This is a genomic window from Lysinibacillus sp. BSL11 (genome assembly GCF_052928325.1).
In genome coordinates, this window is sequence record NZ_JAVGCX010000013.1 from 57,672 (window position 1) to 115,342 (window position 57,671).

General features: G+C 38.5%; 55 protein-coding genes and 1 other annotated feature (1 of these 56 only partly in view). Of the genes, 19 read left to right on the plus strand and 36 right to left on the minus strand.

Annotated features, from left to right (window positions below; genetic code table 11):
- Positions 1 to 13: 13 nt before the first annotated feature.
- A complete protein-coding gene (locus RCJ95_RS16055; RefSeq protein WP_221682010.1) occupies positions 14 to 568 on the minus strand; it encodes a helix-turn-helix domain-containing protein in 555 nt (184 codons plus the stop codon).
- Positions 569 to 701: 133 nt separating this feature from the next.
- On the opposite strand from RCJ95_RS16055, the gene RCJ95_RS16060 reads away from it, so the two are divergent.
- On the plus strand, positions 702 to 1,910 hold the full coding sequence (locus tag RCJ95_RS16060) for an MFS transporter (RefSeq protein ID WP_369579102.1): 1,209 nt from the start codon (positions 702 to 704) through the stop codon (positions 1,908 to 1,910).
- Between the two features lie 143 nt (positions 1,911 to 2,053).
- Entirely contained in the window at positions 2,054 to 2,911 is an 858-nt protein-coding gene (locus RCJ95_RS16065; protein WP_221682014.1) for a PhzF family phenazine biosynthesis protein, read from the plus strand.
- Between the two features lie 181 nt (positions 2,912 to 3,092).
- On the opposite strand, the gene RCJ95_RS16070 is transcribed toward RCJ95_RS16065, so the two are convergent.
- Positions 3,093 to 3,677 (minus strand): argininosuccinate lyase, encoded by a 585-nt coding sequence (locus RCJ95_RS16070; RefSeq protein WP_221682365.1) that lies wholly within the window; start codon positions 3,675 to 3,677, stop codon positions 3,093 to 3,095.
- Positions 3,678 to 3,941: 264 nt separating this feature from the next.
- A complete protein-coding gene (locus RCJ95_RS16075) occupies positions 3,942 to 4,823 on the minus strand; it encodes a GNAT family N-acetyltransferase (protein WP_257522156.1) in 882 nt (293 codons plus the stop codon).
- Positions 4,824 to 5,238: 415 nt separating this feature from the next.
- On the opposite strand from RCJ95_RS16075, the gene RCJ95_RS16080 reads away from it, so the two are divergent.
- From RCJ95_RS16080 to RCJ95_RS16090, 3 genes are read left to right on the plus strand one after another with little or no spacing between them, the layout of a single operon-like run.
- Positions 5,239 to 6,756 carry a spore germination protein gene (locus RCJ95_RS16080; RefSeq protein ID WP_221682023.1) on the plus strand — a complete coding sequence of 506 codons (1,518 nt, stop codon included), beginning with the start codon at positions 5,239 to 5,241 and terminating at the stop codon, positions 6,754 to 6,756.
- 16 nt (positions 6,757 to 6,772) lie between these two features.
- Positions 6,773 to 7,894, plus strand: coding sequence for a GerAB/ArcD/ProY family transporter (locus RCJ95_RS16085; RefSeq protein ID WP_446722478.1), 1,122 nt, complete (start codon positions 6,773 to 6,775; stop codon positions 7,892 to 7,894).
- Positions 7,881 to 9,005: a Ger(x)C family spore germination protein gene (locus RCJ95_RS16090; RefSeq protein WP_221682028.1), complete on the plus strand. Its 1,125-nt coding sequence runs from the start codon at positions 7,881 to 7,883 to the stop codon at positions 9,003 to 9,005. Before RCJ95_RS16085 ends, RCJ95_RS16090 begins: the two co-directional genes overlap by 14 nt.
- On the opposite strand, the gene RCJ95_RS16095 is transcribed toward RCJ95_RS16090, so the two are convergent.
- From RCJ95_RS16095 to RCJ95_RS16160, 14 genes are all read right to left on the minus strand, one after another.
- On the minus strand, positions 9,006 to 9,956 hold the full coding sequence (locus tag RCJ95_RS16095; RefSeq protein WP_313150168.1) for a nucleoside hydrolase: 951 nt from the start codon (positions 9,954 to 9,956) through the stop codon (positions 9,006 to 9,008).
- A 144-nt stretch (positions 9,957 to 10,100) separates the two neighbouring features.
- Positions 10,101 to 13,271, minus strand: a complete 3,171-nt coding sequence (locus RCJ95_RS16100; RefSeq protein ID WP_446722479.1) for an ATP-binding cassette domain-containing protein — start codon at positions 13,269 to 13,271, stop codon at positions 10,101 to 10,103.
- 103 nt (positions 13,272 to 13,374) lie between these two features.
- Entirely contained in the window at positions 13,375 to 13,785 is a 411-nt protein-coding gene (locus RCJ95_RS16105; RefSeq protein WP_257522152.1) for an SRPBCC family protein, read from the minus strand.
- Positions 13,782 to 14,114: an ArsR/SmtB family transcription factor gene (locus tag RCJ95_RS16110; RefSeq protein WP_376747236.1), complete on the minus strand. Its 333-nt coding sequence runs from the start codon at positions 14,112 to 14,114 to the stop codon at positions 13,782 to 13,784. Before RCJ95_RS16110 ends, RCJ95_RS16105 begins: the two co-directional genes overlap by 4 nt.
- A gap of 296 nt (positions 14,115 to 14,410) precedes the next feature.
- Entirely contained in the window at positions 14,411 to 14,638 is a 228-nt protein-coding gene (locus RCJ95_RS16115) for a hypothetical protein (RefSeq protein ID WP_274773303.1), read from the minus strand.
- 247 nt (positions 14,639 to 14,885) lie between these two features.
- A complete protein-coding gene (locus RCJ95_RS16120; protein ID WP_257522149.1) occupies positions 14,886 to 15,572 on the minus strand; it encodes a Dph6-related ATP pyrophosphatase in 687 nt (228 codons plus the stop codon).
- A 14-nt stretch (positions 15,573 to 15,586) separates the two neighbouring features.
- On the minus strand, positions 15,587 to 16,660 hold the full coding sequence (locus tag RCJ95_RS16125) for a hypothetical protein (protein WP_446722480.1): 1,074 nt from the start codon (positions 16,658 to 16,660) through the stop codon (positions 15,587 to 15,589).
- 314 nt (positions 16,661 to 16,974) lie between these two features.
- The gene (gene proS, locus RCJ95_RS16130) at positions 16,975 to 18,411 is read right to left on the minus strand and encodes a proline--tRNA ligase (RefSeq protein ID WP_221682055.1); all 1,437 of its coding nucleotides are present in this window, start codon (positions 18,409 to 18,411) and stop codon (positions 16,975 to 16,977) included.
- A 369-nt stretch (positions 18,412 to 18,780) separates the two neighbouring features.
- Positions 18,781 to 20,499, minus strand: a complete 1,719-nt coding sequence (locus tag RCJ95_RS16135; protein ID WP_255601566.1) for a putative bifunctional diguanylate cyclase/phosphodiesterase — start codon at positions 20,497 to 20,499, stop codon at positions 18,781 to 18,783.
- 391 nt (positions 20,500 to 20,890) lie between these two features.
- Positions 20,891 to 21,061 carry a hypothetical protein gene (locus RCJ95_RS16140; RefSeq protein ID WP_048392829.1) on the minus strand — a complete coding sequence of 57 codons (171 nt, stop codon included), beginning with the start codon at positions 21,059 to 21,061 and terminating at the stop codon, positions 20,891 to 20,893.
- A 213-nt stretch (positions 21,062 to 21,274) separates the two neighbouring features.
- A complete protein-coding gene (locus tag RCJ95_RS16145; RefSeq protein ID WP_004230023.1) occupies positions 21,275 to 21,424 on the minus strand; it encodes a hypothetical protein in 150 nt (49 codons plus the stop codon).
- A 162-nt stretch (positions 21,425 to 21,586) separates the two neighbouring features.
- Entirely contained in the window at positions 21,587 to 22,081 is a 495-nt protein-coding gene (locus tag RCJ95_RS16150; RefSeq protein WP_446722481.1) for a DinB family protein, read from the minus strand.
- Positions 22,082 to 22,138: 57 nt separating this feature from the next.
- Complete coding sequence (locus RCJ95_RS16155) at positions 22,139 to 23,101, minus strand: tyrosine recombinase XerC (RefSeq protein WP_221682070.1); 963 nt, start codon at positions 23,099 to 23,101, stop codon at positions 22,139 to 22,141.
- 310 nt (positions 23,102 to 23,411) lie between these two features.
- Positions 23,412 to 23,825, minus strand: a complete 414-nt coding sequence (locus tag RCJ95_RS16160) for a hypothetical protein (protein ID WP_221682072.1) — start codon at positions 23,823 to 23,825, stop codon at positions 23,412 to 23,414.
- 76 nt (positions 23,826 to 23,901) lie between these two features.
- On the opposite strand from RCJ95_RS16160, the gene RCJ95_RS16165 reads away from it, so the two are divergent.
- From RCJ95_RS16165 to RCJ95_RS16175, 3 genes are all read left to right on the plus strand, one after another.
- Entirely contained in the window at positions 23,902 to 25,392 is a 1,491-nt protein-coding gene (locus RCJ95_RS16165) for a circularly permuted type 2 ATP-grasp protein (RefSeq protein WP_221682074.1), read from the plus strand.
- Positions 25,346 to 26,311, plus strand: coding sequence for an alpha-E domain-containing protein (locus tag RCJ95_RS16170; RefSeq protein ID WP_221682076.1), 966 nt, complete (start codon positions 25,346 to 25,348; stop codon positions 26,309 to 26,311). The genes RCJ95_RS16165 and RCJ95_RS16170 overlap by 47 nt, the downstream gene beginning before the upstream one ends.
- A 61-nt stretch (positions 26,312 to 26,372) precedes the next feature.
- Positions 26,373 to 27,227, plus strand: a complete 855-nt coding sequence (locus RCJ95_RS16175) for a transglutaminase family protein (RefSeq protein WP_221682078.1) — start codon at positions 26,373 to 26,375, stop codon at positions 27,225 to 27,227.
- Between the two features lie 43 nt (positions 27,228 to 27,270).
- On the opposite strand, the gene RCJ95_RS16180 is transcribed toward RCJ95_RS16175, so the two are convergent.
- On the minus strand, positions 27,271 to 28,146 hold the full coding sequence (locus tag RCJ95_RS16180) for a tyrosine-type recombinase/integrase (RefSeq protein WP_446722482.1): 876 nt from the start codon (positions 28,144 to 28,146) through the stop codon (positions 27,271 to 27,273).
- Between the two features lie 367 nt (positions 28,147 to 28,513).
- Here RCJ95_RS16180 and RCJ95_RS16185 point away from each other — a divergent pair, with 367 nt between their 5' ends.
- Complete coding sequence (locus RCJ95_RS16185) at positions 28,514 to 29,308, plus strand: enoyl-CoA hydratase/isomerase family protein (RefSeq protein ID WP_004230036.1); 795 nt, start codon at positions 28,514 to 28,516, stop codon at positions 29,306 to 29,308.
- Positions 29,309 to 29,354: 46 nt separating this feature from the next.
- Here RCJ95_RS16185 and RCJ95_RS16190 read toward each other — a convergent pair whose 3' ends face one another.
- On the minus strand, positions 29,355 to 30,170 hold the full coding sequence (locus RCJ95_RS16190) for an ATP-binding protein (RefSeq protein ID WP_221682098.1): 816 nt from the start codon (positions 30,168 to 30,170) through the stop codon (positions 29,355 to 29,357).
- A 14-nt stretch (positions 30,171 to 30,184) separates the two neighbouring features.
- Complete coding sequence (locus RCJ95_RS16195; RefSeq protein WP_446722483.1) at positions 30,185 to 31,066, minus strand: aminoglycoside 6-adenylyltransferase; 882 nt, start codon at positions 31,064 to 31,066, stop codon at positions 30,185 to 30,187.
- Positions 31,067 to 31,298: 232 nt separating this feature from the next.
- Here RCJ95_RS16195 and RCJ95_RS16200 point away from each other — a divergent pair, with 232 nt between their 5' ends.
- Positions 31,299 to 32,474 carry an aminotransferase class I/II-fold pyridoxal phosphate-dependent enzyme gene (locus RCJ95_RS16200; RefSeq protein ID WP_312130593.1) on the plus strand — a complete coding sequence of 392 codons (1,176 nt, stop codon included), beginning with the start codon at positions 31,299 to 31,301 and terminating at the stop codon, positions 32,472 to 32,474.
- Positions 32,475 to 32,521: 47 nt separating this feature from the next.
- Here RCJ95_RS16200 and RCJ95_RS16205 read toward each other — a convergent pair whose 3' ends face one another.
- The 3 genes from RCJ95_RS16205 to RCJ95_RS16215 form a co-directional block, all read right to left on the minus strand.
- Positions 32,522 to 32,887: a cupin domain-containing protein gene (locus tag RCJ95_RS16205; protein ID WP_320939878.1), complete on the minus strand. Its 366-nt coding sequence runs from the start codon at positions 32,885 to 32,887 to the stop codon at positions 32,522 to 32,524.
- Positions 32,888 to 32,988: 101 nt separating this feature from the next.
- Positions 32,989 to 34,188, minus strand: a complete 1,200-nt coding sequence (locus tag RCJ95_RS16210) for an AI-2E family transporter (protein WP_004230045.1) — start codon at positions 34,186 to 34,188, stop codon at positions 32,989 to 32,991.
- A 64-nt stretch (positions 34,189 to 34,252) separates the two neighbouring features.
- Positions 34,253 to 35,203 carry an LCP family protein gene (locus RCJ95_RS16215; protein WP_221682112.1) on the minus strand — a complete coding sequence of 317 codons (951 nt, stop codon included), beginning with the start codon at positions 35,201 to 35,203 and terminating at the stop codon, positions 34,253 to 34,255.
- 165 nt (positions 35,204 to 35,368) lie between these two features.
- Between RCJ95_RS16215 and msrA the strand changes: the two genes are divergently transcribed.
- Complete coding sequence (gene msrA / locus RCJ95_RS16220; RefSeq protein WP_257522519.1) at positions 35,369 to 35,899, plus strand: peptide-methionine (S)-S-oxide reductase MsrA; 531 nt, start codon at positions 35,369 to 35,371, stop codon at positions 35,897 to 35,899.
- 61 nt (positions 35,900 to 35,960) lie between these two features.
- Here the strand turns inward: msrA and recQ are convergent, their stop codons facing one another.
- From recQ to RCJ95_RS16245, 5 genes are all read right to left on the minus strand, one after another.
- A complete protein-coding gene (gene recQ, locus RCJ95_RS16225) occupies positions 35,961 to 37,733 on the minus strand; it encodes a DNA helicase RecQ (protein ID WP_221682114.1) in 1,773 nt (590 codons plus the stop codon).
- A gap of 7 nt (positions 37,734 to 37,740) precedes the next feature.
- Positions 37,741 to 38,844, minus strand: a complete 1,104-nt coding sequence (locus RCJ95_RS16230; RefSeq protein ID WP_257522139.1) for a TcaA NTF2-like domain-containing protein — start codon at positions 38,842 to 38,844, stop codon at positions 37,741 to 37,743.
- Positions 38,845 to 39,098: 254 nt separating this feature from the next.
- Positions 39,099 to 40,274: an MFS transporter gene (locus RCJ95_RS16235; RefSeq protein WP_446722484.1), complete on the minus strand. Its 1,176-nt coding sequence runs from the start codon at positions 40,272 to 40,274 to the stop codon at positions 39,099 to 39,101.
- A 130-nt stretch (positions 40,275 to 40,404) separates the two neighbouring features.
- Positions 40,405 to 42,078, minus strand: coding sequence for an arginine--tRNA ligase (gene argS, locus RCJ95_RS16240; RefSeq protein ID WP_446722485.1), 1,674 nt, complete (start codon positions 42,076 to 42,078; stop codon positions 40,405 to 40,407).
- A 44-nt stretch (positions 42,079 to 42,122) separates the two neighbouring features.
- Positions 42,123 to 42,342 (minus strand) — a binding site (T-box leader).
- A gap of 81 nt (positions 42,343 to 42,423) precedes the next feature.
- Positions 42,424 to 44,310 carry an FAD-dependent oxidoreductase gene (locus RCJ95_RS16245; RefSeq protein WP_317633674.1) on the minus strand — a complete coding sequence of 629 codons (1,887 nt, stop codon included), beginning with the start codon at positions 44,308 to 44,310 and terminating at the stop codon, positions 42,424 to 42,426.
- A 595-nt stretch (positions 44,311 to 44,905) separates the two neighbouring features.
- Here RCJ95_RS16245 and RCJ95_RS16250 point away from each other — a divergent pair.
- Both RCJ95_RS16250 and RCJ95_RS16255 read left to right on the plus strand, forming a co-directional pair.
- Positions 44,906 to 46,510 (plus strand): ABC-F family ATP-binding cassette domain-containing protein, encoded by a 1,605-nt coding sequence (locus RCJ95_RS16250; RefSeq protein ID WP_221682137.1) that lies wholly within the window; start codon positions 44,906 to 44,908, stop codon positions 46,508 to 46,510.
- Between the two features lie 116 nt (positions 46,511 to 46,626).
- Positions 46,627 to 47,346, plus strand: a complete 720-nt coding sequence (locus RCJ95_RS16255) for a metallophosphoesterase family protein (protein WP_257522136.1) — start codon at positions 46,627 to 46,629, stop codon at positions 47,344 to 47,346.
- 58 nt (positions 47,347 to 47,404) lie between these two features.
- On the opposite strand, the gene RCJ95_RS16260 is transcribed toward RCJ95_RS16255, so the two are convergent.
- From RCJ95_RS16260 to RCJ95_RS16275, 4 genes are all read right to left on the minus strand, one after another.
- Entirely contained in the window at positions 47,405 to 48,151 is a 747-nt protein-coding gene (locus RCJ95_RS16260; protein WP_446722486.1) for an amidohydrolase family protein, read from the minus strand.
- A gap of 185 nt (positions 48,152 to 48,336) precedes the next feature.
- Positions 48,337 to 49,572, minus strand: coding sequence for a beta-ketoacyl-ACP synthase II (gene fabF / locus RCJ95_RS16265; RefSeq protein ID WP_263082489.1), 1,236 nt, complete (start codon positions 49,570 to 49,572; stop codon positions 48,337 to 48,339).
- Positions 49,573 to 49,599: 27 nt separating this feature from the next.
- Positions 49,600 to 50,157, minus strand: coding sequence for a TetR/AcrR family transcriptional regulator (locus RCJ95_RS16270; RefSeq protein WP_257522135.1), 558 nt, complete (start codon positions 50,155 to 50,157; stop codon positions 49,600 to 49,602).
- Positions 50,158 to 50,237: 80 nt separating this feature from the next.
- On the minus strand, positions 50,238 to 50,708 hold the full coding sequence (locus RCJ95_RS16275) for a DinB family protein (protein WP_221682168.1): 471 nt from the start codon (positions 50,706 to 50,708) through the stop codon (positions 50,238 to 50,240).
- Positions 50,709 to 50,876: 168 nt separating this feature from the next.
- On the opposite strand from RCJ95_RS16275, the gene RCJ95_RS16280 reads away from it, so the two are divergent.
- Both RCJ95_RS16280 and RCJ95_RS16285 read left to right on the plus strand, forming a co-directional pair.
- Complete coding sequence (locus tag RCJ95_RS16280; protein ID WP_221682170.1) at positions 50,877 to 51,515, plus strand: hypothetical protein; 639 nt, start codon at positions 50,877 to 50,879, stop codon at positions 51,513 to 51,515.
- Between the two features lie 58 nt (positions 51,516 to 51,573).
- Positions 51,574 to 52,389 (plus strand): S1C family serine protease, encoded by an 816-nt coding sequence (locus tag RCJ95_RS16285; RefSeq protein ID WP_221682172.1) that lies wholly within the window; start codon positions 51,574 to 51,576, stop codon positions 52,387 to 52,389.
- A 60-nt stretch (positions 52,390 to 52,449) separates the two neighbouring features.
- Here RCJ95_RS16285 and RCJ95_RS16290 read toward each other — a convergent pair whose 3' ends face one another.
- The 3 genes from RCJ95_RS16290 to RCJ95_RS16300 form a co-directional block, all read right to left on the minus strand.
- Entirely contained in the window at positions 52,450 to 52,941 is a 492-nt protein-coding gene (locus RCJ95_RS16290; RefSeq protein ID WP_221682174.1) for a YkvA family protein, read from the minus strand.
- Between the two features lie 274 nt (positions 52,942 to 53,215).
- Positions 53,216 to 53,416 (minus strand): cold-shock protein, encoded by a 201-nt coding sequence (locus RCJ95_RS16295; RefSeq protein ID WP_004230088.1) that lies wholly within the window; start codon positions 53,414 to 53,416, stop codon positions 53,216 to 53,218.
- Positions 53,417 to 53,638: 222 nt separating this feature from the next.
- A complete protein-coding gene (locus RCJ95_RS16300) occupies positions 53,639 to 53,923 on the minus strand; it encodes a DUF1033 family protein (RefSeq protein ID WP_009371335.1) in 285 nt (94 codons plus the stop codon).
- A gap of 123 nt (positions 53,924 to 54,046) precedes the next feature.
- On the opposite strand from RCJ95_RS16300, the gene RCJ95_RS16305 reads away from it, so the two are divergent.
- From RCJ95_RS16305 to RCJ95_RS16315, 3 genes are all read left to right on the plus strand, one after another.
- Positions 54,047 to 55,774 carry a globin-coupled sensor protein gene (locus RCJ95_RS16305; RefSeq protein ID WP_112118691.1) on the plus strand — a complete coding sequence of 576 codons (1,728 nt, stop codon included), beginning with the start codon at positions 54,047 to 54,049 and terminating at the stop codon, positions 55,772 to 55,774.
- Positions 55,775 to 55,819: 45 nt separating this feature from the next.
- Positions 55,820 to 56,101 carry an acylphosphatase gene (locus RCJ95_RS16310; RefSeq protein ID WP_016994023.1) on the plus strand — a complete coding sequence of 94 codons (282 nt, stop codon included), beginning with the start codon at positions 55,820 to 55,822 and terminating at the stop codon, positions 56,099 to 56,101.
- Positions 56,102 to 56,219: 118 nt separating this feature from the next.
- Complete coding sequence (locus tag RCJ95_RS16315; RefSeq protein ID WP_221682177.1) at positions 56,220 to 56,486, plus strand: CPCC family cysteine-rich protein; 267 nt, start codon at positions 56,220 to 56,222, stop codon at positions 56,484 to 56,486.
- A gap of 85 nt (positions 56,487 to 56,571) precedes the next feature.
- On the opposite strand, the gene RCJ95_RS16320 is transcribed toward RCJ95_RS16315, so the two are convergent.
- Entirely contained in the window at positions 56,572 to 56,784 is a 213-nt protein-coding gene (locus tag RCJ95_RS16320; protein WP_221682179.1) for a hypothetical protein, read from the minus strand.
- A 459-nt stretch (positions 56,785 to 57,243) separates the two neighbouring features.
- Here RCJ95_RS16320 and RCJ95_RS16325 point away from each other — a divergent pair, with 459 nt between their 5' ends.
- Positions 57,244 to 57,671, plus strand: the 5' portion of a protein-coding gene (locus RCJ95_RS16325; protein ID WP_221682181.1) for a 5-bromo-4-chloroindolyl phosphate hydrolysis family protein. The gene runs 223 nt beyond the window's last position; only the first 428 of its 651 coding nucleotides appear in the window; it begins with the start codon at positions 57,244 to 57,246; its stop codon lies beyond the right edge, outside the window.

Consider the following 57,671-nt stretch of genomic DNA (forward strand, 5'->3'; position numbering starts at 1 on the left):
TTTTGTTGAACAATCATGGGGTTGTATACGTTAATGACAGCATTAAATGTACTTTTTCATCCGAGTGATTGATATACGTGTGAAGTTCTTCACCCTTGAATTTAATGACATCCCATTGGTTTAGCTGATGGGTTTTCTCTCCGACCTTTAGCTCCAATTGCCCATTTAATACAAGCACAATTTCCTCGGAGCCTGCTAGGTGACACTCGCTGTATTCACTATTCGGTTCAAGACGACCTCTAAACCACTCAGTCCCATTTGTTTTGAATAATGGATCAACAAACCAGTCGTTATTATGACCTACGAATTGATAGTCTGAGCCAAAACGATGAACCTCTATATTTTCCTCAAAAGATAGTAAAGCGACAAGCGGAATATTAAGTCCTCTACAAATTTTCCAAAGAATATTTACAGTCGGATTCGTTTCCCCTCGTTCGATTTTCCCTAACGTCAATTTACTAACATTGCTGACTTTCGCCAGTTCCTCTAAACTCATCCTTTTGCTTTTTCGAATTTCTCGCAAATTTCCTCCAACTTGTCCAGATAAGTCGATATGTTCCTCCTGCATTCTGCACACCCCTCCCATTGACTTTGCATAAATAGTATATTATAGTATACAAATCGATTAATTATAGTTTATTTTTAAATTTAAAAGTTAACTATAGTATATCAAATAATAACTAAAAGAGGTGTTTTCAGTGATGGCGAAATCAAAAAACTTTCCGATTATTTGGAGCGTTTTTTCTTTGTTTATACTATCTATGAATTTACGAGCTTCGATCACATCTATCTCGCCAGTATTGAAAAATATTCAAATGGATTTGCAGATGACAAGTGTTGTTGTAAGTTTATTAACAGCACTTCCCGTATTTTGTATGGGGATTTTTGCACCATTGGCTGGTAAGCTAAGTGAACGATGGGGTATCGAATGGACGATTGGGCTATCCGTTTTATTAATTGGTGTATCAACAGCTTTCCGGTTAGTGGCGACTTTTCCTTTATTTTTATTAGTAACAGCTATTCTTAGTGGGATAGGTATTGCTATTACAGGCCCACTGATTTCAGGCTATATCAAAAAGGAATTTCCTAAATATTCTTCTACGATGATTGGTGTATATTCTGCGGGTATGGGAATTGGAGCGTCTTTGAGTGCTGGTTTAGTTGTGCCAGCTATGCATGCTTTTCATCAATCCTGGAACGCAGCTTTAGCGATATGGTCGGTATTCGCTCTTATGGGTATTATTGTTTGGATTCCAATTATCAAAAAATCCAAACAATCTCAAGAGCCATTAGAGAAATCTGCAAGCCAAAAAAGTCGACTACCTTGGGGAAATCGTTATGTTTGGCTCCTTATGGTCATGTTCGGTTTACAATCTGGCGTCTATTATTCCCTAGCGACATGGCTCGCTCCAAAAGTACAGGATATGGGATATAGTGATGCCTACGCCGCAACAACTGTAACTATTTTTTCTGTCATGCAAATGATTTGTAGCTTTATTATTCCCATTATCATTAATAACAGCGTGAAGAGAAAGCCTTGGATGCTACTGTGTGCTTCAAGCTCCTTTATTGGCATTTTGATGTTAATTCTGGGCGGCATCTCGCCTATTTTCTGTGCGACGTTAACAGGGATCGGTGCTGGTGGTTTATTCCCGTTAGCAATGATTTTACCTTTAGATGCTACAACTACACCAAAAGAGGCAAGTGAATGGACAGCGATGATTCAATTCGGTGGCTATATCATTAGTGGTATCATTCCAATGCTTGTTGGTGTCATCAAAGATATGACGAATACATTTGACGTTGCCCTTATCACCTTATTATTGATCATCATCATTATCATGGTGCTGACGTTAAAGGTTAAAACAAAGATGGAATCAGCTACTATTCGCGTACTTCCTAATAGATGAGGTAAGGAATATTAAAACCGTGTTTAAAGAAAGTAGACAATCTATTTTTTGAGATTTTAGTTGCTAAAAAATTTATCCAACAACATTTTTACGTAGTTCTTTATATGCTACAATTCACTATAAATGAGGAAGGAAGATGTTTTATGAAAATATCCGTTTATGTTGCAAGTGCTTTTAGCAAGGATCATCAAGGCGGGAATAAAGCAGGAGTGGTATTGAATGAACATACATTGACCACTACTCAAAAAATGGCGATAGCCAAAGAATTGGGCTATGCGGAAACCGCATTTATATCAGCATCTGAAATGGCTGATTATAAATTTGAGTATTTTACACCAAAAGAAGAGGTTGATTTATGTGGTCATGCCACAATTGGCTCTTTTACGATACTGATGCATTTAAATAAACTTTTCAAGGATCGCTATACAATTGAAACAAACAGCGGTGTTCTTACTATTACGATAAAAGATGACATCATATTCATGGAACAAAATAAACCGAAATTTTATGATGTTATATCTCCAAACGAGTTTATCGACTGTATTGATAGTAAAGCTATAGACAATAAATACCCGATTCAAATTGTCTCCACCGGCTTAAAAGATATTTTAATTCCTATAATAAGTGAAACACAATTACATGCACTGCAACCTAATTTCGAAAAGATTAAAGAAATCAGCAAGTACTATCATGTTGTCGGGACCCATCTGTATACTTTTAATGACGATCGAATTATATGCAGAAATTTTGCTCCACTATATGACATCAATGAAGAAGCAGCGACTGGCACTTCTAACGGTGCATTAGCTTGCTATCTTTATGAACAGCACCACTTGCAAAAAGAAGTCTATGTATTTGAACAAGGTTATTCTTTACACTCTCCTTCCGAAATATTAGTTAAACTAGCAACCAATAGCAAGAATGAAATAGAGAAAGTTTATGTTGGCGGCAAAGGCTATTACTGTGAAACTAAATATTTAAAAGTAGAAAATATGGAGTGAAAATAATTTCTCAACCTCAGACTGTAGATTTTCTGAATTTTAATTTAAAAATAGAACAATAGATAAAAAGACAAACACATTATTTAATTGAACAATGTGTTTGTCTACAATGAATGCCTTTTTTCCACCCTTATAAGGAACCGTATGTTGACCATTTATAGTCAAGATAACGGTTTATTTTTTATAATAATAAACCTACTTTAATCCCTTTATTTAAAATATTTTGATACTCAATATAGTCATAGATATCGTCATCGATGAACGAACTTAATTCTTTCAATTCATCCATTGTTAAATCTTCAATGGCTTTTTTATGATCTTCACAATAAATAACAATGGAACCCACGATGCTGTGTGCATCTCTGAATGCAACGCCTTTACTCACTAAATAATCAGCGACCTCTGTTGCATTCAGAAACCCTCCTTTGACTGCTTTTTTCATGTTTTCACTGTTTACCTTCATCGTAGCAATCATTTTTGACATGATTTGTAGACAAGCTAATACGGTATCCAATGCATCGAAAAATGGCTCCTTATCTTCCTGCATATCTTTATTATAGGCTAATGGTAAGCCCTTCATAGTTATTAAGAGTGAAGTCAGTGAACCATATACACGTCCTGTTTTGCCTCGTATCAGTTCAGCGGCATCAGGGTTTTTCTTCTGTGGCATAATACTGCTGCCAGTAGAATAGGCATCATCAATCGTTATAAATCTAAACTCTTGGCTACTCCATAAAATTAACTCTTCACTTAATCTAATAATAATCGAAAAATCGGAATTGAATGATGCGTTCTACAGATGAATGAGGATCGCTGACACCAACTGTATACATTGCTTCCTCCTAATGAAATAACTTTATCTATACCATCCTATAGAGAAATGCCCAATATTTATAATGTCAATTAAAAAAGGCTGTTATGGTATGTGAAAATGTGATCCAATTTCATGTTAAAGCGCTCTTGTTCTTGTTCGAAGCGCTCACTTTTTATCCAATGTCGCTCATATTTCAGCTAGAAGTGATCATCCAACCTAGCAATGGGATGTTAAAGGAAACATAAAGTGCCCTTGTAAGAAGGGCTTTTTCGAGAGAATGAATAAGGCATCGTCATCATTTGTGGTGATAGTGGCTGTCATGCCTTCGATTGTAAAGTCAGGTGTAAAATAGAATACTACTTTTTTTGTGGTATCCTTAATAATGCTTGTTAATACAGTCTCTACATTGGTTGCCTGTAAAGAGATGATATCATAAATATTTAATACCCCTTCTTCTTCCTCCATTACTACTATTGTTTCAAATTCTTCTAAATAGTAAATAGCATGAGGGAAAACTAACGTAAAATAAAACATTAATAAACTTTCATTTTCCTCAACAGCAATCATACTTAAATGGATATAACGATTTTTTGCATACTCTTCAAGGAGTGCTAGATCCTGCTCAATTGTCAGCTGTTGAACGCTGGTCTGCTTTGGTTGAATAGTTCTTGTGGTAAGATCTAAGCTGTATTCACTTTCATGGATTCTTCTAAAACCAAACTTTGGATAAAAATCTAGTACTGTTTTATTGGCAAAGAGATACATGAAATCACAGGCACCTTCGTACTCTTTCATGATATGCAACATCAACTGCTTTGCCAAACCTTGATGACGATAGTGTTCATCCGTCATCACTGTACCGATCTGAATTCCCTTTAATCGCTTGCCATTTATGCGAATCGACATCTTATAAACAGAAGCATTCGCAATCACTTTTCCTTCTCGTACAAATGAGTAAGGAATATATTGGTCACTCCAATATCCTTTGTTATACCACCCTCGAAAATCCAAACCAAATGTTTTCATTGCTAAATCATTAAAACTTGCCTTTAATTTTTCATTGTGACGATAATCACTAACTAAATCATATTTTTCCACGTCTATTCCCTCCAATTTTATGTTTCAATCGCTAATTTTTGTGGGAATCATCACCTCCTAAAAACAGAAAAAGACCCTATGAGAACAAGCTCATAAAGTCCGTTGTATACAAAATATAACTGTGGATTAGACATCATTATGCTTCTCTTTTATCGCAAAAGGGCATCACTAAATGAACCCTATAATTAAAAAAATTATAGGATGGCCCCTTTATTAAATTCATTGGAATTTAATTAGCGATAATTAGTTTTAGCATAAAAAAGCTAATCTCCCTTCTGTTTTTAAGAATACTATTATATTACCGTTATTTGTTAGATATGTCTACATGATGAAAATAAATGAAATAAGTATAGAATACCCCTTTAAAGCCTATTCTATAAACGAAGTTAGCAATGAAGGGAGCCTACCATTTACTATGAAATTTAAACTACCTTTCAACAAACAACAACAACCAGTTCAAGAGGCGCCTAAAGAAAATCTTGTGAGAGTTGCACATGCCACAGATCATTTTATTCAATCGATTAAAAATGCAACGAATCATCCAGCCGATTTAATCATTAAATCTCTTCCACCAAACGTCACCCTTATTTACATCGATAATCTGATTGATGATCAGACTTTAAATAATGATATTATTGCTAATTTACAGAGCAAGCCTCATGATACCCCCGAGGCAATTGAGGTGGCCCTTTCTATTGCAGAAGTTAGTCAAACCGGTCTACTAAGGGAAACCGTAGAATTGATGGTCAATGGTCATGTTGTGATACACATAGATGGTTTTCCACAGACTATTTTAGCCAATATCGCTAGCAGAGAGTCTAGAGCATTGTCAGCGCCTGAAAATGAATCGCAGGTAATAGGTACACAGGTTGGATTTAATGAGAGTCTATCTACCAATGTTTCCTTGATTCGTCGCTACATAGTGAGTCCTAATCTTTGTAATGAAAAAGTAAAAATTGGTGCAAGGACAAGTACCTCTGTCTCTCTTTTATATATGCGTGGCATTGCCAATGATCAAATGGTTCAAACAATGCGTCAACGAATCACAGATCTTTATATCGATGAGCTTATCGATAGTGCCGTATTAGCTGAAATGATTGATGATAATTCACTATCTGTCTTTCCACAAATGCTTTTGACGGAAAGACCTGACAGATTTTGTGATGGCATTTTAGACGGGAAAATTGGGGTTCTCGTAGATGGTAGTTCAATGGCTATCGTTTGCCCCCAAGGATTTACTGAGTTTTTTCAAAGTCAAGAAGATCAAAATTTAAGGTGGCAAATTGCTACTTTTCTTCGTTTATTACGACTGGCTGCCTTCTTTTTATCTGTTTATTTAACACCGTTTTATGTGGCAGCTCTGACATTTCACTATGAAGTGATTCCACAAGCCTTTCTCGTACCATTAAGTGAATCAAGGGCTTTGGTTCCTTTCCCACCCATATTTGAGGCTTTGCTGCTGGAATTTATTATTGAACTACTGAGAGAAGCAGGAGCCAGATTACCAACAAAAATTGGACAAACAATTGGTATCGTTGGTGGTATCGTTATTGGAACAGCTGCTGTACAGGCGGGGATTACCAGTAATATATTGCTGATTATCATTGCGTTAAGTGCCCTAGCCTCTTTTACATCGCCAAGTTATATGATGGGCAATGTGATTCGTCTTATTCGCTTCCCTATTATTATACTTGCAGGATTTTGGGGTTTTTATGGTATCATGCTGGCTTTTTGTTTTATTCTTATTCATTTGTTACGTCAGTCAAGCTTGGGTGCTCCTTACATGTCGCCCTTCTATCCACCGAGGTTGAAGGAAATGCGGGATAGTATTATTAGAATGCCTGTCCCATTAACAGCGAAAAGACCTGCTTTGACAAGACCAAAGGATGAGCATAAATTTGTCCCAGAGCCAGTGAAACCTGATAAAAGTTGAACTGAAGGTGAAATAAATGGCAAAACCTATACAACTTAGCCCTAAAGATATGATTAATGCTTATTTGCTTTTTTTTGTGGTACACGGTGCTCAAATTGGGGTTGGTATACAGGGATTTCAACGCATTATCTATCAGGATGCTAGACAGGATGCATGGATTTCTGTTCTACTGGCTGGGATTGCCACACATCTTGTTACGTTTTGTATGATTAAAACGTTAGAAATTTACGGCTCTGATGATCTTTACGGAATTCAAATTGATATTTTTGGCAAATGGATTGGCAATTTTTTAAATGCAATTTATGTCATCTATTGCTCTGTGGCGTTCTTTTCAGTTTTACGAAATTATATTGAAGTTATACAAGCATGGATTTTTCCTAGCATCGAGACCTGGTTCCTGTCAGCAACTTTATTAATTATTATTATCTATGCCTTTACAGGAGGGCTTCGTGTCATTGTAGGCGTGTCTTTTTTTAGTATCATTCTCTCCCTATGGATTTTCCCAATGTTAGCCTTTCCCATGAAATATGCTACAGTAGAAAGCCTTTTCCCTATTTTAGAAAATGATATTCGCTCTATTTTAAAAGGGGCACAATCAATGACCTTTACCATTATCGGCTTTGAAATACTAAACGTAATTTACCCCTTTGTAAAAGACAAGAAAAAAATTAGAAAACCTGTTCATTTAGGACTATTAGCTACAACCATCATCTATTTAGCCGTGATGATGGTGTCCATTGCATATTACAGTGAAGGCAAGCTATTGAAAACGATATGGGCAACCTTGACATTATTTAGTTTTATCAGCTTCCCCTTTATGGAACGCTTTGAATTTGTAGCTGTTTGTTTTTGGATGCTAATCATTTTACCGAATCTATGTCTGTACTTATGGGCTGCGTACCGCGGAGCAATTCGTTTATTCCCGATAAGTGAAAAGTCGTTTGTTTGGCTATTTTCATTCATCGTTCTAATTGGAACATTATTGGTTCAAACACGGACACAGATTAATACAATTAACACGGTGTTTGGACAAATTGCATTCTACGTAATTTTTGTCTACCCTATTTTACTTTGGTCAATAGCACGACTAAAGAAGAACTTCACATCAAAGAAGGTGAAAAAGAATGAACAAACTTAGAGGAAGATGGATGATTCTTCTCTCCTTTGTTTTTTTATATGGATGTGCACAAACCAATATTTTGGATAAAGTTGGATTAACTACTTTAGTCGGCTATGATGTAGGAACAGAGGATAAAATAAAGACAACAGCTGTTATTCGTGAAGTAAATCCCGAATTTCAAAGCAATGTGGAAGTTCTGTCTACAGAAAACGATACGAGTAAAGGAAATCGGATGGAAGCCAATCGTAAGCTTTCAAAAAAAATCATGGTTGGTCAAATGAGAGTCATCCTATTTGGAGAGGAATTGGCAAAAAAAGACCTTCGCTATTATATTGATACAAACTTAGAAAATGCTAGTGTCAGCAATGGAATCTTTATGGCTATTGCGGAAGGTGAAACAGAAACATTACTGAAATACGAATATCAAAATATTGAGGATATTGGGCAGCATATTTTTAGGTTAATTGAACAAAATGTCAAGCAGGAATACATGATTTCTTCTACACTTCATCAAATTGCCCATGATTTCTATTCATCTGGGAAAGATTTTGCCATGCCTATTATTAAAAGAGATGACGAGCTGGTGGAATTAAGTGGGATAGCTCTTTTTAAAGGCAGCAAAATGGTCAGTACCCTTCCAGCAAAAGATAGCTTTTACGTAAAGATTGTCAGAGATACCTTTAAAGTAGGTTTATATGAAACCGTTCTGGAAAACGAAGATGTACCTTCCGAAATTCTTCAAAAGCCTGCCAATAAAATAACCGTAGCATTTGATGCAATCCAGTCGAAACGAGAAATGAAGTTAGTTGATGCGGATACGCCAACATTTGACCTGAACGTCAAAATCAAATCAAGAGTATTAGAGGTGTACCCTGATATCAATCAAGGGGACCCCAAAAGTGTGGCAGCACTGGAAAAAGCAATCGAGAAAAAATTGTCAAAGGAAATACGTAGAGTGATTGCTCATAGTCAGGAAGTTGAGTCTGACATCTTTGGCTTTGGTGAGAAATATCGAAGCGAAGTAAGACATTCTAAGCTAACAAAGGATAAATGGCAAAAAATATATAAAGACATGAAGGTAAATGTCCATGTTGATTTTACAATTTTAAGAGATGGAGTTTTTGAATAACTAGTGAAATGGTTGCCCTGTCATAACCGATAAAAAGTTTTGGAAAAAATGTTCATAATGAATATCAAAAGCAATACGATGCTTTTTTTCGCCATTATTATTTTCATAAGGTCTTGTCTCGGCAATACTTTGCCCCCTTGCAGGTCCTTCTAACTTATCGACAACGGTTACAGGATAGGACTCATAAATAAACATGTCAGGATAAATGACTGCCATTAGTGTTAACGCATCATGCACGGGACTTCCTAGAAGTGAGGGGTCCCGTTCTTTATAAAAACGTGTATAGTATTCCATTAAGGGCTTTAGAATTTTTGTTTTGCCAAAGGAGTCAATATAGTCCACCATCCCAGGTGTGACAATGGCCTTTTGTGTCGCATTTAAAGGGATGATTGTCACATTCGTTGCATAGGTAAGCACAATATTAACGGCAAAGGGATCACCATGGAAATTCGCTTCAGCCACTGTCGTTACATTACCTGGCACCCAAAATGCTCCACCCATAATATAAAATTCCTTGATATTTTTCATAAGCTCTTTATAAAGGATAAGCATCGTGGCTAGTGAGGTTAATCGCCCAATATTAACAATAATTAGCTCATCATGCTTATACCTTTCAATAATGTTGACGATTTCAAAAAAGTTCTCAATTTTTAATTCGTGATCATCATTTGGGATGATGGGTCCAAGACCTCGTTCACCATGAATTTCTGGGTAATAGGTCGGCTGCTCTCCTGTTAAGGGTACTTCTGCTCCTAAGATCACAGGAATACCTTGAGGGAAGTCGAACAATTTCATGACATAATAAATATTGGATACCGCATCCTCTCGCGATACATTGCCATAATCTGCAACGAGTCCCACAATTTCTATTTCTTGATTAAGCCGTGCGTAGATCAATGCCACCGTATCATCAATGCCAATATCCCCGAATAACAGCACTTTTTTTACCAAACTATGTCCTCCCTTTTACTACCATTACTGTTATCTTTATAGTAATCAAAGATGACACGAATTATGAATTTTTGTGGAAAAATGAGTGAGTAATTCTAGTCCAACGAAAGAAACCCATATGCCGAAGCACATGGGTTTGATGATTTAGTGATTTGATTGAAGGAACTGATAGACTGCCATCATTTCCTGCTTATTCAATTCGCGTATACGATTAAAAATAGGAATATTGGCAACGGCCTCAAGATGGGAGCCCTCTGTCACAACATCGCTTACAGTACCAGTTAGCCATGTTTCCACATCAATGCCATCAACGATTTGCTGGCGTCCTTCCTCATTAATGCCACTTGCGCCACAGCTTACACAGGGCACGGTTAATTTATGGACTCCATCATGCAGTCCATCTTCAGAGAGCACCTTTTTCCCTTTACAGAATGGACAGGAATGACTGGCTTTGACTTTATTGATTTGGGTTACGATTTTCTTGTAGCCAAATGCTTCATATACATATGTTAGTTTTTTATATTTACCATTCGTAAAATATTGATCGATGATGGTTTCTCTTGTCTCCTGTATATTGGCAAAATCACAGATGGTCACTTGATTTTTATGGCTGATGCGCTCTAGATTATCTTTGATTTTGTTCCAAAAAGGAAAAGCGTTTTGTAGTACGATTTCATAGCCGACAAAGCTTGCCAGCTCTAATTCCAGCATTTTTAGGGATACCTGTGTTTCCCTTGGCAATAAGGAAACATCTTGTAGCAGTGACATGTCTCCGCCAACGATGGCTTTGATTTTTTCTAGTTGTGGTAAGTTGCCTACAATGTTGATGACTTCATCAAGCGGTTGACGAATTAAGTTACGAATATCTGTGTTCCCAAATCGTAATTTCTTTTGGTGGTTGAGCACAGAACCATGACAAATTGGGCATGGCACCATTTCTCTTGTTTCCTTCATTTGCTCTTTAATAATGGATTTTGAAATCACGATATAACGACCAATAATAAAATTAAAGCCCTCCCACTTTTTCGAGGATTTTGTTGCCTTATCATAAAAGGACTTGTCCCAATAACCATATAAAAATGTATGCTTTTCCTCCTCAGTCATATCATGATAGCTTTTACTAATGTCCTGACCAAGCTCGATTTTAATCTGCTCAAAGAGAAATTCTAATTTAGAATGTTGATAGTATTTTAAAACCTCCATTATATCGGGATGTAGTAGGCCGTCCCAAAATGGCACGTTTTTATCTTGCACCACAAGATCAAAATCGAATTTTTCAATTTCTAATCGACCAGAGCAGCTAGGACAATGATTTTCTTGGCTATAAAAATCGAAGCTTCTCGTATCCTTATTTGTTGGATGAGCAGCCACAATATGATTGATAAGACCAGCTATTTCATACAGGAAACTATATTGGCTATATAAATGTCTTTCCAAATCAATGGCAACAACAGGGGCAATTTTGTTAGATTCATATTCACCGTAAATCAGACGAGCCATGGAAGATAAGCTTTTTAAGATGCCACCTTTATATATATTTTCCGCATTTTTGAAATAGCTAATATGGTTGTTTTCTAAGTATTGAATGCCATTCCTTAATGCGAGCGTAGATGTGATTTGTAATGGAGCTGAAACCCTTGAATGATTATCCTGATTAAAATAATCTTCATGGCTAACTACATTTAGATGTGTTACAGGCTCCTGCTGTCTTTTACCGAAGTCAACAACAAAATCAGAGCTTTCCAGCATATAGGCATTATGCTCAATCATGATGATGGAGATAGATTCATCCTCTAGGATATCCCTTACACTATCGATAAATTGGTTTAGAATGTTCTGAGATAGCCCTTTAGATGGCTCATCAAAAATAAATAATGTATGGGGATTACGAGAGTTGGCAAATAACTCTGAGACTAGATGCACACATTGGAATTCACCAGTCGATAGAGATTGCGTTTTTCTCTCAAGCGTTAAGTAGCCTAGTCCAAGCTTAATCAATAAGCTTAAGCGTTTATGTGCGATATCTTCATTAGGTAGTTCATCGATAATATCTTCAATCGAGCGCTGGAAAATATCATCAATGTCCTCACTATATTTTGTTAGTTTCTTTTTAATATCGAGGAATGTTGCGACAGTGGAACGACTCGTAATGGATTGGTTACGATCTTGCCCAACCATCACGAGTTTGTCCTTTGGATAGCGTTTGATAAAATCTTTAGCAATACACTCATTAACAAGCGTTGATTTCCCACAACCAGACTCTCCTGTAAAGGTAACAAGTCGATTTTGTGGAATGTCTATTGCATCTATTTGGATATTACGGCAATACAAATCTCGGAATTGATAATAGGATATGGGTGCTGCTGGATTTCGTCCCCAATAGATAGGCTTTGGTCGTGGAGATTCTTCAACGATTTTTCCTCCGTATTTTCCACTACCTGGTCCGAAGAATAGATGCTCGTCTGCCGTGTCTAACACGGTATCAGAATGATCAATCAACCAAATTTGGTTTTTTGCGCCTAGTTGTTGAATTTGCTCTAAAATTTTTAGTAAGGTGTTATGGTCAAGACCCACAGAAATTTCATCAACAATAATCACGGTGTTTTCGCTTGTTGCCATGAATTCTGCTAAGTACAGCCTTGTTAATTCTCCACCTGATAAAGTCCCCATAATACGATTTAAGGTTAAGTAGCCAATATTCATTTGCATAATATTATGCAGAATATGCTGTTTTTCTTCACTGATATTTAATTCTTTTGATAAGGAATAGATGGCCTCTATACTTAAATGATGAATATCAGAAATACTATAGGGCTCATTCCATAAAGTGATTTTATACTGCTCTACTTCTGGACTATAGCGCTTACCCAAACATTTTTTACATTCTACATTTTTTGTCGTGCCTCGCCCCTTACATGCAGGACACCAGCCTAATGCATTGTTAAAGGAAAACATCTCTGGCGATAGCTGAAACTCATCTGCCAGTCGATTACGAATTTCTTTAAAAACACCTGTATGAGTACCAATTGTGGAACGTGGATTGCTAGAGATCGAGGATTTTCCTAGAAAAAGTACAAGGGGCATGTCCTCCATTTTGATGGCACTGAAGTTCGTTTCCATAATGTTTGGAAATAAATATTGATATTCAGCCTTTGGCAATAAAGAAACAAGCCGTTTTTTGGATTCTTCTCCAATCGTTTGACAAAATGTCGTCTTCCCTGAACCAGACAAACCTGCTATGGCTAAAGATTGATCGTCGGATAAAACGACATCTAGACGGTTAATATTATTGGCAATTAGTTCATTAATTTTCATTTAGTTATCCTTCCATTTAAGAAAATTAAAAGATGGGACTGAACATGAAAGAACACAATTCTTGCTACTGAATTGCGCTCTTCTTGCTGTTATTTAATTTATACTACGCTAATACTTTTTCAAGCTGTGCACTCATATTTGTCCAAGCATATTTTGCTCCCTCGATTGCACCTTGACGCGCTTTCGTTTCTTCGCTGAAGCCACCTTGATCAAGATGAAGCTGAGTCGAGCCATCTGCTTCCTGTGTTAATGTCCATATAACTGTTGTTGTTTCGCCAGCACTTGTCCAAGTATAAGATAATTTGTGAGGCTCTTCCACTTCCAGTACCTCACAGTCTACAATACCGTCCCACCATTCATTTGGTTCAGCACGGAATTGGAATTTATGTCCTACAACTGGTTGGAAGTCATTGCTCCAGATCCATTTTGCTAGTGTATCTGAGTCTGTTAAAGCATGCCATACTTGTTCAATGGAACTTGTAAATTTAAAATCTAATGATACATCTGGTTTCATTTTTTTTCCTCCAATAATAGCTGTAATTTCGCGATTCTTTCTTTCCAAAAACCTTCATAAAACGATACCCAATCTTGTATTTCTTTCAATGGAGCTGCATTCAATCGATATCTCGTCTCTCTACCTTCCTTGCGTGCAATGACGAGGCCTGCATCTTTCAGGATGGCTAAATGCTTCGAAACAGCCGTACGCCCCATATCAAATTGAGCGGTTAATTCGTGAAGCGGTAACTCATCTACCTCTGCCAATAAACGGATCAACTTTCGTCTTGTAGGGTCAGCAATGGCTACATAAACGTCACGCTCTTGATGATTGTTATTCAAAACCACCACCCTTTCTAATAGGACACTGATTGGTGTCTTAATTATATGACACCAATCAGTGTCCAGTCAAATATTATTTTGGTCAAAGTGTTAGGAGTTCTATACCTACAAGGAAAAACTAGCTGAAATACAAAAAAGTACAGAGGAGAGCCTGTGTACTTTCGGGTAATTATTCATTTGTTATGGATATCCCACGTTCGTAGCAAGAGACAAATGTTATAATGATGTCGATGTTCATATGAGCCAATGTTGAATTCAACCTATTATTCCTTTTACCTAGAAATAGTTAAAATATCTTACTCCTAATCAACTTGTTTCAATATATTTTCAATCGTTGTTAAACGTTTATTTATTTCTTGAATCTGTTGCTGTTGCAATTGAGCTGATTCTTTCTCTATTTTTAGGCGTTCCTCTGCACGGCGTTCCACTCGTCGAAAGATACTAATAACAAATACAAAAATAAAAACAAGTACTAGAAGTGGAAGTAAACCAAAGAACGCTGAAAATATGGTAAGTGTTGTTGATGACATATAATAAAACTCCTTTCATAAAATCTGCACTCTCTCGCAAGTTGGCTAACATATTGTTTTTCTTGATGAAGAATTGCAATAATATTTAATCGATAAGGATTGGACAAGCACCCAAAACTGTTAATAATTCATCACCTTTTCATATGTAATAATTTTATTATATATAAAAAAAATAACAATACACCTCAAAATAAAAACCCTTATTGTTATGAATTGCGCATGGCAATAAGGGTTTTCTGATGTAAATTTATGCTAGCTCTAAAGGTAAAAAGGCGTAGTCTCCATCTTTTATAACGGAACCTTTACGCACCGCAATTGGCTGCTGGAAAAGAGGTCCATCAATGACGGTCGTATGGAATTCGCCGCCTTCTCCGCATGGGTCAATGCTCCGGGCTTCAAGCTCCTTTACATAATCAGGGGTAAGCACACGCCCTAAATCGTCCTCCGTCATGCCCAAGGATAGGTTGACCGTGACAATCATTGTAATAAATCCTAAGTGAATAAATTCATCGACAGCCTCACGATGGTTCATCTCCCACAATGGCATGCCTAGCTTTAAACCTACCTTTTTAGTGACTTTGTCGTGCCAGCAGCCATGTTCAGGCATATCTAAGTCTCCTGTTACTAATACTTCAGCTCCCTGCTGCTTTGCATTTACTAATAAACCTACAAATACTTCTTCATAATCAGCCCAGCTTGCTGCAGCAGTATAGACTGGCAGCCCAATAGAGTCAGCTTGTGCCTGGATTAGCGCAGGTGGCATCCCGTGGGATCTTGAACGTTTTCCTTCTTCCTCCAGCATCACGATAAGCCCCATTGCTTGGCCCACCTGTGATGCTTTATATAAAGCTAAAACACTATCCTTGCCACCACTAAATGAAGCTATAAATGTGCGATTTTGTGCATTCTGTTTCCAGCCTGTTGTGTTGGTCATTTCCTTGTCTCCTTTTACTGTTCATCAAGATATATGCTTCTAGCATCCTCGTCAAAAAACTCTATGATCGATGGATAATTGTTAATGTTAATATTTCCCTCTTTTAAAATCTTTTGCATAAAGATGGTATCGACAAAAATTTTATTGATAATCATCCTACAAATTGATGGTGAATCATGGAAATACGCTATTAACTGAATAAGGTCATCAAAGTGAAAAGTCAAAATATAAGTGACATAATTCTGTAATAGCATACTAAAGCAATGCTCACGATAAGGATTCGATTGATGATCGAATAGAAAGCTATGAAGCAATTGATAGAATGCCTTATTATTTTGATTAAACATATGTAAAAAATCATCTATATTGTTAATTAGATGTAGGTACTCTATGCCATCTTCAAATGGCATAACGAATCTTTTTGATTTTCCTTCGATGCTTCTCAATAGTTCGATTGTCAGCTTCTTGCAAGCATTTATCTCATGTGGTGTTAATAATGTTCGGTCATGCTTATGCTTACAAATATAATCATGATAATGAGAAAAATATTGCTCCATATTGATATTCGTTTTAGCATGAATTAAAGTTCCTTCTTTGAACGAAAAAGCGTAAAGCGTTTCCTCATTCACTGGATGGGTATACAGATAGAAAAAGAATAAAAAGTCCTTTAACTGTTGTTTCTGCTCTTTGTTGAGTATCGTAATATGCTCTAATTGAGCAAGTTGAAAGAAGCAATAGTTTTTCATAAAATCATTCATCTTGTTATACGGGTTCCGTGGAATTATTCTAGTTGTTGCATTTATCGTGTAGAGCAAATAATAGCATACTTGCTCATCATAAACATCTAGCTGCTTGAAAAAAGATGTAAGCATAGGCTGCCAGTCTGGCTTTTGAACATAATGCGGATTTTGTGGTTGAAATGCCTCTGCCCATTCCAAAAATGTCCCCTGTTCGTGATCAATAAAAAAGAGCTCTGCGCTAGTATCTTCTAATAAAACATATTCGAAATCATTCATTTGAACAGCTGGTAATCCCCGGTTAAATTTGATATTAAGGTAGTTATCAAATACTTCTTGTAATACTGTCATTCATATCCTCATTTCTTTAGGATTTTTCAGAAGCAAACGTCCCTTTATTTTATCACAATCATGATGAGAACTTGGCGATATACGCTAAGGTTTAGACAGAGTGAAGGAAACACCATTATGAGTGATGAAGGCTGTTCGTTGGATCAATGCCTGGAGAAACAGGAGTGAGAATTTTAAAATTTGGTATAAGAGTTTCCGGTAAGAAAGCATAGCGTGTTATTGTTCACCATCTTAACATGAAAAACCCGAACTAATTATAAAACAACCAAGTGTGCTTCATAATTGTTCGGGCTTGCTTCATATGGCTTTATTAATTAATAAGCTTGCGCAAACCAAACTGTATGTTTTGCTTCGTTTCCACAGCCAATACATGTGGTTTTCGTTGTTGGTGGATTGAATGGAATATTGCGAGATGTGTATTTCGTCTCTTCCTTCACTTTTTCTTCACATGCATCCTCGCCACACCATCCAGCAAGCACCCAGCCTGGGATTGTGCCATTGTCTTTTGCTGTGTCAATGTGCTGTTGCAATTGTGAAAGTGTGTCAATTGTTGTGTGAGCATTTGCTTCACGGAATTGACGAGCTTTTTCTAATAAGCGCGTTTGCATGGTTGTTAATTCTTCTTCAATAGCTGTGATGATAGTAGCTAATTCGACAGTTCGTTTTTCTTCTTCATCACGCGCTTTCAGTAAAGCTTGCTTGTTTTCTAGGTCACGTGGCCCTAATTCAACACGCACAGGCACGCCTTTTAGCTCCCATTCATTGAACTTATAGCCTGGCGATTGGTCTGAATCATCCAGACGTACACGAATACCCTTCGCTTTTAAGGCTGCAAAAATCTCATCTAAATGCTCCATGATTTGAGGGTTCTTTTTCCATGGCCCTACTGGAATTAAAACGACTTGTGTTGGTGCGATACGTGGAGGTAAAACAAGTCCCTGCTCATCACCATGCACCATAATAACCGAACCAATTAAACGTGTGGAAGTACCCCAAGATGTTGTGTGTACGTATTCGTGCTGGTTCGCTTTATTTAAATACTTGATATTAAAGGCTTCAGCAAATTTTGTTCCTAAATAATGGGATGTTCCTGCTTGCACAGCCTTGCCATTTTTCATCATTGCCTCAATAGAGTACGTATCGACAGCCCCTGCGAAACGCTCAGAAGGGGTTTTTTGTCCGTCATAGACAGGAATTGCTAGTACCTGTTCTACGACTTCTTTATAAATGTCTAGCATTTGCATTGTTTCCTGACGAGCATCGGTTTCATCTACATGCGCTGTATGCCCTTCTTGCCATAAAAATTCAGAGGTACGAATAAAAGGCAGTGTTTTCTTTTCCCAACGGAAGACATTTGCCCATTGATTGATCAGCACTGGTAGGTCACGGTAGCTTTTAATCCAATTAGAGTAAAGATGACCAATCATCGTCTCAGATGTTGGACGAAGGGCTAGCCGTTCTTCTAATTGTTCCCCTGCTGCCTCGGTTACCCAAGGAAGCTCAGGTGAGAACCCTTCGATATGATCCTTTTCCTTTTGGAAGAAGGATTCAGGAATAAGCATTGGGAAATAGGCATTACGATGTCCTGTCTCTTTAAAGCGACGATCCATCTCCTCCTGAATATGCTCCCAAATTTCATAGCCGTCTGGCTTAAAGGCGATACAGCCTCGAACAGGTGTATAATCCATTAAATCGGCTTTTTGGATGGTCTCGATATACCATTTCGAAAAATCTTCTAGTTGTTTTGACATGTGTTCTCCTCCAATTGTGTTAAATGAATACTTGTTCAACCCGTATGAAGATTTAGCTGAAGCAAGAAAAAAAAGCACAAAGCTGTCCTCAGAATAAGGACGTCTTTGTGCTGGAACGACGTGGTACCACCTTGATTTAGCTTTAAGTAGAATATAAAGCCCTCTCACGTTTGGTAACGAAAACGACTCGGTTATGTTTGCATAACATCTCCGTGGTAGGTGTTCAGTCAAGAAGCGGTGATATAGCTCTCAGCAGGTGCTATATTTTCTGTTTCACAATTCTTACTTACTTGGCCACATCATCAAAGGGTTTATCATGTTAACAGTTTTACTTTATCCCACTTTAGCAAAATCATTCAGGAATAGCAATTAATAACTGGATTTATTTGTGACAGTATTAACAATGAGATTCGTAAAATCTCCTACAGATAAAGGCTTACTGAAATAATAGCCCTGCACATACTCACATCCATGCTCACGCAGAACATTTAATTCAGCTTCCTCCTCTACACCTTCAGCTACTACTTGTAGGTTTAAGGCATGTGCTAATGAAATCATGGCTGAAATCATAGCGATTCCAGACTTCTCAGGTACGATATCACGGACAAAGGCACGATCAATTTTAAGCACATCCACCGGGAATTTTTTTAAGTAATTTAACGATGAATAGCCTGTCCCGAAATCATCTAATGAAATAGTTATACCTAGTTCTCGTAATTGCTTGATGGTATCAATTAAATCTTCCGTATAATCAAGCATACTCATCTCGGTAATTTCAATTTCTAATAAATTAGGGTCAATGCCTGTTTCTGCAATGACACTACGCACCATATCCACAAAGCCACCTGTACTAATATGAATTGGTGAAATATTCACAGCCACCCGCAATGATAGTTCATGTGCTTCATTCCACTGACGAGCTTGAGCACAGGCTTTACGTAAAACCCATACACCGATATCATTAATCAGTCCACAATCCTCTGCAAATGGAATAAAACGATCTGGCGGAATATGACCTAATACAGGGTCATACCAGCGTAGCAATGCCTCCATCCCAATAACAGAATCCGTTTTTAAGTCGATCTTAGGCTGATAATGTAATTCTAGACGATCTTGCTTTAATGCTTGATGTAATTTCGTTTCTAGTAAAAGCCATTTATCATTGGCCTCGTCCATATTATCGCGATAGAGGCGATATTGGTTACCACGTGTAGATTTTGCCGCATACATAGCAATATCCGCATTTTTCAATAATTCTTCCACAGAGTTTGCATGATCTGGGAATATACTGATGCCGATGCTGATACTTGCATAAAACTCATAGGTGTCGACAATAAAGCTTTCATTGAAGACGCTAATAATTTCCTTAGCCATTTCCTCAATGCGACTGACATCATTTAAAATCATGACAAATTCATCACTATTGTGGCGATAGAAAGAATTTGATGTATGATCAATATTGCGCAGACGATTCGACATTTCCACTAAAAACATATCGCCGATAATATGACCAAGTCCGTCGTTAATATGTTTGAAACGATTCACATCAATGAAAAATAACGCAAACTTCTCTCCTGTACGTCGAGATTGATGAAATTCATTTTCTAAACGCTGTTCTAATTTGCGACGATTTGGTAGCCCTGTTAGTTCATCATGATAGGCAATGTGAGTAATTTTTTTAATGTCCTTTTGCGCTGTAATATCTACGCGAATGGCAATATATTGATACGGCTTTCCTCGTTCATCTAGGAACGGGATAATCGTTGTTTTCACCCAATATAAACTGCCATCTTTCGCACGATTGCACACCTCGCCATTCCACATATCGCCATTACCGATTGTTTTCCACATCTCTCTAAAGAAAGATTTGGGATGAAAGCCTGAATTTAGTAAACGGTGATCTTGACCAACTAATTCTTCACGCGTATACTTCGAAATTTTACAAAAATGATCATTAACAAATGTAATTTTTCCGGTACGATCTGTAATCGCTACAATGATGGAACTATTCATGGCGGAAAAGATATCTTGTAATTCTTTTAGACTGTAGTTCATTTGATTAACACTACTAGGCGTGATATTCATCATTTTCATTCTCCATTCATTAAAATATGAAGGGTTTGGTACTTTTGCTTTATCTTACAGCGAGGTATAAAGTTGTGGTATATCGCCCTTTTTTATGTAATTATATTATAGTCTTAGAAAAGCAGTTAATTCAACCCAAATCTCAAAAACATTCAAAGCTGTATTTGACAGTTTTTAATAAAATAGACAAAAATTAGTGGATATAACCTCCTTGTAAATGTCTAAATATATAGTTATTTAATACTTTTGGACTACGTTAAATAGTTTATTTAGGCTATTTATCTTTTTAATACAAAATTTAAAAGTTTCATATAATAAGTTTTAATGTCTTGTAAAATTTTTGTTAAAGTAAAATACCTTACTGTCCCACATAGGAAGTAAGGCATTTTATATGTTAAGAGACCTCATATTCTATTGAACCCCCTATTGATTTCGCCTGCATGTTGTAGGCATCTAATTGCTCTTGGGATAAACTTGAAATGTAATAGTGAAAATTAATAGGCTCTAGCCCATGCTCCTCACATACTTGACGATAAAATTCATAACCTTCTCGATAATCTGTCATCCTCATAACTTCCTTTCACATTTGCTACTATATGTCTATTTTTTGTTATATAACAGAAATATTATTTGTTTAAAAATATATAACAGGTTACTGTACTTGTCAATGAATTATCTGAAATTTCTTGCTGAAATTACGAAAGCCCAGACCATTTTATTTAGTATGGCTGGGCTTTTCATAAAATATTCACGGCGGCTTCCGTCATAATCACTCCTTTTAAATTCCTAATTGTTTTGCTTGCATATTGTAAGCTGAAAGTTGTTGCTGTGATAATTGTAATACATAGTAACGGAAAGAAATTGGCTCCAATCCATAGCGCTCACACATTTCACAATAAAATTCATAACCATCACGATACTTTGACATTTATATTTCCTCCTCTAACGAAAACTGTTTTATAACAGTTGTTATTATTTTTATTTAATATATAACAGATTATGTAGCACGTCAAGAGATTATAACAGAAAAATTGAATAACAATAAAAGGAATTTAGCTCATCTCCTGTGGCCAAATTCCTTTCATACATGTTATTCTTTAACGATTTCTTGTAATTGCTTGATATGACGTTGCTCGTGCAAATAGACCATTTCAATCCATTGATCGAGTGGTAATTCGCCTAAAGCTGGGTGCTGCACAGCGCGCTTAGCTAATGCTTCAGGTTCCTCAATTGTTTGTAAAAAGCCGAGGAGGTTCTTTCTTGTTGTAGCTAGTAAATCTAGCATTGCTTGAACAGTGAAAGGTTCTTCTGCTGGCTCTACAATAGGCGGTGCTTGGAACTTTCTTGTTCGATCTAAGATGAGCTGAACATTTTTTCGAGCGGGTGTTGACTGTTCCTCTGCCTTTAATCCCCATGTAATGGCTTTCTTTGTTGCTTCCTCTACTAATACGAGATGATGACAGATTTGTGCCACACTCCAGCTTTGAGCATCTGGTTTCTTATTAAAGGCTGTATCATCCAATAAGTGAATTTCCTGAAGTAATTGTGTTCTTGTGGTATCGAGATGTTCTTTGACGTTTGACATCCTTGGCTCCCCTTTCATTAGGTCTTCTTCTATATATTCGATATGGAGGGGAGAAAATCATCTTTCACGAACAATATTAAATGGATTATTCTCTAAAACATGCTGTAGCTGCTCATCTTCAATATGGGTATAAATTTGCGTGGTTGCGACGCTAGAATGCCCCAAAATGTGCTGCAAACTACGGATATCTGCCCCTGCTTTATACATCATCGTTGCGGATGTATGGCGTAGCTTGTGTGGTGTAAGCCGTTCTTTTTGAAGACCTGATTGCTTATTAATACGTTTAACAATTTTGGCAACGGTTTGTCTTGTAAAGCGTGTTCCCTTTTGTGACACAAAAAGTGGCTCCTCGCCTTCTCCCTTATAGGGTGTCTTCCCACTGTTTTCATAGTCAGCAAGTGCCTGCATACAGCTATCATTTAAATAGACGGTGCGCTCTTTATTGCCCTTTCCCATTACGGTTAAATAACGTCCTTGAATGGATGTTTTATTAAGCTGACATAGCTCAGTGACACGTATTCCTAAATTTAAGAAAAACATCATCATGCAATAATTTCTCGGGGATGCCTGATTGCTTTTAATCCCATCTATAAATTGTGTAGCTTCTTGTAGGTTCATATAAATAGGTCGTTTTCTGCCTATCTTTGGTGTCTCTAATTCCTCTGCTGGATTTTCCTCGATAAGTCGACGTTTGCCTTTTAAATATTTAAAAAAGGATTTTAATGTGGCCACTTTTCGTGCTCGTGCAGCAGCAGAATTACCTCGCTGTACTTCACAATATTCCATGAATAAATAAAGATCCTCTAATGTCATTTCACGAATTTCTTCTATTGTAATAGTACCAATATCAATGGTAGCTAAATTCTCTATATCCAAGTCCTCCTGGACAGCTTTGTGGAAGCGGAAAAATAAGCTCAGGTCATATTCATATTCTTTTCTTGTGCGTTGAGACTTTCCTTTTATGGTTGTTAAATAGACCAGAAAATCCTTCATGAATTTTGGTTGCTTCATTTTTTGCATGCTCATCACCTCTATTTGCTCTATTTTACCATAAAAAACGTTCCCAAATATAAATTTGGGAACTTTATTGAAAAAAATGCCCTTTTTCGTACGTTAGAACAAATGTTCTGTTCGAAGGTAATAAAAAAACCCCTTTTTAAAAAGAGGATTTTTGTTACAACTATTTTGTGACAGTTATAGGATTTTAGGCATAAAGTTCACGGTAAATGAATATTAAAATCTAGTAGACTTTATTTGCTTTGTGAGACGCTTCGAAAAAACAATAGATGGGTAACTGTTCATGTCAATTCGTCTCACAACACACATGGCATTATTTTACAAAAACTGAATAATTGCCATCCTCTTGTTTTGTTAGTGACCAGTTTGTCGATAACATTTGCTGAAGTCTTGTGACTGTTTCCTCATCACACGTTAAATGCTGGATACCTGTTTCTACTAGTTGGTAATCCTTCCCTTCTTCTAATTGAAAGCGTAGCTGCAATAAACGTTGGATGCCTGGTAATGTTACATACTTGATTCGATAATGGCCATGGTATGCATCTAAGAACTGTTGTTCCCCTTCCTGATATAGAGCCATTGTCTCGCTAAATTCATAGTTTGGCACTTGTTCTTGCCAAGCTGATACATCCCCCGAACGCAAAGCTCGTAAAATTTCCTCGTCTGATAAATGTAATTTGGATAGTTTATCTAATTCATACGCTTGCATTAAATTAATGATGGTCATGGTTGTTAGCTCCTTTTATGTATTTATTCACAGTGTAACATGTTTTCTCTACTACTTGAATTCGGAGGCGATCCATATGATGAATTTATATGATTCTAGTCTGTTTTTCGATGAAATGTTTGATGGCAATAAGCCAAAGCCTCATTATCGATCTTTTCATCATAAGCTAACCTTTTTTTCGCGGGAGCAACTTGAAGAAAAATACCGTCAAGCGCAAGCTAGCTTTCTCAGACAAGGGATTACATTTACGGTATATGGTGCACAAGATGGAACAGAACGTACCATGCCTTTTGATTGTGTCCCAATTATTATTCCTCAAACCAAATGGGCCATGATTGAAGCAGGTGTCAAACAGCGCGTGGAGGCACTCAACAAATTTTTACAGGATGTTTATGGACAACAAAAGATCATTCAGGATGGTCTTATTCCGAGACAGCTTGTTGAAAATAATCCCTATTTCAAACCAACCATGAGAGGACTTCAAGTACCAATTGCGAATCATATATTTTTAGCAGGGATTGATTTAATTCGGGATGAAAAAGGCGATTATCATGTACTCGAAGATAATTTACGCAATCCTTCTGGCATTTCCTATGTCTTTGAAAATCGGGATGTGATGAAGGAAGTATACCCAGAATTTTTCTCCAAGCATACGATTCGACCTCTTGATAAACAAATGGCTTATATGAAAAAAGCACTTCTTGCCCATCGCCCACCTTCCATGCAAGCAGAAAGAGAGCCTAAAGCTGTACTCCTGACAGCAGGCATGTACAATTCTGCGTATTACGATCATGTTTTTTTAGCCCAGCATTTAAACATCCAGCTCGTGGAGGGCCGCGATTTAGTTGTACAGGATTTAAAGGTCTATATGAAAACCATTTATGGCCTACAGCAAATCGATATTATTTATCGTCGGATTGATGATGACTTTTTAGATCCTACTGTCTTTCGTGAGGATTCTTTATTAGGTGTTCCACATTTAATGGCTGCTTATCAAGCTGGTCATGTATCCATCTTGAATGCCGTTGGGAATGGAGTGGCAGATGATAAAGCAATGTATGCCTATGTGCCTGAGATGATTCGCTATTATTTACAGGAAGAACCTATTCTACCAAATGTGAAAACCTATCATCTAGAAGATGACAGTCAGCGTGAATGGGTGCTAGAGCATATTCACGAGCTCGTTATTAAAAACGTAGGAGCCTCTGGTGGCTATGACATGTTAATTGGTCCACATGCGAGTAAGGAAGAGATTGCTTTATTTAAGCAAAAAATTGTTGAGCAGCCCTATCAATACATTGCACAACCAACGATTAAATTGTCCAGAGCACCTGCCTTCCAGAATGGGCGATTTTACCCTTGCCATGTTGATTTACGTGTCTATGTTATGAAGGGTGAGGATTGCTATGTGTTGCCTGGCGGTTTATCCAGAGTGGCACTACAAGAAGGGTCTCTTGTTGTGAATTCATCTCAAGGGGGCGGTGCAAAGGATACGTGGATTTTAAAGGAGGAATTGCAGCATGCTAAGTCGAGTAGCCGACGCATTGTACTGGATGGCACGTTATAGTGAACGTACACAAACAAATGCACATATATTACAGGTACAGCTGTTGAATATGTTGGAGCAATCTGGGCAAGAACATGATTATATTGATCATTGGGAGGCTGTTTTAAATATTTGTGCCTCTAAGGAGGAGTATTTAGCAAATTACACAACGATTCGTGTTAACCCATTGATTGATTATCTTCTGTTTTCTGAGAAAAACGGTAATGCCCTTCATGCCACATTACGTGCTATTCGGGAAAATGCACGAGTTACACGTGATAGTATGCCAACGGAACTTTGGGAAATTCAAAATTCCTTTTATTTAACAAAGCAACAGTCCATACTAAAAAGAGAACGACCTATTCCACTCATTGCCCTTCAAGATTTTTTACAGGATGTGCGAAAGACTTTATGGATGGAGACAGGGTTAATTGAGGGTTCGATGGATCGCGATCTTCCCTTCTATTTTATGCAGGTCGGCAAATGGCTTGAACGAGCAGAAAAAACCATTCGGATGATCGTTATAATCGTAGAACAACAGAAGCTAACAGGTACGTCACTGTTAGAGGATGATGGTACCTTTTTATTGGATCTTTCTGCAGCAAGAGAATCTTTCATGCGAAAGCATCGCCAGACCAATTTACTAACGGTCATTCGCTATTTAGTCCAAGATGAGCATTTCCCATGTTCTGTGATGTTCTGTGTAAAGAAAATAGAAGAAGCCATAATGGCTATTGAACACGATTCTTTATCCTCACGATTTTTAACGCTTCAGTCGGATATTAGTAGCCTTGTTCTTGCAATCGATCATATTGATTTTTGGCAAATGACTATTGAGGAAACCCTAAAAATGATGGAGGAAAGATTGTCTCAATGTATGGCTTTTAGTGATGCCTTTTCGACAATCTATCATTTATATGAACCCAGCGTACAACCTTGAAAGGAATTCACCACAGCTCCCTTTCAACAGGCAAGTCAGTAAGCAGAAGGAAGCGGACACGATGAAATTTGAAATTCAGCATACAAATATTTTTCAATATGAGTCTGAAGTCGATCAAAGCTTGAATACTATTCGTTTAAAGCCGCGTAGTGATGAGCGTCAGCGATTGTTATCTTATCGAATTGCCATTACGCCATCCTCCCTAACCCGTGAGCATACGGATATTTGGGGCAATACAGTTGGTTCTTTTTATATACCAGAGCAACATCAAATCCTAGAAATTCATACATCTTCAATTGTTAGTATTCAGCGTGCACCATTTATTCATCGTATTCAATATTCGCCCGAAATGCAGACCATCTTTCACTCACAGCTATTCTATGAGCATTATTTACCGTATTTAAAAGCAACACATTTTACATTTATGACAGAGCAGCAATTAGAGGAAGTTTATCATGCGATCGGTCATGCTGAAAATCCTGTGCTCTTTTCGCTTAATTTAATGCAGTATTTATATTCTAGCTTTGAGTATGACCCGACAGCGACCGATGTAACCACAACAGCAAGTGAGGCATTTGCTTTAAAACGTGGTGTTTGTCAGGATTTCACCCATGTCATGCTTGCTGTTTTACGGGCGAAAGGAATACCAGCTCGCTATGTCAGTGGCTATCTATATGTCGATGAAAACTCAGCCCTTATCGGAGATATCGCTACACATGCCTGGGTAGAAGTCATGATTCCAGGTATCGGCTGGATCGGTCTTGATCCCACAAATAATGTGGAAGTATTAGAAAACCATATTATTTTATGTATTGGTCGCGATTATAGTGACATTAGCCCTGTGGAAGGGGTATATACAGGAGGCAAGCATGATTTAACAGTCAAAGTAAATGTCAAAGCATTGAATCATTTATAAAAGGCGTGCAGTAATGGTGATAAATCGCGATTACTGCACGCTTTTATTCTAGACGCTGCTGTCTTTCTGTTAGCACCCATTTCCGTACATAGCCCATTTCTAGTTGAATGTGCTCCAATGTTTTTTCCTGTTGAAACGCCCGTTGCATCACAGTATAACGCAAGTCAGTGGCTCTTACATTCTTCCCTATATCTTGTGACATCGTTTGAAAAATGCGTTCAACTGTTTTCGTAGTAATCGGCTTCGTTAAACTTGCCTCGCTTACCCAAACCCATTCCCCTACCTCTTGCTCATGTAAATTGGCTGTCTCTTTTTTATACTGTGCCAGCATGTCCATAAGGATCGGTGAACACTTTATTTCTCGACGTCCATTTCGATTGGCAATAAAAAGAGTCCCTTTTTCTTCATTAAAGTGAGTCCATTTCATTCGAACGAGCTCGGCAGGCTTACAACCCGTTTCCATCAACACTTGAACGATACAGCCATTACGTCTTGCCAGCCATGCATGCTCCTTTGTTTTAGCATATTGGAAATAGGTCGGCCATACGTTAGCAATTTGCATGATCTGCTTGTTTGTCAGTGCTTGCAGTGCCTCTTTTTGTCTTTTTTTCGGCTGTAAAATAGGCTGATAATCAAAAGGCTCCACCCATTCTCGTAAAAAAAGAAAGTCTACAAAGCCTCGTAATGTCGCTATTTTATGGTTAAAAGTATTGCTATTACTGTAGGTTTCCTTTAAATAGTCGCAGTAGAGCTGTAATAAATTTTTCAATTGATGATCTACATACAAGTAGTTTTGCTTATGGGCGAAATTTAAAAATTGCTGTCCATCCATATTGTATTGTTTTTTTGTAGCAGCACTTTTTTTCAAAGATTGTAGCAATAAATAGTAGCTATTCCATGCGTCCCTAAGTGCAACCATATGGCACCTCCTTGTTTGCTATGCGTGTGTTATTTATATTTTACTATATTTTGGGTGCGTAGGTTCAATTTCATTTTATCATATTGTAATGTCGGATAATCTGTATTTCTATAACATGAACCCGCTTCTACCATTCAAATGCCCCTTACGTATTGAAGAAACATATGTTCCTAAAGTAGTTTCTCATAATTTTTACTTTCTTACAATAGTAAATTCCGCTCCCCTGTTGTAGTACAATAAATGCTTACTATTCCCTACATTCTTGTATAACAACGCAATTTTATGTGAAAATTCGTATCATTTCGTGTTTAAGGTTAATTGTGTTATATAATAAAGATAGACACTAACATGTAGGAGGCTTTCCGATATGCAAGTAAAAACGACTCGACTGGAAGCAGAAGATGCGAAAATTATTTATCAAGAAACAGCTGGACTAGCGATTATTACGATTCATCGACCACAAGCAAAAAATGCTTTAACCGCAAACATGTGGGATCAATTAGCCAAGATTGCCCTACAAGTATTAGATAACCCGAAAAATAAAGTACTAATTTTACGAGGTTCTGGCCAAAACTTTACAGCGGGCTCTGATATTAAAGAGTTCAATGCCATTTCTCTTGAACAAGCTGAAGAAGCCTTCGTACATATGGAAAAAACCATTTCTACCATTGAGCGCCTCCCAATTCCAACGATTGGCGTTATCAATGGGCCTGCGATGGGCGCTGGCTTGGAATTAGCCTTAGCCTGCGATATCCGCATTGGCTCTGAAAAGGCCAAGCTCGGCATTCCTGTCGGTAAATTAGGCATCACCTTAAATAACAAATTTGCACAGCGTTTAGTCCAGCTTGTCGGTCCTGCCACAACCAAGGATTTAGTCTTTACAGGACGAATGTTTAAAGCAGAGGAAGCCTTCAAGCTTGGAATGCTTAACTACCTAGTAGCTGAAAAAGATTTAAATAAATACATGATTCGAATGGGTAAGCTGGTTGCAGGAATGTCGCCTGAATCCTTACTTGCCGTGAAGCAATCTGTTCAAGAATGTCTCGATAGTGTGCCGACCTTATGGCAAGGCTCTTCGCCATTTGTAGGCAGTGATTTCGCAGAGGGTTGTCGTGCCTTTGTGGAAAAACGCCAGCCACAGTTCACGCGCCAGCCTAAATGAAAAACAGGTACTCTTAACGCCAACGTGCGAGCGGAGTACCTGTTTTTTAAGCTTTTTTCTTTTGCAAAGCCGTTTTTACATGTACATGAATAGCATCTAATTCATAGCCAAAATGTAGATAAAAATCTTGCTGCACAGCTTGTTGTAATTCTACTAAACGCGCTGCTAATGGATAATCAATCGGCAACTTCACCTGTATAGTGAGGATAGCTTGAACCTGATCCCCTAGTATAAATTGTGCTTGCTCGACCTTTTGTACAATTGCCTGTTGGCTACAGCAGTATGTCAGTAGCTGTACATAAACAGGCTTGCTGATTTCTATATATTCCCGCTGAAAATCAGGACGTACAATCGTCGTTTCCCCGATTTTTTCTCGTTTCGAAGAAAAAATCTCCATGCCCTTTTGCACCAATCGTTTAAAGAAATTTTGCTCCACTTGTCTATATGGGATCGGCATAACATGCTTGCCCTGTGTTTGACGGATAAAGCGTGCTTTTTGAATTTCTTTCAATGAACGGACATCTTCTACATTATAATAGTGTTCAATCGGACCCAGCTCTAGCTGCTTGGCAATACTATTCGTCATTTTAGTTGATGTGCCTATCAGTAAAATAGATTGTACCTGATGATGAGCTAGCGCCTTTTGGACAGCCTCACGATGAACTGGATCTGTAAAAATGGCACGTCGTACAGCAGTAATTGTATTCTTTTCGAATTTAGCAGAAAGGCCTGCCACCCTGACGCCATTCACAATGAGTAATCCATCATCAACAATGGCCTCTACGCCTAATTTATGGGCAAAGGCAAGCGCACTTGTACTTTTACCTGTGCCGCTTGGTCCACTTAATGAATAAACCTTCACTGCCCTCTTCCCCCTTACAATATCGTTTTAGCATCTGCTGGTAATGAACGTACATGCTTCAAATAGGCTGACATATGAGCATCATCCTCATGAGGGTACGCGAACTGAAAGTGATGGGCTACCTCCTTTGCGATACTTCGAAAGAGTGTGCATGCCGCAAACAGGGCATTCCACATGTTAGCATAGTCTGCGTCCGCATAGGTTTTTACATACAATGTCCAATAGTTATCTGGTACATAGTTTTTTAAATACTTTCCCATTTTGCCCGTAGATAATTGAAAATGATGATGCTGACCAATCCACCAATTGAGCATTTGATGTAAGCACTGCCTTGTCGTTTCCTCAAACATTTGCTTGGCATATGGGAGTTCGTCCCGCCAAATACCCTTGGCTACATTTTGTAAGCACCACCAAAAATCATTCGTACAGCTGGCAAATTGCCCCACAGTCGGCGGGCTAATATGATAGTCACAATCTGAAGATGGAGAGATAGGTGGCAAAAGCTGATCCTTATCGAGTAAAGGGACTGTCAGCTTGTCTTGTCCATATTCATCCAGCATAGCTTGTGTCGATAATAAGCGAAGGTCAATGCGATGCCCATCCTTTAATAACATTAAATATGTATAGCTATAAGAAAAGTCTTTGTCCAAGCCAAGCCCCTTATCCAGTCGATCAGGCTCCTGCACCATCAGCCGCTCACCAAATACGTGAATCCATTTGTCATCTTGTAAAAAAGAGGCTGTGTCTGTTACGACATACACAACATCAAAATCTTGAAACATATCCCTTGGACCATTCCGATTTGCTCTTGAGCCATTTAGGTAAACAGCTCGAATTCTAGTGTCCTGCTGTGCGATAGCCAGGATTAAATCATACATTTCTTGTTCTGTTCTCATAGGATTCACCCCACCTGAAAAGCTTTATACTCAGTATAATACACTTTCCTCTTTGAAGGAATTTATAGTAGCTTCTCCCAATGGTAGAAAATCTTTTTTCGCTAGTCTATGCACACATCCTCTTCATTATATAAATATTTTCTTTTTTCAGAATTTCTGTCCCTTTCTGCGCTTCAGTATGATAAAATGTGAACTACTATTCTGTTATACAACTACAAGGAGTGTACTAGTTTTGAAAATCGTACCATCTAAAAAAATGTCATTATTTAAACCAGCAATTTTCGGAGATTTGAAAAATTTTGCTCGAGAGCAGCAAGCAAAGGGTATGACCTTAATTGACTTAAGCTTAGGAAGCCCTGATCTTCCTCCACATGCAAAAATACGTGAGCATCTTTCCTATCGCGCAGGTTTAGCTGAATCTTACGGCTATACACTGACTGGCACACAGCGTTTTTATGACGCGGTGAGTCGCTACTATAAACGTCGTAGTAATGTTGATTTAGATCCCGCAACAGAAATTATTCAAACAATTGGGTCACAAGAAGGCTTAGTGCATTTACCAATCGCCTTTTGTGATCCAGGAGACATCGTCTTATCCACAAACCCAGCTTATGTAGCGTATGACGCAGGGATTCATTTAGCTGGCGCAACACCTTATTACATGCCTCAAACAGCCGACAACGATTATTTACCTGATTTAGACGCTGTACCAGAAGAAATTGCACAGAAAGCAAAGCTATTGATTTTAAACTTACCAGGAAATCCTGTACCAGCAATGCCGTCATTAGCGTACTTTGAAAAAGTCATTGCCTTTGCTAAAAAGTATAATATCATCGTCCTCCATGATGCAGCCTATTCAGAGTTCTATTTTACGGGAGATGGTCCTATTAGCTTCCTAGCTGCTCCTGGAGCAAAAGAAGTCGGTATGGAAATTAACTCCCTCTCTAAAAGCTTTAGCCTTGCTGGAACACGTATTGCCTATATCGCAGGAAATGCAGAAATGATCGCGGTTATTAAGCAATTAAAATCAAATTTAGATTTCGGTATTTTCGAGCCAATTCAGGATGCGGCTGTCGTAGCATTGGATAACGCTGAGGAAATTACGGAAAGCTTACGTGCCACTTTCTCAGAGCGCCATAAAACGCTGATGAATGGTTTAGAAGCTTTAGGCTGGGAAGCAGCACCCTCTGATGGGGGAATGTTCGTATGGGCTAAATATCCCTATGCTATCGATTGCACAGAATTAGCCTTTCAATTGATTGAACAAGTAGGCGTTGTCACAGTTCCAGGAACCGTATTTGGTACAGCTGGACAAGGCTATTTACGTTTAGCATTAGTCCAACCAAAGGAACTTCTGCAAGAAGCAGTGGATCGTTTAGCAAAAGTACAATTATTAGCAAAGCAATAATTAAAAAACCCTTCTAACGTTTTGTTGGAAGGGTTTTTCTATGAAGGTTAAATCCACACATCGTTTTCAGCGGTAAGCGCTGATTGCTCCTCACCTGTATTCACGACACCCATTGGCTCTACAAGCAGAATTTTACACTCCGAAGCTGCAAAGGGTTTATGTTCCACATTGCGAGGAACAACAAACATCTCTCCTGCACGCAAGCTTACCTGACCATCTCGAAATTCGATAATTAATTGCCCCTCAAGGACGATAAACACCTCATCCGTATCCTCATGCTTATGCCAAACAAAATCCCCCTGAACTTTGACGAGTTTGAATTGATAATTATTCATTTCAGCAATGACCTTTGGAGACCAATGCTCTTGAAATTTAGCCAGTTTCTCTTGAAAATTAATCGGTATGTATGCCATTTCCTTTTCCCCCTTGTTTTGACTCTACTATTAGAATAGCATAATGCTATTTTCCACAGCAAAAACCAGCTACTGCGTTTCTAGCAGTAGCTGGTCGTTTATTAGATATCATATTTTTGATGAACGTCATCTTCGTAGCGATTATAGCGCTGCTTAAAGAGCTTGAATAAATGCGTGACAAGTACCTTAAAGATCGCATAGCCTGGTATCCCTAAAATAACGCCTGGGACTCCAAATAACGAGCCTGCCGTTAATAGTACAAAGATAATCGTAATCGGGTGAATACTGAGTGATTTCCCCATAATTTGCGGAGAAATGAACTTTCCTTCGATTAACTGAACGATTGTCCATACAATCGCTAGCTTAATCAGCATCAATGGGGATGTAACAAGAGCGATAATGACTGCTGGTGTGATTGCAATAACGGGTCCTAAATAAGGCACCACACTTGTAATCATGGCAAGGAAGCCGAGCAATAAAGCATACTTCATGCCAATAATTAAGAAGCCAATCGTCACCATTGCCCCAATACACATGGATACTAAAATCTGTCCCTGTATGTACGAACTAATTTGCTTGTCCATGTCATGGAAAATGTCAGTTACCTCTTTACGCATACGTGGTGGGCACACTTTCAGCATAAATTTCGGTAATTTTTCGCCCTCTTTTAGTAAATAAAACAGAATGAATGGCACCGTTACAAGTGAAAGCAAAATACCTGTTAACGTTGATAGGAAGCCAGTAATACCAGATGCCACACCCTGTGCTACATTGGTCGCCATATCCTTCACTGTTTTTACCATATCCGTTGTGAAGTTATTCAAAACTTCATCAAAATTAAAACTAATTTTATCTAAGTACTCATTAAAACGTGAATGATTTAGGAATTCTACAATGTTTTGCGTAAATGCCATGAAGTACTCTGGGAATTCCTGTGCTAAATTAGTAAACTGATCGCGTAAAAACGGATAGACTAGCACCACAAGTAACGTAATGACACCAATGACCGCAATATAGAGGATTAAAATACCCCATATTCTTGGAATGCGCCATCGTACTAGAATCGCCAGCAATGGGCGTAATAAATAGTAACCAATGACGGCTAGTACCCCTGGTAAAATGACTACTTCAAATAAAACTTGTAGCGGGGTAAAGATAAAGGAAACTTGATTAAACATAAAAATAACACATGCCACCAGTAATAAAATTACCAGTGTAAATAATAGGTTTCTACCACCTAAAAAACGAATAAACTTGGTTGCTAACAGGCTTGAACGCTCTTTTGGTCTCTCTTTTTCCATATATCCACCCCAATCCAAATGCTCTACCTTTATATTACAGGATAATGCTGGTTTTTGCGAAACATCACTCTAGTGAAATACCTAAAAAATCACTTAAAAAGGCTTTGTTTTGCTCCACATCGATGACAATAGAATCGCCCGCATGGCTAAAGTTTTGGAATTGATAGCTCCCCTCGATAGGGATGGTTGCTTTCTCAATGTTTACCTTGCCCTTTGATAGCAATTTAAGCACTTGCTGCATTTCCTCAGTAGATGAATAATCTGTTGTGATATAGCCCTGTGCCGCCCCAACAAATTTTGGTAAATGCAACATATTCGTAGGTGTTAATAACTCTGTTTTTAATGCTTCAATCACTTTTTGCTGACGTGCAACACGCCCAAAATCTCCTTCTGCATCATGACGGAAACGCGCATAACCTAGTAGCTCCTGTCCATTTAAACGGTGAACACCTTGCTTTAATTCTACCCCAATATTTTCAGACATGTCCTTTTCAACATCCATTTCCACACCATTTGGGGCTAAAATATCCACTAAGGATTCAAAGTTTTTAAAATCAATCAGTGCATAATGATGAATTGGTAGGCCAAACATATTTGTCAATGTATCCTTTAATAGCTGAACACCATCTAGGTAGTAAGCTGTATTAAGCTTATAGGATTGATAGCCTGGAATATCCGCGTAAATATCACGCATAAAGGATACGAGTTTAATGTCGTTGTTTGCTTTATTCCAGGATAATACCATCATTGTATCGGTCCGTGATTTTTCCTCTCCACGTGTATCGACCCCTAAAATCAAATAGTTTTCGATATCCCCTTTGATGCTATCACCCGTAAATTCTTCCTGTGCAACTTTAGTATCGTTGGCTAACTCAAGTCCGCTGCGATATTGCATGACCGAATAGCCGACAATCACAATGATACACAATAGTAATAGTGTAAAAAATGCTCTCCCTTTACGTAATCGACGCTTTTTAGGACGTTGGGAGCGTCTTGTATAATCTTGCTCTTCCATAACAACTAACTCCTCTATTTTGATATAGTTAATGTAACGATTGATTAGCTAGAAAGTTTCATTATAAAAAGGAACTATTCCATGTTTTTCTATCTAAACGTTATTTTACACCCATTTGCACAGTTTGGCGTCAAACAATGCTATAATATTTTCACAAAAGAAAGGATGATTCAATTGATAGAAAAAGCGACATTTGCTGGCGGCTGTTTTTGGTGTATGGTCAAGCCATTCGTCGAGTGGGACGGTATACATAAAGTCACTTCAGGCTATATGGGTGGCCACTTAGAAAACCCAACCTATGAAGATGTCAAAAAAGGAACGTCAGGTCATTTAGAAGTAGTCGAAATTGAATTCGACCCTGCTATTTTTAGTTATGAGCAGCTCCTTGATATTTATTGGATGCAAATTGATCCGACAGATGCGTATGGACAGTTCCATGACCGTGGTGAATCCTATACTACCGCAATCTTTACCTATACAGATGAGCAAAAGCAAATCGCAGCGGCCTCGAAAGAAAAACTTGCCAATAGTGGACGCTTTGATAAACCTATTGTAACCAAAATTCGCGATGCTGAACGCTTTTACCCAGCAGAGGATTATCACCAGGATTATTATAAAAAAGAGACAGAACACTATCAGCAAGACCGGGCTGTTTCTGGGCGTGATACGTTCATTGCAAAGCATTGGGAAAAATAATAAAAAAGAGGTGTCCCACAAGCTGGAGACATCTCTCTTTTATACAATCGCAACAAATTTATTAAATAGAGGCTTCTAAAAACGATTGTAGTGCGTCAAAAAAGCGTTGACCATACTTCTCAAATTTTACTTCCCCTATACCACTCACCTGTCGTAAATCCTCCAATACAGTTGGTCTCTTATCACATAAATCACGTAACGTTTTATCGGAAAATACAACAAATGGTGGTACCTTTTCCTCATCGGCAATCTCTTTGCGTAATACCCGTAAGTGTTCAAATAATGGATCATTATCCACTAGCTTCTTCACTGTGACAGCTTCCTTGCGCATGACCTGTCGATTACCAAGTAGCACTTCCTTGCCTTCAGCTGATACATAAATTGTAGGGAATGTACCATGCTTCACGGCCAGCAAGCCCTCTGCAATTAAAAATTCGATAAAGTTAGAGACATCCTTTGAGGCATATTGTCCTTTTAAAATGCCATAGGTCGATAAACGGGCAAAGCCAAATTCAGCTATCTTTTGATTTTTAGAGCCAATTAACACCTGCGCCACCATGGTCTTACCGAATTTTTGTCCCATACGCACAACACAGGCCAGCACCTTTTGCGCATCCTCTGTCACATCCGTCACTGCTCGCCCGTCAATACAGTTACTACACCGCCCACACGGCTCCTCCTCTACTTCTCCAAAATACGCTAAAATCGCATTCTGTAAGCAGCCCTCAGTATGGCAATAATCGACCATTGTTTGAAGTTTAGCTAGCTCCTGTGTAATACGAGCCTCATCCTGTGACTGTTCGATAAGAAAACGCTGTGTTTGAACGTCCCCTGAAGCATACAATAAAATACAAGCACTTGGCAGACCATCTCGGCCAGCACGACCCGCTTCCTGGTAATAGCTCTCCATATTACGAGGCATTTGATAATGCAACACAAAGCGCACATTACTTTTATCAATACCCATACCAAAAGCATTCGTTGCCACCATGATACGTGCCTCATCTTTTAAAAACCGCTCCTGCTCAGCCATTCGCAAGTTTTCTGAAAGACCTGCATGATATTTTGCTACGTCTTCACCAGAGCGACTCAGCACATCATAAATGGCATCCACAGCTTTTCGAGTAGCTGCATAAATGATGCCCACTTCCTGTTTATTTTGTTGTACATAATTTTTTACATAACGTTCTTTATTTTCACCAATTAACACCGAAAGTGCCAAATTCTCACGTGAAAAGCCTGTCATGACCGTTGCCTGCTCATCAATCGCTAACAATTGACGAATATCATCACAAACTGTTGGAGTAGCAGTGGCTGTCAGCGCTAAAACAGTGGGTTTTTGTGGCCATAGTGTAAAAAGCTTGTGGATCGAACGATAGCTTGGTCTAAAATCATGCCCCCATTGCGATATACAATGAGCTTCGTCAATCGCAAGTAAAGGGACAGATAAATTCGACAATGCTTGAAGAAACGTCGTACTTTCCAGACGCTCAGGTGCAATATAGAGGAGCTTTAAATAACCCGCACTGGCAAGCTGCATGGTTTCATCCACTTCCTGTGCTGTCAGCGTACTATTGATATAGGCTGCTGGAATATTTGCTGTACGTAAAGCCTCCACCTGATCTTGCATCAGTGAAATCAGTGGCGAAATCACGATGGTTAACCCCTCAAGCATTAACGCTGGAATTTGATAGCAAATGGATTTCCCTCCACCTGTTGGCATGACACAAAGACTTGACTGCCCTCGTAATGTTTGTTCAATAATTTGGGCTTGACCTTGGCGAAAGGTATCATAGCCAAAATGATGCTGTAGCATTTGTCTAGCTTGCTCCATGCAAAATTCACTCCTTGTTTGTGAGACCAAGTAGCTTGTACTCGCCCTGTTCATTTTTTTCTAACTCATACAACATGTTGGAGTAGGCAAGTGCCTCCTGTCCAGCAGCATTCGTCAGGATATATTCCGTTTTAGCCTGGACGATAAGACGCTGTCCTTCTACGCGAATTGCCTGAATATCCGTGTCTGAGAAATGAATTTTGGCTTGCTTGGAAGCATAATAGGCAACCATACTAGCCAAGGTTTCTTGTATAGCCTCAGTTCCGACAATCGGTTTCATAACACTTGCATCCTGGGTTGTCACCGCCCCCTTTAAATGCTTGTGAAACGTATCTAAAAATAGCTTAATTTCATCGGTATTATACGCAAATATATTTTCTCCATATTGTTCGATGGCTTGCTGTACAGCTTCCTTATCCCCTTGTTCAATATAGGGGTATAAGTTTTTCGATTGGGAAAGTCGTACACTGGCTGTCATGCCCTCCTCAATCCATTCATCGATGGATGCTTGGAATTCCTTTATAGGCAATATGTATGGCTGTGACTGTCCTTGCTGTTGTCGATTAAAATATAATCCGACAATGGCTCCGTTTTCAGCCTCCATGACAGGGCTTCCTAGAGGGATCGATTGTTCCGCTTTTATATAATAGGCCGCTACTCTATCTTGGTATTTTTGAATCGTATAGGGTAAGCCATTCACATAAACAGCCAGCTGATTTAGCTCTCCTTCATATAAATTAGGCACTTGCACTTCCGCTTGATAGGTTACTCGTAACAGGGCCAAATTATAGGCTGTTGACATGACATGAATAGTTGCTGCTACCAGCTTGTCATGATCAAATTGAACAAGGGCAGTTGGTTTGGATGCCACTAGTGCACCATTCGTTAAAATATACAGTTGATCATCCTGTTGTCTGATAATAATGCCTGCTCCAACACCATGCTCTCCAATCACTTTGACCTCTGGGACAATTTTTTCCTGTTGCTTCGTCACAGCTCCCTCTGTTTCCACCTCTGCCTTTTTATTTTGAAACCATCCTGTCCCTATTTGACTGTCGCAGCCTGCGACAAGAAAAGCTGTCGCTCCTAAAATGAGCACTTTTTTATACATACCTTCACCAAAACTTTCTATTCTACATTCTCTCTTCTCTATCATAATCAAGGACTAGTAATGTTTCAAGTTTACATAATATTATTATTAATTGAATAATATTAGAAAAATGCAGCAACTACCTTAAAGTCATTTCTTTCTACCCATTAATATTGATGGAAGCCAAAATTTGCTGTGAGGATGGAAGGATATCATACCCTCAAAATAATTTTCACATAAAAAGACATGTGCAACCTGACACATGTCTCTGACAATCATTTTTTCCTTAATAGTCCTGTCGTTACTAGAATGCCGAGCATTAATAATACAAAGATCAGATACGTCCATGTATGGTTGCCTGTTAGGTCATAGCAAACGCCTATTAGAATGGGGATAATGGCACTTACCATAAAGCCACCTGCCAGCACCATAGATGACCAACTAGTGGCCTCCTGATCATTTTTGGCTTCATCAAGAGGCAACAATAGTCCGATTGGAAATAGCCCACTTAGCACAATACCAATTAATAAAACAGCCAGCCATAGGTAAATACCCGCTGTCAGCCAGAGTAGCATAAAACTAATCACGCCAACAAAGCTAAACACTAGTAGCCAGGCCATTCGACTTGGCCATTTTTCCATGAGAATTGGGACCGCCATATTACCTATCATTTGTACAATAGACATAATTGTTAGCATGGCACTGGATGCCTCTAATGACAGGCCTTTATCCTGCAATAGCGGCGTAAGCCATGACATAATTGAGAAAAAGAGTGATGTTTGTAAACCAAAGTACAGTAAAATTACCCAAGCACGTCTAGATGTCCACGGATTACGGACTTCTTCTGACGTAGTTACTTGTTGGAGTTGCTCGTTGTGTTCGGATGGAATTGCCGCTAGCCAGATAACGAGAGCAACTATAGCAAGGATTGACCACATGCCAAGGGCGATTGTCCAACTATTACTGAAACCCTGATAAAAAGTCACGGTTAAGGCTGCACTTAAGGTAGCCCCTACGCCAATACCGAATGAATAGATACCGACTACTGTCGTAAAGCGTTCTGGAAACTTTTTCTTAATATAAGCATTTAGAATAGGACCAATCATTGCAATCGCTAAGCCTGCCGCAAAGCTTGTCACGATGAGCAAGAGATAACTTGCTTGGAAAAAGCGTAGCCCATTCGCGACGACAAGGATCGCCATTAAAAGGGTGATAGCTGATTTCATGCCCATTTTTCGCTGAAGCGGGACAGCCAAAGGTGCAAATAATCCCATACAAAAAACGGGGATAGCAGTGAGAAAGCTCATGCTTGTATTCGAGACTTGTAAGGATGTCATGAGGATATTAAAAAGCGGTCCTATTCCCGTGACAGCTGGTCTCATATTAAGAGCTACAAAAAATATACTAATGACCACGAAGGTGAGTGATACGGTCCAATGTTTTTTAGCCATTTGTTTGATCCTCTCTATTAATACGCTGCCTTTATTTATGAAAAGCTTGCATGGATTCCTCTATCCTTTTATCATGTTTTCGATGGATGGTCAATGATTGGACAGTTTATCTTTAAATGGCTAATGCTTCTTACATATTTTCAGGTGATTCAATACCTAATAAGGCTAATGACTCTTTTAAAACAATCGCAACACTCTGACATAGAGCAAGACGGGATGCTTGCTGTACGTCCTCTGCTAATATTTTGTACTGTGCATAATATTTATTAAATAAACGTGCCAGTTGTAAGGCATACTTCGCTATTTGGGACGGATCAGCCTGCTCAAAAGCCATAGCTACCGTTTTAGGAAACTGTTCTAATAATAGGATCATCGGCCAAGCTTGCTCTCCTAAAGATTTGAATAATATATCTTGAGTCGGAGCTTTCGCTTTATCTAAAATAGAGCAAATACGTGCATATGTATATTGTACGTATGGCCCTGTTTCGCCTTCAAAATTCATCATTTGCTCGATTGAAAATTCAATATCGTTTAGACGATGGGCTTTTAAATCATTAAAAATTACCGCTCCAACCCCCACTTGCTTTGCGACTTGCTCTTTATTAGGCAGAGAAGGATTTTTCTGCTCCATATTACGCTGTGCTGTCGTTATAGCTTCTGCTAGTACATCAGCTAATAGCACCACTTTGCCTTTACGCGTCGACATTTTTTTACCATCCTTCAGCATCATGCCAAATGACACATGTTGCAAATTCTTTGCCCAAGGATAGCCCATTTTTTCGATGACCTGAAAAAGTTGTTTAAAGTGGAGGGACTGCTCATTGCCAACAACGTAGAACATCTTTTGGGGCTGGTAGTGCTGTTTGCGATACAGGGCAGCTGCTAAATCACGCGTCGCATAAAGCGTGGCCCCATCCGTTTTCTTTATTAAACATGGAGGCATCTCCTCCATCTCCACCACATACGCACCTTCTGATTCCACGAGGAGCCCTTTTTCTTTTAATTCTGTAACAACGGATGGCATTTTGTCATTGTAAAAGGCTTCACCTGTAAAGGCATCAAAATGAATTCCTAATAGCTCATATATTGTTTGAAATTCTACGAATGACACATCTCGGAACCATTGCCATAATGCCTGTGCCTCTTCATTACCGTCCTCCAATGCTTTAAAGGCGGCACGAGCCTGTTCATTGAGCGTTGGGTCTTGCTCTGCCTCTTCATGAAACTTCACATAAATCTTTAATAACTCCTCTATCGGTGACGCTGAAATGGCCTGTTTATCACCCCAAAGCTGATAAGCAACAATAAGCTTGCCAAACTGTGTACCCCAGTCCCCTAAATGATTAATACGAATGGCTTGATAGCCATTTTTTTCTGCAATATTTGCTAAGGCATTGCCAATGACCGTTGAACGTAAATGTCCCATTGAGAAAGGCTTGGCGATATTAGGAGAGGAAAAATCCAAGACGACCGCTCCCATCTTTGTTGGAGTAGTACCATATTGTTGCTTGTCGCGCAGAATCTTGCTTAACACCTGTTGGGTCACCTTTTGTTGATCGAGAAAAATATTGACATAGCCACCAACAGCTTGCACACGCTCAATGCTGTCATGATTTATTTGACTTGCAATATGTGCTGCAATACTTTGCGGTGATTTTTTCCACACTTTTGCTAGAGTAAAGCATGGAAAGGCTACGTCCCCAAGCTCCAAACTTTTGGGTTTTTCTAATAATAACACTATTTCCTCTCCTATTATTTGTTGCTTTAATGCGACTGCTATACTGTTGGCGATTAGTTGATTCATTTTACTCCTCCTCCTGTTCAAATAAAAAAGCCCTCGCCTCTATAATTAGAGACGAGAGCATGATAATCCCGTGGTACCACTCTAGTTGTCATGTAACATGACCACTTTCCGTTGTTAACGAGGTGACGCCCCGCTATTCTCTACTACTTGTTCGAGAACCTTCTCCAAAGTGCGCTTCATTCATGGTTCCTGCATTAGGCTCCCACCATCCCTAACTCGCTTGCCAGTCATTCCATCAATTACTCTCTTTTTCATCGAATTTTTCTATGATTTTGACATATATTACAGGATTTCCTTATTGGCGTCAACCATTTTTTACGTTGCCGTTTCAGCAAAAAACGCTCCTCACGAGGAGGAACGCTTTTTTTCTACATACTGAATCACATCAGCCATAATGGCATACATCTCTTTTAATTTTAATTCCTTATTGTCAGAGACTTTCTTCGCTACTTTCTCCGTGATAATTCCTTTTTCTACTAATCTATCCCAGCTGGTCGCATTGGATTCACCGATAAGGACGTCGGCCAAATATTGAGCCAGCTCATCTCGCTCAATAGCTTCATCACCTTGATTATAAACCTTATTGATGACAATTTCGAGTTGGTCCTTCATTCCTGATCCACTTTCTCCACCAGCACGTAACATACTCTCTTTTAACATTTTAGCAAACTTTATTTTCGTCGCCTTACTGTTTACTTTTAAGTCATTATCATAGCCGCCCACTACAAGGCCGTAATTAATGAGCGTTTGAATGGCTTCATCATACCATTCTCCTTGATATGGATACTCAATTGAAAATGAATCAACATAGGCACCTTGTTTAGCCAATTGCTTTCGTAATGTAGCGATTAATGGTTTATCCTTACTCATGTCTCTAAAGGTTACATCGTGCTTCTGTGCAAGAGCAGCCGCAGTCCCAGCCGCTTCACCTGTTACCATCCCTGTTGGAACAATACGTGCACTACCAGCTGCAAGTGATGAATAACCAGCAGAGCGTCCGACAACCAGTAAGCCATCAATATCCTTCGGTACTAACGAACGGAAAGGAATAGCATATTGCTTTGGTGCAGCGATCACATAGCCGTAATCATGAGGCGTTTGCGCTTGCACATCGACTGGATAAGAGGCAATGCCAATGCTATCCCACTGATCACTATTTTTCCACAGGTCTGCCATTGGTAATTGATACTCTGCCCAAATGTGTCTCGTTTCTCGGACGTAGAGTTCTTCTGGATAGCTGACAATTTCAGCCTTTTCAAACCCTGGGAAGTTTGTTTGTAAATATTTTAGAATGTGTAACGTTTCTTTCTTCCCAGCGACAATCGCCGCTTGTTTTGAGGATTCATTCAAGCCATCAATACCAAAAATCTGTAAGGCATTGATGAAATATTCATCATCTACACGAGCTAAGTTTAAGCCTCGTAATCTTGTGCCCTCTTGTAATGGCTTGTATTCATCATGCAGCTTTGTAAAGCCCCACATCACCGTATGATTTAAATTAGCACCGCCAAATACACCAGAATTAGCCGCTTTTTTGACTTCATCCCAATGGACATTTTTTAAATGTAGCATTAACGTCACGGCCATACGCTTATCCTTTATGCCAATATCTTCTCCACCCACAAAGAAAGGAACGCCCGACAAGGCAGCAAAATCAGCATCCTGTGTAGCATCTATAAATGATTTCCCCGTCACAACATATGTACCGTACTCATTTTTTAATTCCACAGACGTTAATTGTTGTTGTTTGACATTCGCTTTCACAACCTCGGTTTGCACGGATAAAGTTAAGTTGGGCTCTTCATCGATCAGCTTTTTAAAGGCTGCCTTAGCACCTACAATGCCAAAAGCGTCATTCCCTCTAACAAGCTCATGCCATTCCTTAAATATTCCCTCACTAATCGATTTGTTATGGCCATTACGAGGAATGTCGAGGAAATTCAGCATACCATATGTAAATAATCCACCTAACTCTTGTCGTTTTTCGACCAGCAATGTTTTCGCACCATTTCGAGCAGCAGCCACAGCCGCAGCCACACCCTCTGGTTCACCACCGATGACAATAACATCATATTCTTCCTCTATATGTTCAATTGGTTCTGGCTTTTTATACTCATCTACTAATTTATTGTATGCCATAGAGTTTGTTATTTCTTTAATAAAATAGTAGCTACCAAACCCAAGTAAAACTACTATTACACAAGTGGCTGTCCATAATAAGCCCTTACCCATAATATACCTCCAATTGTTAAAATTTCCATCGATGTGTTTATTTAATCATCATTCCCGCCACAAGGGCTGAATGTCCTAGTTGAACGCAGGCATATCATTACCAACAACGAATAATTCATTGGCTTACAGCATTTTTTATGAAATTATCATCAAGATAAATGAATGAAATCATTTATGAGGATTGTGATGTTTTTAGTCTAACTTTAGCAACATCTATCTAGTATAAATGAAAGAGCCACAAATAGCTGGCATTCAAAACGGGGATGGGCTTGTGGGCACCAGTGATGATTTACTTGATATATAAACAGTCAGAATCATTTTAGACGAAACCTTTGTGAATAAGCAACTAAAATCCCCGTGGTAAATGATGTCATTTTTCTATTCTTTTTCAAAAATAGTTAATCACACTACAATATAGACGTCTCACTCTCAAAGAAAGTTACACCAAATTTAACTTTTTTATTGTATCTTTATTCAGTTTATGTTTAACAAAAAATGTGAAAAGAACGCCAAACCTTGATTTAATAATGTTTATAGACTATGGAACATATTTCATGCTATACTAGAGCCATTGTGAAAAAAAGGAGGAACTTGCATGATTCAAGTTAGTAATGTAGGTCTTCGCTATGGCGATCGTAAACTATTTGAAGACGTAAATATAAAATTCACACCAGGCAATTGCTACGGTTTAATTGGGGCAAATGGTGCTGGTAAATCAACATTTTTAAAAATTCTTTCTGGTGAAATTGAAGCGCAGGAAGGAAATGTATCGATGGGTAAGGACGAACGTTTATCTGTCCTGAAACAGAACCACTTCGAATACGATGAGCATACAGTGCTCGACACAGTTATTATGGGGAATAAACGCCTATATGACGTGAAAACAGAAAAAGACGCTATCTATGCAAAGGAAGATTTCTCCGATGAGGATGGCATGCGTGCTGCAGAGTTAGAGGGTGAATTTGCAGAGCTAAACGGTTGGGAAGCTGATTCAGAAGCGGCTACACTACTAAACGGTTTAGGTATCTCCGATGATCTTCATTACATGCTAATGGGCGATCTTGAAGGTTCTGACAAAGTGAAAGTATTACTGGCACAGGCACTGTTTGGTCAGCCTGATGTACTATTACTCGATGAGCCTACCAACCACCTTGACTTAAAGGCAATTCAGTGGCTGGAAGAGTTCCTGATTAACTTTGAAAATACAGTTATTGTTGTATCCCATGACCGTCACTTCTTAAATAAAGTATGTACACATATTGCGGATTTGGACTTCTCTAAAATCCAATTATATGTAGGGAACTATGATTTCTGGTATGAATCTTCTCAATTGGCGCAAAAAATGGCACAAGACCAAAATTCGAAAAAAGAAGAGAAAATTAAAGAATTACAAGCGTTTATCGCACGTTTCTCTGCCAATGCTTCTAAATCGAAGCAAGCAACATCTCGTAAAAAAATGCTGGATAAAATTGAGCTGGATGATATTAAGCCATCCAGCCGTAAATATCCATTCATCAACTTCCAAATCGGCCGTGAAATTGGTAACGATGTCCTAACAGTAGACGGTCTAACGGCAAGTCATGAAGGCGAAACACTATTCAAGGACATGCGCTTCTCGATGAACAAAGAAGATAAAATTGTTTTACTTGGTAGCCCAATGGCGAAAACAGCACTTCTTGATATTTTAATGGAAGAAAAAGAAGCGGATGCTGGCACATTCAAATGGGGTGTAACGACATCTCAAAGCTACTTCGAAAACGATCATGACAAGTACTTCGAAGGTTCTGAAAAAACATTAGTAGAATGGTTACGTCAATATTCGCCAGACGATGAAACAGAAAGCTTCCTACGTGGTTTCCTAGGACGTATGCTATTCTCTGGTGAAGAAGTGAAGAAATCTCCTGCTGTTCTTTCTGGAGGCGAAAAAGTACGTTGTATGCTATCGAAAATGATGCTTGCGACAGCAAATGTTATTTTATTAGATGAACCAACGAACCACCTTGACCTTGAATCTATTCAAGCATTGAACGAAGGCTTAATTCGTTTTAAAGGCGCAATGATTTTCACATCACATGACCATCAGTTCATCCAAACAATTGCTAACCGTGTCATCGAAATCCGTGAAGACGGCTCTATTTTAGATAAGCAGTTAACATATGATGAATTCCTAGAGTGGAAAGATAGCCAAGGCTTAAGCTAGGCTTTACAAAAAACCTCTACCCAAAGTAGGTAGAGGTTTTTTTGTCTTTGTTTTTAAAGGATTAAAAGGATTTTTATTGAATTATTTAGTATAGCATTAATGAGGGGGTAAGCTTCGTGAAGAAAATTGCAATTATATCAGATATTCATGGGAATAAAACGGCATTAGAGGCCGTATTAAAAGACATTCGCTTAAGAAAGATTGACAGAATTTTTTGTTTAGGTGATTTAATCGGCAAGGGCCCTCAAGGATCTGCCTGTATTGAACTTATCCAACAAAATTGTGAACAAGTCGTACGAGGCAATTGGGACGTATTTATTCAATCCCCTACTGACAATGATTTTCTCCAATGGTTTAAAGATCGATTAACAGCAAAAGACTATCAATATCTCGGGTCATTACCCTTCCATATTGATCTTGAATTAAATGAACAGCTCATTAGATTTTTCCATGCGTCTCCAAGGAGCGAGTTTGAACGTATCTTACCGAGTCATCCGCTTGAAAAGCGTTTATCTATGTTTGAGAATAATGCAGTAACCAACTCAATCCATTACAAGAAACAACCTGATATTGTGTTCTATGGCGATATCCATACAACTTTTTTACATACATATAAACAAGGAATTCTTTGTAATGTAGGAAGTGTTGGTAATTCACTTGACCTAACTTCTGCTTCCTATGCCATTCTAGATGGAACACAGTCAAACAATGCCATCCAATTTATTAGAGTAGCATATGACCGAGAGGCTGAGCTAATGATCGCAAAAGAGCTGGGTATGCCTCAATTAGATCAGTATTATAATGAAATTATGTTTGCCAACTATCGAAATGCTTAGTACCTTCACAATCAAAAAAGGAATCCATTTTAATGCCAGCATGGATTCTTTTTTATATTTAACGCTGGAAATACCATTGCCATGCATTCTCGTAGAGGATTTTATCAGCCGCCTGTTGATCAAATAGCTGTTGAATCAATTCGACATCCCCATAATTAAAAGGTCGTCTGGCTCTTGTAGATGGCAAATCTGTTCCGAACATCAGCGCAGCTGGATTCACATTATAAATCGCTTGTAAAGCATGTTTCACATCCAGCTCCACACGACCAAAGCCGGTCGCCTTGACACGTACTCCCTTATCAACAAGCTTTAATAAATGTGGCAGCCCCTCTTCCGTCAACCCTAAATGATCGATGGAGATGGCTGGTAATGCTTCAATTGTCGAGGCTATCTCTGGTAATTCCTTCGCATCGATATATAATTCACTATGCCAGCCGACCAATTCATAAACCCGTCGCGCAAAGGTATCTAGCTGCGATAAATCCTCTGAGCCACCTCGTTTTACATTAAAGCGTAATGCCCGTACCCCATTGTTATGTAAATTTACAATTTCATCATCCGTCACCGTATTAGGTAATTGTGTTACCCCACAAAATGTGGGACCCAGTTGTTTTAATGCTTTTAAAAGATAGGCTTGGTCAAATCCTTGAAAAGATCCTGATACAATGGCTCCTCCCGCTATCTGGACACTCACTGTATCCTTTTGATAATCCTCTACTACATAGCTTGGTGGTGTATAACCTTGGTTTTCGATAATCGGAAAATTAAAGTCAATGATATGTAAGTGTGCATCAAAGATTCGCATCATTTATCCCCCTTTCCTTTGAATTTACCATACTCTAACTATAAGTTATAATACGAATTTCTAGCCATTTATCATAAGGAAAACTTATTGACTTGTCTCTTCTCTTTCCAAGTGAATAAAACAAACGTAAAAAATGGTATGAACAATCAAATTCATACCATTCTTTTTAGCAAATAGCTAATGCCTTAATCCTCAAATTTTTTAAATGCTAGCACAGCATTATGGCCGCCAAAGCCAAACCCATTGGAAAGCGCAAAGTTAACGTCTTGATGAAGCGCCTCATTAGGAACATAGTTTAAATCACATTCGGGATCTGGTGTATCATAATTGATGGTTGGTGGAATAATGCCATCCATTATACTTTTCAATGTAATAATGGCTTCTATTCCACCGGCCGCGCCAAAGAGATGTCCTGTCATCGATTTTGTGGAGCTAACCTTTAGTTGATAGGCATGGTCACCAAAAACGTGTTTAATAGCTTTTGTTTCAGATTTATCTCCCTCTGGAGTACTTGTGCCGTGTGCGTTGATATAATCGATGGCTGACCCATCGATATCACCCATTTTTAATGCTAGCTTCATGGCATTGGCAGCACCCGTAAAATCAGGAGCTGTAATATGATAAGCATCAGTTGTCACACCGTAACCAACAATCTCACCGAGAATCGTAGCACCCCTTTGTTTCGCGTGTTCATACTCCTCTAGGAATACGATGCCAGCTCCTTCAGACATGACAAAGCCATCTCGCTCGCTATCGAATGGTCGACTGGCCTTTGTTGGTTCTTCATTCCTCGTGGACATGGCTTTCATGCGGGAGAATCCTGCAAAGCTAAGTGGATTGATCGGTGCCTCCGCTCCACCTGCTAAAATGCCATCCGCATAGCCATGTCGAATCGCTAAGAAAGCTTCTCCAATCGCCTGGTTTCCTGTCGCACAGGCCGAAACAGGGGAAAAGCTTGGCCCTTTAAAGCCCGTTTTAATGGCTAGTATTCCTGCAGCCATATTGCTTATCATCATCGGCACCATAAATGGTGACACCTTTCTAGGCCCTTGATTGAGCATCGCTTGATGATTTTCTAAAATCGTTTCAATGCCCCCAATGCCAGAGCCAATGTAAACGCCTAAACGCTCCTTATCTACCTGGCCCATACTTAAATTAGCTTGCGTCAGAGCTTGTTGGGCAGCGGCAACAGCATATTGCACAAATAAATCATATTTACTGATTTCTTTTTTATCCATATACAGCGTTGCATCGAAATCCGTACTCGTCCCAGCAATTTGCGTATTAATGCCGCTGAATGCCTCCCCTTGAATTTTTTGAATCCCTGATTTTCCTGCTTTAATATTCTCCCATAAGGCTGATACCGAATTACCTAACGGGGAAACAACACCATATCCAGTCACAACGACTCTTCGTACCATGCACATCGCTCCTTCTTGTTTCATGTCTTACTTTAACAGTTCCTTTAATTGCTCCAGCATCTTTAGAAAGAACGCTTCTCCTAAAACACGTTTATATTGTAAGGCCCCTTTCGTACTTGAAATAAGTAATACAGCTAGAGCCTCCAAATCATGAGTAGCTTGGAGTGCGCCCTGTTGTTTAGCTTCTTTCAATAGCTCAACAAAGACATCGATTTCCATTTGACTAAGCTGCTGAAGCTTTTCTTGCATTGGTTGCGGTAATTCTTGATAATCTGCCTGTAAAGCTGAGATAGGGCAAATGCCGTCTTGCTCTAGAAATTCTATTCGCTGCATAATAAAGGCAAATGGCTTTTCCTCAGCTGGCAAAGTGGACTCCTTCATCAATGTAAAAGTTCTCTCTAACCCTTGTTGAATCCTTTCACATACAGCAATCCCTAAGTCTCCCTTCTTCTCGAAATGATAGTGAATACTGGCCTTCGTGACGCCAAGCTCCTTTGCTAAATGCTCATAACTAAATGATGTGAATCCTTTTTCCTGAATATTCTTCAATGTTAATTCTATAATTTGCATTTTTCTATTTGTCATGGCTTTATACTAACTTACTAGTAGGTAAGTGTCAATCTAAAAAATGCAGCCGATAAACGATTTATCTGCTGCTCGCGTGATTATTGCATTTCCTTTGTTGGTCCCATCACGCCAGGTACTGGTAAACCTGCTTGACGGAGCAGGACCGTCATTTGTCCACGATGATGTGTTTGATGATCGATTAATACACGTAATAGAGCGCCTTTTGACATTGGAGCTTTAAAACCAGTGACAACTTCTAATAAGTCCTCATTTGAAAGCTTTGCGACTGCCTCACTTACACCGTTTGCAACCTTTTCATAAGCAGCTACGATTTCAGCCGCAGTCGTTGGCACAGGATCTTCTTGACGAATCATGGGTACTTTTAACCCTGCTAGATAGCTAAAATAACCTGCTGCTCCAACTAAATGCCAGCCTAACCACCCAAGTGTACTGTGGCCCTCTACAATACTTTGCTGAAGCTTGTCATCTGTTAAAGCCTGTAATACCTGTAGTGTCCCGTCTGATGCATTTGACCATTCTTGTAAGAAATCATCTACATGTCTATACATGTCTTTGCCCCCCATTTTTGAATTTCATTTCTATCATAGATAATTTTTCATGCTGTTACAAGTTTTCGCTAAATAGTTTACATAATAATATTATGTATATATATCATATTATTCGTATAACACTCCTCGTTCACGTATAATGAAAGAAAATAGCGAAGGAGTGTGCCCATGAGATACCCTGTTCTAGTACTTTCTGTAGTATTTTTACTAGCTGGCTGTCGTGAAGAAGTTCAGAAAGAGCCTGTGCCAGCTCCAACACCATCTGTGGAAGACAAGCAACCAGTGGAACAAGATCAAACGTCACTTCTCTCCTATTTTCCACCTGATGGATCTGTTGCTTCTTTTCAAGGGGAAGGAAATGAATTTGCTAGCTTCACACTAAAAACCACCTACCTCGATACACAGCATATCGTACAAATAGAGGATAATGGTGGTGTAACACTATTAAAAATCTTCCGCATAACGGATACAAGTATTGATCTTGTCTATCGAGAACCTGTTGACAGTAATCCAAGCATGCCAAGTGCAGCTGAGGCAGCTTCTTATCCTGTACTGGAAACCGTACTTCAAAAGCCATTACAAGTCGGGACAAGCTTTCAAGGTTGGACCATTGAATCAACGACAGCTACTGTTGATACTGGTATAACGGTCTATCAAGATGTCATCCAGCTAAGTCGCTCTGAAGATCAAATGACCACAACCAAATATTTTGCAAAGGACATTGGTCTAATTCGCAAAGAGGACACGATGGAAACAGAGCAAGATGAGCCATTTGTTGTGACATCAACCTTGCAAAAAATAGAATAATTGAAAGAAAACAGGCGTCCTGCTTGGGCGTCTGTTTTTTAGCAAAGGAGGCCAAACAATGAGTGATATACATAATACAACACCCAAGCAAGATGAATTAACGGAAGAAGAATTTATTGAACTTGTACTAGAGGAACAGCAAAAAGCATTAGCACAGGCGCAAGAAGAACGCATTTATGGAAAAAAGCCCAAGAAACAAAAGCCTCTTGTACGCTGGATCGTGTGGGGTATGGCACTGGTGCTGTTTTTCAATACATTTGCCCTCATTTTTCAAATCTACTCCATACCTGCACTTGAATTTATCAAGGTTTCAACGCGGCTCTCTGCACAAGAAGATATACAAACCTATAAAAAGGCAGTCGTTGAAATTTCAACAGGCTCCAGTAAAGGCACTGGTTTTGCCATCTCACCAGATGGTCTGATTGTCACTAACGCCCATGTTGTCGAACATGCCACAACATTATCAGTCGTCTTTCCTGATGAGGGATTGATGGAGGCGACACTAATCGAGAGCTATCCAGCCGTAGATTTAGCCTTTGTACAGGTGCAAGCTGAGCAACTTCCCTATCTACCTCTTGCAGAAGATCCACCTTACACTGTTAATGAACATGTCTATTTTATTGGAAATCCACTTGCTTTCACCGGTATCGCTAATGAAGGAAGATTGCTAGAAGCCATTCAATTAGAAGATTGGCAGGAACCAGTTAGGATACTAAAAGCTCCTGTTTATCGTGGCAATAGTGGTAGCCCTGTAATCGATCAACATGGGGAGGTCATTGGGGTTATCTTTGCCACGATGAAATATGAGCCCATTGGACGTGTTGGCCTGTTTGTACCTGTACAACAACTCCGAAATTTATTAGAAGAGCAATAAAAAATGAACCTGCTTATGACAGGTTCATTTTTTTAGATGCTTTAGGTTTACATAATATTATTATTTATCTTTACTTTCTTGCTTGACGAACTGAGCAATTGGCGATTTTACAGGAATTTTACTGACAACCTCATCACTCACTTCTGCAACCTTTTGTAGCACATGTAAAAGCTTGTCATCCCCTGTCCAATGCTTTTCCACTACATCTGGACCCAACTTATTAATAATGGTATTTACCACAAAAGTTGCTAGTACAACATCATCTAAATAGCCACCAAAGCCTAGCAGTCCTTCTGGCATTAAATCCATCGGTAATACAAAATACGCAATGGATGCCCCAATTAATGCACGACTCTTTTTATCTACACCTGCATCGGTTACAGTTTTAATTAATAAATGAAATAAATCAGGCACAAACATTAAATACGGAGTAAACTTGTTACTTTTTCCTTTTTTCGACCCAAGAAAAGCTACTAATTTTGTACGTAGTTTCTGATAAAAATCTTGTTGCTCCTGTTCATCAGGCAATTTTTCTTCATTATTCACATTCATCTGCCTCCTTCTTTACAAGCATGCGCTATTTTGGCGGGGCTACCCTCCATTTTATGGGGTTATCCGCTACTTTTGTGCAGCTATCCATCAGTTTCACATGGCTATCCGCTACTTTTATAGTGCTATTCTTTACTTTTGCATGGTTATCCACCACTACTATATATTTAACCTAAAATAGAATTTGTAATCCTTAAACTTGCAAATGATACAAAAAAGACATCCTATTTGCATAGGATGTCTTGGGTTTAACGAAAGTGATTTTAATTACTGAGAATTAAAGTTTAGTTACGTTAGCAGCTTGTGGTCCGCGGTTGCCATCTACAACTTCGAATTCCACTTTTTGACCTTCGTCAAGAGTTTTGAAACCTTCGCCTTGGATAGCTGAGAAGTGTACGAATACGTCGTTTTCACCTTCAACTTCGATGAATCCAAAACCTTTTTCTGAGTTAAACCATTTTACTGTACCTTGTTTCATTTAAGAAAACCTCCAAAAAATAAAAGTGAACAATATGTAATTTCTTCAGCGATTGAAAAAAATTCACATATTACAAAGAGTACCGAACTAACGCGATCACTTTTTGTAATATGTGAATTCATGTTTCCGGTGAAGCAATTAAATTGTTAAGTTAAGTATAACTGCCATCCATAATTTTGTCAAATAAAGAAAAAATCTTTTTTACTTTTTTTCAAAATTTTTTTACTTCTCTTCTATTTTACAAGCAATTATTCCATGATATACTTGTGCATCATCATCGCAAGCCTCACAATAAAAGCTTTCATCCTCAGACCAAAAAGCCCAATACTGCTCCTCTTTCGTTGCCTCATTATCATAAGAGGAACGAAAATGCGCTAATCTTTGCTGTAATGCACGTTCAAAGAGCTCCTTCGTGTCAAATGTATCTTCGGTTTGAATATAAGCTTCCCAGCCTTCAAATTTCCACCAAGGCTCATAGTCCGCTTTCATGTAAATAATTGTATACATATTTGCCCATTCCTTGCTGTCATAAGATAGTTTCATTTTAGCAAACACAACTGAAATGTCTATTAAAACCACCTGAATTATGCTATTATTACCTTATTATACATACTTTTTGGAGGTATTTTTATGTTTTCAAGTATTCGACCTAAAGCAGAGCTAGAAGAACTACTAAAACGTGGTACAGATTTACATGCAACAGGCCGATTTTACCAAACACTGGCATTCAATCATTTCAATTCACAAGATGAGGAGCACTTAAAGGCACTTTATCAAAAGCTCAAAGATATTACCCCTTCCATGAATGCCATTTTTCACCATTATTTAAGCGAGATATCCCCTACCTCTCAATTAATCATTAGTGAAGAAAATATTAATCAATACTTAACACAGTTTTTCTTAGCAACTCGTGATGATCATTATGTAGATGAAACTGTCAAATTTTTCAATCTATTCCGTAAGCATCAATATGAGCCTGGTAAATTAATTGTTGTCTTCAACCAATTTGCCTTCTATATTACTACATATATTTTACACAATTTTGGTATCAAGCCAAATAAAGCATTTCAATATATGAAATCATTCCAATCCGCTGTCAATGTCGATCAAGAATTATTAGTGGAAGTGTTAACAGAACGCATTATTGAAAATGTGGTAGGAGAAGTATCCTCTTTAATGGATGTCAATGCCAAAATTATGTACATGAAGGATTTAGTTTTTAGCCTAGATAAGCAAAATGAAGAAATTCAATCCTCTACTGCTGCAACAGAACAGATTGCTGCTTCTATCAATGAGGTTGCACGCATGTCTTCTCATATATCAGAGAAAACAACTGAATCTGTTGACCATGCTACAAAAGGTAAAAACGCTATTGAGCATGCTCTATCGGAGATTTTTAAAACAGAAGAGACATTTACATCCATTGTTGACTCATTTTCAGAATTACAAAAACGGGTAAATGATATTGAGCAGGTTGTCACATTAATCAATCAAATCGCCGATCAAACGAATCTACTCGCACTTAATGCCTCCATTGAAGCAGCGCGTGCAGGTGAACATGGGAAGGGCTTTGCGGTCGTTGCACAGGAAGTACGAAAGCTTGCTGAAAACACGGTAGCTGCGCTAAGTGAAGTATCTGCAAATGTTCATCATTTAAAGAGTTATTCTAATGATGTTTCTAACTCGATTACAGATACGACAGCTATTATTAAAGAAGCAACCGTTGAAGCAAAGGATTCGTTACCATTATTAAATGCCATTGTTCAAGCGATTGAGGGTATTAATTTAGATGTGACAAATACGGCTGCCATTTCCCAGGAACAAGCAGCTGCGATTGATGAAGTTTCAGCAAGAATGATCGAAATTTCAAGCTTGCAGGAAGATATTCGTGATTATAGTCATAATACATCCAGCGATATTCATTTATTAGGAAAAGAAATTAACCGTTTCCGTAATGATCTTATTGCTAACAATAATGTACAGCTTTCATCTATTGCCCTACTACAATTATCGAAAGCGGATCATATTTTATGGAAATGGCGCATTTATAACATGTTCCTTGGCCTAGAAAACGTTGATCCAAGCGATGTTTCTTCTCACAGAGACTGTCGACTTGGCAAATGGTACACTGCGCCTCGTACAGTCGAACGTTTCGGTCATTTACAGGACTATCATGAATTAGATGGCTATCATTTACGCGTCCATGAATCAGCGAAGCTTGCGGCTGAAGCCCATAAAGCGGGTCATATCGAGCAAGCTGATGTTCATCTAAAAGAGGTCGATGAGGCATCAAAGCATGTACTTTATCACATTAATAACTTAATTGCCTATTTAGAAAAAGAACGTGTCATGCAATAAAAGGAGAGGTTCGCCCCTCTCCTCTATTAAGTAGGAGGTATTCCCTTGAACAAACGAGCAAGTATAAAATTTTTTGGTGATGTCTACGGCACAGGCTACCGATTCTTCATCAAGCAAAAAGCTATTGAATTAGGGTTAAAAGGATACTGTCGATTGAATGACGCAGAGCAAATTGAAGTGGAAGTGGAGGGCTCAGAAAAGGCACTCAATGAATTTCTCCTTTTTGTCCAAAAAGGTGTGAGTCCCCAAGCCGATTCCAATTCATTTTCTTTAGAATTATACGATGATTTAAAAGGCTATATACGTATGGAGTCAGACATTGTTTAATGTCTGACTTTTTTGTAGTGTTGTTTTAGAGAGGGGTTTAACAATTTTTAATTAACACGGCGTTTTGTTACATAGGAAGTATGATAAAATTATCGAAAAATATATCGGAGTGATAATAATGAAATTTACTTGTCCTTGTTGCGGATATAAGACATTGAGCGGAAAACCACCAGGTACATATGAGATATGTGAAATTTGTTTTTGGGAAGATGACAGCGTTCAATTTTATGATAATGACTTTGTAGGTGGTGCTAATACACCATCCTTAAGGCAAGCACAGAAAAATTTCATTATATTTGGTGCGTGCGAAGAAAGATGTATTGCGTTTGTAAGAAAACCAAACGAAAAAGACGAAAAAAATTCAAATTGGAAGCCGTTTGTCTAGAGATTAGTCAACACTGGGAAATGATTACTATTCTCCTTTTTATTGAAATCAAAAAAAGTCATGCTCTTAAGAACATGACTTATCATCATTTTTTGATTTTTATCTTTTGAATGGCAGCCACTAATATTGATTCATCAGTGATTTTCACATATTGATTTTTAGATTCCTTCATATACCCTTCTTTGTTTAAATAGGCTTTTAATTTTGATTTTTTCTCAAAGACTTTTTCTTTCACTTTCTGTTCACTTACTGGTTCATCGATATTTTTTGTAATAGACACCAGAAAAATTTTTGTCATCATATATCCCCCTTTGTTTCAGTTACGAATTCACTTGGAAAAAGTTTCATACAAGACTCATTCATTTTGGATGAAGATGCTCTTCTTAGAGAATAAACGGCTCCTTTTCGAGTTAGAGCCGCTCATGGAACTCACTTATCCGCTCTCTCAAGGACCAAAACCGCTCGCAATTTGAGTAATACCGCTCGCTCTGAGGCAGAAGCCGCTCTTGAAATCAAATTACGCTCCTCTATTCAGAGACCGAATTGCAAAAAATCGCTCATTCCGATGTCAAAATGGCTCCTTAGGAGAACTAAACCGACTTATTCATGGAAACAACTCACTTATTCTATGTATTATCATTGAGAAAGTTCACAAATAGCAGTAAAATTTATGTAGGGGATTAATTTTCAATGAAACTTTATGTCGATTATTTCGTATAAGAAGATAGACATATTGAAAAGCAAGGAGGATGAAACAATGCTTAGTGTCGGACAGTTTTTCTCTAGACATAGTGCCAGCTTTCTTATTTCGCTCACAACTGTTTCTATCGCAGCCATTGCGGCAAATCCTGGATTCTTCCTTGGTGGTTTACTGTTTGCGGGTTCCTATGCGACGAGTACAGCGTTGCTGAAACATAGACAAAAAAAGAAAGTCATGCAAATAGCAGGCATCACAAAAGAAGAGTTCAAACACATTGAATCACAAGTATTAACAGCCAATAAGCATATTCAAACATTGAGTCAAAACTATTTACGTGTACGTTCTGTTTCTGCTTTTAAACAACTACTTGAAATGACGCGTATCTCCAAAAATATCGTCAAAATCGTCAAGACAGACCCACGTAAATTTTATAATGTGGAACCATTTTTCTATGCACACTTACCTTCTGCTGTGGAATTAACGGA

Excerpts from the sequence above, each read along its gene's own strand:
- RCJ95_RS16285 (WP_221682172.1), top strand. The coding sequence starts at position 51,574 with ATGAGTGATATACATAATACAACACCCAAGCAAGATGAATTAACGGAA.
- RCJ95_RS16300 (WP_009371335.1), bottom strand. The coding sequence starts at position 53,923 with ATGTATACAATTATTTACATGAAAGCGGACTATGAGCCTTGGTGGAAA.
- RCJ95_RS16320 (WP_221682179.1), bottom strand. The coding sequence starts at position 56,784 with ATGACAAAAATTTTTCTGGTGTCTATTACAAAAAATATCGATGAACCA.
- proS (WP_221682055.1), bottom strand. The coding sequence starts at position 18,411 with ATGTCAAAACAACTAGAAGATTTTTCGAAATGGTATATCGAGACCATC.
- RCJ95_RS16150 (WP_446722481.1), bottom strand. The coding sequence starts at position 22,081 with ATGTCAAACGTCAAAGAACATCTCGATACCACAAGAACACAATTACTT.
- RCJ95_RS16055 (WP_221682010.1), bottom strand. The coding sequence starts at position 568 with ATGCAGGAGGAACATATCGACTTATCTGGACAAGTTGGAGGAAATTTG.
- RCJ95_RS16295 (WP_004230088.1), bottom strand. The coding sequence starts at position 53,416 with ATGAAACAAGGTACAGTAAAATGGTTTAACTCAGAAAAAGGTTTTGGA.
- RCJ95_RS16180 (WP_446722482.1), bottom strand. The coding sequence starts at position 28,146 with ATGGTTGCACTTAGGGACGCATGGAATAGCTACTATTTATTGCTACAA.
- RCJ95_RS16275 (WP_221682168.1), bottom strand. The coding sequence starts at position 50,708 with ATGTATAGACATGTAGATGATTTCTTACAAGAATGGTCAAATGCATCA.
- RCJ95_RS16290 (WP_221682174.1), bottom strand. The coding sequence starts at position 52,941 with ATGAATGTGAATAATGAAGAAAAATTGCCTGATGAACAGGAGCAACAA.
- RCJ95_RS16060 (WP_369579102.1), top strand. The coding sequence starts at position 702 with ATGGCGAAATCAAAAAACTTTCCGATTATTTGGAGCGTTTTTTCTTTG.
- RCJ95_RS16270 (WP_257522135.1), bottom strand. The coding sequence starts at position 50,157 with ATGACAAATAGAAAAATGCAAATTATAGAATTAACATTGAAGAATATT.
- RCJ95_RS16100 (WP_446722479.1), bottom strand. The coding sequence starts at position 13,271 with ATGAAAATTAATGAACTAATTGCCAATAATATTAACCGTCTAGATGTC.
- RCJ95_RS16090 (WP_221682028.1), top strand. The coding sequence starts at position 7,881 with ATGAACAAACTTAGAGGAAGATGGATGATTCTTCTCTCCTTTGTTTTT.
- RCJ95_RS16115 (WP_274773303.1), bottom strand. The coding sequence starts at position 14,638 with ATGTCATCAACAACACTTACCATATTTTCAGCGTTCTTTGGTTTACTT.
- RCJ95_RS16305 (WP_112118691.1), top strand. The coding sequence starts at position 54,047 with ATGTTTTCAAGTATTCGACCTAAAGCAGAGCTAGAAGAACTACTAAAA.
- RCJ95_RS16170 (WP_221682076.1), top strand. The coding sequence starts at position 25,346 with ATGCTAAGTCGAGTAGCCGACGCATTGTACTGGATGGCACGTTATAGT.
- RCJ95_RS16145 (WP_004230023.1), bottom strand. The coding sequence starts at position 21,424 with ATGTCAAAGTATCGTGATGGTTATGAATTTTATTGTGAAATGTGTGAG.
- RCJ95_RS16175 (WP_221682078.1), top strand. The coding sequence starts at position 26,373 with ATGAAATTTGAAATTCAGCATACAAATATTTTTCAATATGAGTCTGAA.
- RCJ95_RS16315 (WP_221682177.1), top strand. The coding sequence starts at position 56,220 with ATGAAATTTACTTGTCCTTGTTGCGGATATAAGACATTGAGCGGAAAA.
- RCJ95_RS16160 (WP_221682072.1), bottom strand. The coding sequence starts at position 23,825 with ATGACCATCATTAATTTAATGCAAGCGTATGAATTAGATAAACTATCC.
- RCJ95_RS16120 (WP_257522149.1), bottom strand. The coding sequence starts at position 15,572 with ATGACCAACACAACAGGCTGGAAACAGAATGCACAAAATCGCACATTT.
- RCJ95_RS16195 (WP_446722483.1), bottom strand. The coding sequence starts at position 31,066 with ATGAGAACAGAACAAGAAATGTATGATTTAATCCTGGCTATCGCACAG.
- RCJ95_RS16260 (WP_446722486.1), bottom strand. The coding sequence starts at position 48,151 with ATGCGAATCTTTGATGCACACTTACATATCATTGACTTTAATTTTCCG.
- RCJ95_RS16205 (WP_320939878.1), bottom strand. The coding sequence starts at position 32,887 with ATGGCATACATACCGATTAATTTTCAAGAGAAACTGGCTAAATTTCAA.
- RCJ95_RS16125 (WP_446722480.1), bottom strand. The coding sequence starts at position 16,660 with ATGACAGTATTACAAGAAGTATTTGATAACTACCTTAATATCAAATTT.
- RCJ95_RS16210 (WP_004230045.1), bottom strand. The coding sequence starts at position 34,188 with ATGGAAAAAGAGAGACCAAAAGAGCGTTCAAGCCTGTTAGCAACCAAG.
- RCJ95_RS16135 (WP_255601566.1), bottom strand. The coding sequence starts at position 20,499 with ATGATGAATATCACGCCTAGTAGTGTTAATCAAATGAACTACAGTCTA.
- RCJ95_RS16080 (WP_221682023.1), top strand. The coding sequence starts at position 5,239 with ATGAAATTTAAACTACCTTTCAACAAACAACAACAACCAGTTCAAGAG.
- RCJ95_RS16235 (WP_446722484.1), bottom strand. The coding sequence starts at position 40,274 with ATGGCTAAAAAACATTGGACCGTATCACTCACCTTCGTGGTCATTAGT.
- msrA (WP_257522519.1), top strand. The coding sequence starts at position 35,369 with ATGATTCAATTGATAGAAAAAGCGACATTTGCTGGCGGCTGTTTTTGG.
- RCJ95_RS16185 (WP_004230036.1), top strand. The coding sequence starts at position 28,514 with ATGCAAGTAAAAACGACTCGACTGGAAGCAGAAGATGCGAAAATTATT.
- RCJ95_RS16280 (WP_221682170.1), top strand. The coding sequence starts at position 50,877 with ATGAGATACCCTGTTCTAGTACTTTCTGTAGTATTTTTACTAGCTGGC.
- RCJ95_RS16065 (WP_221682014.1), top strand. The coding sequence starts at position 2,054 with ATGAAAATATCCGTTTATGTTGCAAGTGCTTTTAGCAAGGATCATCAA.
- RCJ95_RS16105 (WP_257522152.1), bottom strand. The coding sequence starts at position 13,785 with ATGAAACCAGATGTATCATTAGATTTTAAATTTACAAGTTCCATTGAA.
- argS (WP_446722485.1), bottom strand. The coding sequence starts at position 42,078 with ATGAATCAACTAATCGCCAACAGTATAGCAGTCGCATTAAAGCAACAA.
- RCJ95_RS16230 (WP_257522139.1), bottom strand. The coding sequence starts at position 38,844 with ATGTATAAAAAAGTGCTCATTTTAGGAGCGACAGCTTTTCTTGTCGCA.
- RCJ95_RS16085 (WP_446722478.1), top strand. The coding sequence starts at position 6,773 with ATGGCAAAACCTATACAACTTAGCCCTAAAGATATGATTAATGCTTAT.
- RCJ95_RS16215 (WP_221682112.1), bottom strand. The coding sequence starts at position 35,203 with ATGGAAGAGCAAGATTATACAAGACGCTCCCAACGTCCTAAAAAGCGT.
- RCJ95_RS16250 (WP_221682137.1), top strand. The coding sequence starts at position 44,906 with ATGATTCAAGTTAGTAATGTAGGTCTTCGCTATGGCGATCGTAAACTA.
- recQ (WP_221682114.1), bottom strand. The coding sequence starts at position 37,733 with ATGGAGCAAGCTAGACAAATGCTACAGCATCATTTTGGCTATGATACC.
- RCJ95_RS16140 (WP_048392829.1), bottom strand. The coding sequence starts at position 21,061 with ATGACAGATTATCGAGAAGGTTATGAATTTTATCGTCAAGTATGTGAG.
- fabF (WP_263082489.1), bottom strand. The coding sequence starts at position 49,572 with ATGGTACGAAGAGTCGTTGTGACTGGATATGGTGTTGTTTCCCCGTTA.
- RCJ95_RS16165 (WP_221682074.1), top strand. The coding sequence starts at position 23,902 with ATGATGAATTTATATGATTCTAGTCTGTTTTTCGATGAAATGTTTGAT.
- RCJ95_RS16245 (WP_317633674.1), bottom strand. The coding sequence starts at position 44,310 with ATGGGTAAGGGCTTATTATGGACAGCCACTTGTGTAATAGTAGTTTTA.
- RCJ95_RS16155 (WP_221682070.1), bottom strand. The coding sequence starts at position 23,101 with ATGCAAAAAATGAAGCAACCAAAATTCATGAAGGATTTTCTGGTCTAT.